Below are 57,671 nucleotides of genomic sequence, written 5' to 3' on the forward strand. Positions count from 1 at the left end.
CCCGACGAACTGTTGTTCTGCGGCGTGGTGCCGGTGGTGCCCATCGGGCCGCCCGACGGGTTCTGCTGGCCCGCGGCGGTGGCGGGATTCGCGGGTGCGGTGGTGGGCGGATTGCCCTGGGCAAAAGCGACGCCGGCGGCGCCGAGTGCGAGGGCTGCAATGAAGCTGGAAGTACGGGTCATGCTGGTCTCCTTGGGTTGAGCCGGGCGGACGCCCGACGCTCATCAAGCTAGGAGGTCGCGGACTGCAAAAGGTCGGTAGACGGCGCGGCCGGCTGTAGGAGACAGCAACTGCGGCTGTCCTCAATCCAGCGTTTGCAGATAGGCCGCGATGTCCCGCGCGTCCTGCTCGGTCACGCCCATCTCGGGCATCGCGGTGAGCGGATCGACCTCGCGCGTGTGGCGCAGCCAGCGCACCATGTTGTCGGGCGTGTTGGCGAGCCTGCCGCCGATCATGGCGCGCCTGGCCATGCCGGCCAGCGGCGGGCCGACGTTCGGAAACGAACCCGTCGTGCCGGGAATGGTGTGGCACGCGTTGCAGGCGTACTGCGCGAGGGCGCGCTGGCCGCGCCGCACGCTGTCCTGCACCTCGCCGGCTGCGCGCGGCCCGGGTCCGCACGCAGGCCCGGTCCACCCAATCGGTGCGCCCTGCCCCGACGGCGCCATTGGCGCGCTCGCCTTCGCGTACTGCTGCGGCGTCATGTCGGGCAGCCGTTCGAGAAACGCGACCAGCGCCCACAGGTCTTCGTCGGACAGGCGGTACTCCCAGGCGGGCATGCCGCTCATCTTGATGCCGTTCTTCGTGACCCAGTAGAGCTCGCGCGCGTTCCAGCGCTGGCGCGCATCGACCAGCGGGCCGCGCAGCGGCTGCATGCTCTTGCCGATGTCGCCCTGCGCCACGCCCGGCGCGCCGTGGCACTGCACGCACTTGTCGCGAAAGCACGCGGCGCCGCGCAGCACAAGCGCTTCGTCGCCGAGCGGCGGCGGCTCGATGCCGCGCGCCCGCAGGCGCACCGATTGCCGCATCGCCGTCTCCAGCAGCGAGTACACCGGCTGCGTGTGCTGCGCGGTCGCGGAGACGTTGTAGAGGCCGCCCCACACCATCCATGCCCCACCGGCCGCCGCGGCCAGGCCGAGCGCGGCGACGGTGAGAAGGATGGTCTTGGGCGTCCCCATTTGGCGGCATTGTCCGACGCGCGGCAGGGCTCGCCGTGTCGGCGGAAGCCCCGTCCGCGCTCGCAGAATGCGCGCATGGCCGTTCCTTCCGCCACGCTCGCCACCCTCTTGCTTGCCGCGTTGGCGGGCGGCTGCGAACTCGGCGAGCGCGACCTGCCCTACGGCAATGCGCCCTCGGCCCAACGCATCGCCGGCCAGCGCCTGCTCGCGCATTACCAGTGCGGCAGCTGCCACGCGATTCCCGATGTGCCGATCGCACAGGGCGCGGCCGGCCCGCCGCTCACCGCCTTCGGGCGGCGCAGCTACATCGCCGGCCGCGTGCCGAACCGCCCGGACACACTGGCGAACTGGATCGTGGCGCCCGCCTCGCTGGTGCCCGGCACCGTGATGCCGGCCATGGGCGTGTCCGCCGCCGACGCGCGCGACATGGCCGCCTACCTGCTCGCGCTCGAATGAGCAACGCGCCTTCGCAATCCGCACTGCAGGCCGCGGGGCCGGTCGCCGACACGCTGCTGGGCGTCACCGGCCTCCTGGTCGCGGGTGCGGCAGTGATCTTTCTCGGCGTGATGGCGCTGCTCGCGTTCGCGGCGCGCAGGCACGCCGGTACGTTGAACGCGCGGCTCTGGGTGATCGGCGGCGGCGTCGTCTTTCCGGTGGTGGTGCTGGCCGCGCTGTTCGCGTACAGCGAGTGGCACCGGCCGACGTGGCGCGCCGTGCCGCCGAAAGACGCGCTCATCGTCGGCATCACCGCGCACATGTGGTGGTGGGAGGTGCGCTACCGCGATCCGGCCACGGGCGCGGAGATCGCGACCGCCAACGAGATCCGCATTCCCGTCGGGCGGCCCGTGTACTTCGGCCTGGGCAGCGCGGACGTGATCCACAGCTTCTGGGTGCCCGCGCTCGGAGGCAAGATGGACATGCTGCCCGGCCGCGTGCAGCACCTGCTGCTGCAGGCCGACCGGCCCGGCACGTACCGCGGGCAATGCGCCGAATACTGCGGCGAGCAGCATGCGCGCATGGCGCTGCATGTGGTGGCCGAGGCGCCGGCCGGGTTCGATGCGTGGCTCGCGGCGCAGGCCAAGCCCGCCGGGCCACCTTCGTCACCCGGCATCGAACGCGGCCGCGCGGCCTTCCTTGCGAACCGCTGCAACGCCTGCCACACGGTGCGCGGCGTGAGCGAGGAAAGCCGCCTCGGCCCCGACCTCACGCACGTGGGCAGCCGGCTTTATCTCGGCGCGGGCACGGTGCCCAACGACGCGCAGAACCTCGCCGCGTGGGTCGCCCACACGCAGCAGCTCAAGCCCGGCGCGCGCATGCCCTCGTCGGGCGAACGCATCGACGCGGCGACGCTGCAATCCATCGCCGAATGGCTCGGCCAACTGAAATGACCCAACCCACCGACCGCCCCGAAGGCGAACGCGAAGCGCTCGAGCGCGCGTGGCGCGCGCCGCGCGGCTGGCGCCTCTTCTCCGCGGTCAACAACACGCACATCGGCGTCTTCTACATCGTGACGGCGATGGTCTTCTTCGTGCTCGCGGGCATCCTCGCGCTGGTGATGCGTGCGCAGCTGGCCGTGCCGGGCAACGACCTCATCGGCGCGCAGACGTACAACCAGCTCTTCACGATGCACGGCACCGTGATGATGTTTCTCTTCGCGGTGCCCATCGTCGAGGCCATCGCGGTCTACCTGCTGCCGGGCATGCTGGGCGCGCGCGACCTGCCGTTTCCGCGGCTCTCGGCTTATGCGTTCTGGGCCTACGCAATCGGCGGCCTCGCGTTCTTCTGCACGATCTTCTTCGGCGAATCGCCCGACGGCGGCTGGTTCATGTACCCGCCGCTCACGAGCAAGGAGTATTCGCCCGGCCGCGGCGCGGACTGGTGGCTGCTGGGCATCGGCTTCATCGAGATCTCGGCCATCGCGGGCGCCATCGAGCTGATCATCGGCATCCTCTTCACGCGCGCGCCGGGCATGACGCTCATGCGCATGCCGGTGTTCGCATGGGCCATGCTGGTGAGCGCGTTGATGATCGTGTTCGCGTTCCCGGCGGTGATCGCGGCGACCACGCTGCTGGAGCTGGAGCGCGCCTTCGACTGGCCCTTCTTCATTCCCGCGCGCGGCGGCGACCCGGTGCTCTGGCAGCACCTGTTCTGGTTCTTCGGACACCCGGAGGTCTACATCATCTTCCTGCCCGCGGCCGGCATGGTGTCGGTGATGGTGGCCACGCTCGCGCGCACGCCGCTGGTGGGCCACCGCGCGGTGGTGATGGCGCTCATCGGCGTGGGCGTGGTGAGCTTCCTGCTGTGGGCGCACCACATGTTCACCACGGGCCTGGGCAACGTCTCGATGGTGGTGGTGTCGGCGGCCAGCTTCATGGTGGCGATTCCGAGCGGCATGCAGGTGTTCGCGTGGATCGCCACCTTCTGGCGCGGCCGCGTCACCTTCGATGCGCCCACGCTCTTTCTGCTGGGCTTTCATTTCATCTTCGTGCTGGGTGGGCTCACCGGCGTGATGGTGGCGGTGCTGCCCTTCGACTGGCAGGCGCACGACAGCTACTTCATCGTGGCCCATCTGCACTACGTGCTGATCGGCGGCATGGTGTTCCCGGTGTTCGCGGGCTTCTACTACTGGGCGCCGGTGTTCAACGGCCACCGCCTCTCGGAGCGCTGGGGCCGCTGGGTGTTCGGGCTGATGTTCGGCGGCTTCAACCTCGCGTTCTTTCCCATGCACATCGCGGGCCTCATGGGCATGCCGCGCCGCATCTACACCTACCCGGGCGATCTCGGCTGGAACGGGCTCAACATGGCTTCGACCGTGGGCGCCTTCGTGCTCGCGGCGGGCGTGCTGCTGTTCTTCATCGACGCGGTGCGCACGCTGCGACGGCCCGAGCAGGACCACGGCAACCCCTGGGGCGCGGGCACGCTCGAATGGCTGCCGCCGCGCGACTACGGCGTGCGCAGCATTCCCGAGGTGGATTCGCTCTATCCGCTGTGGCGCGAGCCCGATCTGCCGCAGCAGGTCGAGGCCGGCCGGCACTGGCTGCCGGGCACCGTGTTCGGCGGCCGCGAGACGCTGGTCACCAGCATGCGCGACGCGCGGCCGATGCATCTGCTGCGGCTGCCGACCGATGGTTGGTGGCCGCTGGTGGCGGCCGTGGGCACGGCCGGATTCTTCCTGCTGCTGACCGCATCGCAGGCGGTGCTCGCCTTCGCCTTCGGGCTGCTCGCGATCGTCGCCATCCTGCGCTGGCTCTGGGGTTCCGACCAGCCGCCGCCGACCGCGATCGCCGACGTGGGCCACGGCGTACGGCTGCCCGTGGGCGCTACGGGACGGGCCTCGCATTCGTGGTGGGCGGTGATCGTGCTGATCGCGGTGGACATGACGATCTTCGTGTCCTTCCTGTTCGCGCACATCCACCTGTCGATGGCCGCCGAGGTGTGCCCGCCACCCGGCGCGGCGCTGCCGCCGTTGCGCTGGCCGCTCGCGTCGATGCTGTTGCTGCTGCTCGGCTCCGCCGGCATGGCGGTGGCGGTTCGCATGCTGAAACAGGGTGGCCAGGGCGCCGTGCGGCTGCTGACGGCCTTCGCCCTGCTTTGCGCCGCGTGCGCGCTCGGGTTCGAGCTCACGGGTCACTGGAAGGCGGGCCTCGATCCGCGCGACCAGGCGTGGAGCGCGACCGTGGGCATGCTGCTCGGCTACCAGGCCTTCCACGTCGCGGTGCTGATGCTCATGGGCGGCTATGTGCTCGCGCGCTCGTTGACCGGCAAGCTGCAGACCGCGGCGCGCGCGACGCTCGACAACACCGCGCTGATGTGGCACTGCGTCACCGCGCAGGGCCTCATCGGCGCGCTCACGGTGCAGCTGGTGCCGGCGGTGCTTGGTTGATCACGACGAAGTGCCGATGACCAGCGCCGCCCATGGCAGGTGGCGGAAGGCGTCGGTCAGGCGCAGCGCACCGGCTTCGGCAGCAAAGGTTTCGCCGGTCAGCAGGTTGCCGAGCGCGCTGGCACCGAGCCCTGAAGGCAGGCGCACCGTCGTGCCGTTCCATTTCGCCGCATCCGGCAGCGCCGGCGTGGCGTCTTCATCCGCACCGTCGTCCGAGAGCCCGACGAACAACCGCCCCGCGAGGATCACCAGCACCTGGCCTTCATGTCGGCGCGCGAACGCCACGACATGCTTCGCCAGCGGCCCTTCGACCGTCAACGGCTCGTAGCTGCCCTCGCGGAACAGCAACGGCTGCGCGCGCCGCAGCGACAGCAACCGCCAGATGAACCAGAGCTTCGCCTGCCCATCGTGCGGCGCCCGGGCCATCGCTCCCACGCGCGCGGCAAGACCGCCTTCGTCGGCCATCGCGTGCAGCGCATCGAGCCGTTGCTGCCGCAGCGCGTAGTCCACCGGCCGCCGGTTGTCCGGATCGACCAGGCTCAGCTCGATGAGCTCGCTGCCCTGGTAAAGATCGGGCACGCCCGGCGAGCCGTATTTCAGCAGCGTGAGCGTGAGGCTGTTCCATGCGCCGAACCACGCGAGCCGGTCGGCCAGCCGCTGGATGCCCGGCAGGCACGCGCCCTCCTCCGCATCCGCGGTGGGTGCCAGGAGTTCGCGCACGAAGTTCTCCAGCGCCGCTTCGTAGTCGGCATCGGGCTGGGTCCAGCGCGTGCGCAGCTTGGATTCGCGCGCGGCCTTCTGCATGTATTGCCAGATTCGGTCGGCGTAACCGGGCGCCGTTTCGGCATCGAGCCCGCCCAGCGGCAAGGTGCCCAGCAGCGTCTGGTACAGCAGGTATTCGTCGGCGCGCGACGGCGCCTCGCCCCCCGCGAGCTTCTTGCGCGCGCCGCGGCACAGGCCATGCCAGCGCGTCAGCGCCAGCATCCACTCGTTGGGCATTTCGGAGAGCACGTCGATGCGGTTGCGCACATCTTCCGAGCGCTTGTTGTCGTGCGTCGAAGTGGCCAGCATCGTGTGCGGCCAGCGCAGCGCGCGGTCGGCGCTCAGCGCATGGAATTGCTCCACCTCGATGCCGAAGAGATCCGGCTCGCCGCCCACCTCGTTGAGCGCGCTCAGCGGAAAGTAGCGGTAGAACGCCGTGTCTTCCACGCCCTTGGCCGCCACCGGCGCACTGAACTGCTGGAAGCGCAGCGCGAAGCGGCGCACCCGTTCGCCCAGCGCCGGCGGCGCCGACACGACGGCCTCGCCGCGCAGCGCGCTGCGCACGAAATCGAAGATCGATCGGTCGGCGTCGCCGCTCTGCCGCGCGGCTTCGTTCACGGCCTCGTCGATGAAGCGTGCGTCCTGCGCCGAGGGCCCTTCGACGATGTACGTGCGGTAGACCGGCATGCACGCGGCGACCTCGGCCAGCGCGCGCCGCAGCGCATTGAGCGTGTAGTCGCGCGTGCTGCGGTCGGCCCGGGCGATGCGCAGCAGCTCGCTGGAGAGCACGTTCAGTTCCGATGAGAGCGCATTGCGCATCACCTCGCGCCGGCCCGCGCGGCAGATCGAAGCGAAGTCGTCCATCTCGCCCGTGAAGCGCTGCCACGCGTGCACCACGGCGGCCTCTGCCGTGGTGTCGACCAGCACGCCGTTGGCCACGTTCGCGAAGCGGTAGCCGGTGGTGCCGTGCACATGCCAGCTGTCGGGCACTTCCTCGTGGGCGCCGGCGATCTTCTCGGCGACCACGTACAGCGGCCGCGCGGGCCGGCCGTCGGCCTCGTGCGTGGGCAGCACGAGGCCCGCGCGGCGCGCGTAGCCTTCCTGGAGCTGGCGGAAGTACGCCGCCGGGTCGTAGAGCCCGTCGGGGTGGTCGATGCGCAGGCCGTCCACCAGGCCCGAAGCCGCAAGGTCGAGCGCGAAAGATTGCGTTGCCTCGAACACCTCGTCGCGCTCCATGCGCACGGCCGCGAGGTCGTTGATGTCGAAGAAGCGGCGGTAGTTGATTTCGTCCGCCGCCACCCGCCAATGCGCGAGCCGGTAGGCCTGCGGCTCGATGAGCCGGTGCAGCGCGTCGCGGGCGTCGGGCTGGGCGAGGTTCAGCTCGGCCACCGAGGCCAAGAGCGCCTGCGCGACCGAGGGGTGCTGCCGCGCCAGGCGCGCGAGCCGGGCCTTGAGCAGTTCCTTGTCGCGCACGCGTTCGGCCTGCGCCTCCGGATCGCTCGTGCCGCGCGGCGGCAGGTGCCCGAACGCGGTGGAAAGGCTCGCGAGCCGCGCCGCCGCGGTGCCATCGCCAAGCCGCGAGAGCGCGCGCCCGAGCACCGCCGGATAGCTCTCGGGCGCGAGCGGAAAGCGGTGGTCGTAGTAGCCGATGGCGAAGCTGCCGGTGGCATCTTCGAAGCGCAGCACCAGCTCGCCGTTGTCCAGCGCCTCGCCGTAGTGCACGCCGAGGATCGGCAGCAGCACCTTGCCGGTGAGCTCGACGTTCAGCGGCTGCCAATCGATGTCGAAATGCTGCGCATAGCGCGAGGCGGGGCCGTTCTCCAGCACGTCCATCCACCAGGCGTTGTCGGCGCCGAACACGCCCATGTGGTTGGGCACCATGTCCAGCAGTTGGCCGAGGCCGTGGGCCTTCAGCGCCGCGACGAAGCGCGCAAAGCCCTCCTCGCCGCCGAGCTCGGGGTTGACCTCGGCGTGCGCGACCACGTCGTAGCCGTGCATGCTGCCCGCGCGGGCGCGCTGGATCGGCGAGCAGTACACGTGGCTCACGCCGAGCTTGGCGAGGTACGGCAGCACGCGGATCGCGTCGTCGAAGCCGAAGTCCTTGTGGAACTGCAGCCGGTAGGTGGCGCGCGGCACACGGGTCTGCAGGCCGGCCGGCGCGCTGCCTTCGGCGCTTGCCATCGGGCGTGGCCGCGCAGCGCGCAAGGCCTCGCCGATGCCGCGCATGCGCTCGCTGCCGGCCAATGCCGTTGTCGCCTCGGGCAGCTTGCGGCGCCAGTTGGGGTGCTGCTCGACCGTGCCCGGCATGTTGGCCTGCGCCACCACGCCGGCCACGTCCTCGAGCTGCACCATCATCAGCGCCGAGGGCGCAGCGGCCAGGAAGGCATGCGCCGCTTCGGCGATGCGGGCGGATGGCAGCGCCAGGCCCGCGGCCTCTCCCACTTCTTCGCGCGACACCAGGCCGGCCTGCTGCAAGGCCTGCATCAGCGCGATGCGCTCCTGCATCCGGTCCGCGAGCTGCTTGTCGAAGATGGCCGGGTCGGGAAACAGGTCGAGCGCCAATCGCTCGCGCAGGTCGTTGGCGGTCCACCAGCCCGCGAAGGTCGCGAGGTCGTGCGTGCTGATCGCCACCAGCGCGGCAGGCGGATAGGTCTCGGGCGGCTTGAAACCGCCGTCCCGCTGCTTCTCGAAATACAGCAGGCGGTACGACAGCACGTCGGCCTTCGCGAGCGCATCGCGCACCGCGTCCTCGACCGTGCCGAGGTCTTCGCCCACCACCATGCAACGGTGCCGGTGGCTTTCGATCGCCACGATGGCGAGCATCTCGTCGAGCGGGTAATAGACGTAGGCGCCTTCGGTCGCATCGCGGTCCGGCGGAATCCAGAACAGGCGCATGAGGCCCATCACATGGTCGATGCGCAATGCGCCCGCGCCGCGCATGCCGGCGCGCAGCGTCTCGGTGAAGAAGCGATAGCCGTCCGCGCGCAAGCGGTCCGGCCGCAGCGGCGGCAGGCCCCAGCGCTGGCCGGCGGGGTTGAATTCGTCGGGCGGCGCGCCGACGCTGGCGCCCTCTGCAAAGACCTGCTGCGCGCCCCACACGTCGGAGCCCGCGCGTTCGACCGACACGGCCAGGTCCACGTAAAGGCCGACGCCCATGCCGAGTGCATCGCAGCGCGCAGCGGCGCGTGCCAACTGGCGACTGGCCAGCCATTGCAGGAACTGGTGGTACTGCACGCGCTCGGCGTTGGCGATCGCGAAGGCCGTCACCTCGGCCGAATCGGGGTCGCGGTAGGCATCGGGCCAGGCATGCCAGTCCCATGCGCCGCCCTCGGTGGCGAGAAAGTGGGCCTGCAGCGTTTCGAACAGCGCGTGCTGGCGCAGCGCCTCGCCGCGCTCCGCGACGAAGGCCTGGAACTCGCGCCCCGTGTCGTCGGGCGCCGACTCCGGCGGCAGATGCCGTGCGCGGAAATCATCGAACAGCATCTCCAGCACTTCGAACTTGGCCGCGGCAACGCCGGTGTAGTCCACCAGCGGCGTCGCGCGCAAGGCCGCGAGCCGCGCCTGGAAGTCGGGCGAACGCACCCGCTCGACGGCCGGCGTGCACTCCGCGAAACCTTCCACCGCCTCCACGTCGATGTAGAGCACGTTGAGCTGCTGGCGCGACGACGGGCTGTAAGGGCTCGTGTGCAGCGGCGTGCTCGCGAACAGCGCGTGCAGCGGGTTGAGGCCGATGAGGTCGGCGCCCTGCGCGGCCATCTGCACGGCCAGTTCTTCCAGGTCGCTGAAGTCGCCGATGCCCCAGTTGCGCGGCGAGCGCAGGCTGTACAGCTGCACCGCGGTGCCCCAGACGCGCCCACCGTCGCGCACTGCGGGCGGGCGGTAGCAACGCCCGGGCGTGGCGAGCACGAGCGTTTCGCCGCGCAGGCCTTCGACGCGCAGCCGGTGGTAGCCCGCTTCGAGTGTCAGCGGCATCCGCAAGCTGCGCTCGCTCAGTGCGGCGCCATCGTTTTCTGCGCGGCCGGTTTCGGACAGTGCATCGACGTCGATCTCGCCTTCCCGATCGCGCCCTTGCTCATCGCCGAGTTGCCAGCGCACGCGCCGCATCGACAGGGGCAACCGCAAGGGCACCGACCATGCGGCGCTCCCGGCCTGCACCACCAGCGCCGGCGGCAGCGCCTCGGCGCGTTGCGCGCGGCGTGCCGCGTCGAGCGCATGGCCCGCTTCCGCCACGCTGTCCAGGCGCACGCCGAACTCGGCCAGCAGCGCGATCAGGCTCTGCGCGGAGGCCTCCTGCCGCACGCCGAAAGCGTCGAAGTAACCGGTCGCGATGCCGTGGTGTTCACAAAGCTGTCTCAGGTCGCCAGTGACGTGTCTTGGCTCATTCACCATGCACGGCCTCCAGTGTCACGTGCACCGCGCCGCGCGCCAGTTGCTGCGCGTCGTCGTGCGCCTGCACGCCCTCGCTGTGGATCACCTCGCCGGGCGGCGGCTCGATGCCCTGCGCCGGCTGTGCGCCGAAATGGGCCAGCATGTGCAGCCGCATCGGCGGCGCGCCCTCGGCCTCGGGCTCCAGGTCCCATTGCACCCGGAGCGTGTCGTTCTCGCAGCGGTAGATGCCCGCGCCTGTCATGCCGGCGAGCCGCGGAACGATGTAGCGATGGCGCAGGCCCAGCAGGTGCTGCACCTCGCTGAGCCGAGAGAAATGCGCACGCGTGCCGCGCTCGCGCCAGCGCAGCTTCGATGCGAGAAAAGTCGATTCCGCATTCGGGTCCGGAATGCGCGCGCGGGCCGCTTCGTCCTTGAAGGCCGCGAACCCGCCGAACTCCGAGCGCCGCCCTTCGGACACCGCGGCCGCGAGGTCGGGCCCGAAGTCGCAGAAATACTGGAACGGCGTGGAGGCCGCGAACTCGTCGCCCATGAACAGCATCGGCACATGCGGCGACAGCAAGAGGCACGCCATGGCTGCGCGCACCAGCACCGGATCGCCCAGCGCGTGGATGCGCTCGCCGAACGCGCGGTTGCCCACCTGGTCGTGCGTCTGCAGGAACGACACGAAGGCCTGCGGCGGCAGCCGCGTGCTCGGCTCGCCGCGCCGCTCGCCCTGGCGGAATGCCGAGGGCTGCCCCTGGTAGATGAAGCCTTCGGCCAGCGCCAGCGCGAAGCGGCACACCGGGTCGTCGGCATAGTCGGCGTAGTAGCCGTCGCGCTCGCCGGTGGCCAGCACGTGCACCGCGTGATGCAGGTCGTCGTTCCATTGCGCGGTGCCGGCCACGGGCAGGCCGCGGCCGTCGCGCATCAGCATCGACGACTGGTTGGTGTCGTTCTCCAGCACCAGGTGCACGTGGCGCTCGCGCGCGGGGCCCGCGTCGATCGCCTCGCGGATCTCGCGCACGATGTGCGGTTGCGTCTCGTCGTGGATGGCGTGGATCGCGTCCATGCGCAGGCCGTCGAAGCGGAACTCCTCGATCCAGTAGAGCGCGTTGTGGATGAAGAAATCGCGCACCGTGCGCGCGCCCGGTCCGTCGAAGTTGATCGCGGAACCCCACGGCGTCTTGTGCCCCGCGTTGAAGAACTCGGGGCAGTAGGCGTGCAGGTAGTTGCCCTCCGGGCCGAAGTGGTTGTAGACCACGTCCACCAGCACCATGAGCCCGAGCGAATGGGCGGTGTTCACCAGCGCCTTCAGCTCGTCGGGCGTGCCGTACGACGCATCGGGCGCGAACTGCAGCACGCCGTCGTAGCCCCAGTTGCGGCGGCCCGGAAAGTCCGCGAGCGGCATGAGCTCGATGGCGGTGATGCCGAGCTCGGCGAGCGCGGCCAACCGCTCGCGCGCGGCATTGAAGCTGCCCTCCTCGGTGAAGGTGCCGATGTGCAGTTCGTAGATCACCGCCTCTTCCCACGGCCGGCCGCGCCAGGCGTCGTCGGTCCACGCGAAGCGCGCCGGGTCGGTCACCACGCTCGGGCCGTGCACGTCTTCGGGGTTGAAGCGCGAGGCCGGGTCGGGCACGCGCGTGCCGTCCGCGAGCCGGTAGCTGTAGCTGTCGCCGGGCTTCGCATCGGGCACCGTCAGGCGATGCCAGCCGCCTTCGCGCGTCATCGGAAGGGACGCGGATTGGTGTTCGAGCACGATGGTTTCAGCCGAAGGCGCCCAGAGCGCGAACGCCACGCCCTCAGCCTGCACCGTGGCGCCGAACGGCATGCGGTGGACCCGCGCGCTCATGGCCGCACGTCCGGCCGGCTCATCACCACGAGCGAGCGGCACTGCAGCGGATAGGCCGCCTCGCCCCATGCCGGCGCGAGCGATGCGGCGTCCTCGGTGGTCGGTGGTGGCGAATTGCTCGCGGTGTCCACCAGCAGTCGCCAGGCGCCGTGCGGCATCGGCGGCAGCGTGAAGGCGATCTCGTCGTGGTGGGCGTTCATCAGCACCAGGAAGTCGTCGTCGTGCTGCACCTCGCCGCGCGGCCCGCGGTCGGCGATGCCGCCGCCGGGGATGTACATCGCGATGCAGCGGGCGTTGCTGTCGTTCCAGTCCTCCGGCTGCATCTCGGCGCCGTCGGGCTTGAGCCAGTACACGTCGGTGACCGTCTCGCCTTCAGCCGGCTTGCCCGCGAAGAAGGTGCGGCGGCGGAACGACGGGTGCGCGCGGCGCAGCGCGATCACGCGCTCCACGAAGGTCGCGAGCGCCAGGCGCTCGGGCGTGGGCGTCCAGTCGAGCCAGCCGAGCGCGTTGTCCTGGCAGTAGACGTTGTTGTTGCCCTGCTGCGTGTGGCCGCGCTCGTCGCCCGCCAGCAGCATCGGCACGCCCTGCGAGAGCAAGAGCGTGGCCAGCAGGTTGCGCTTCTGGCGCTCGCGCAGCGTGACCACCTCGGGGTCGTCGGTCGGCCCCTCGACGCCGCAGTTCCACGACACGTTGTGGCTGTTGCCGTCGCGGTTGTCCTCGCCGTTGGCCTCGTTGTGCTTGTCGTTGTAGGAGACCAGGTCGTGCAGCGTGAAGCCGTCGTGCGCGGTGATGAAGTTGATGCTGGCGCTGGGCCGCTTGCCCGACCAGCCGTACAGGTCCTCGGAGCCGGTGACGCGCTTGGCCACCTCGCCGATGAGCCCGCCGTCGCCCTTCCAGAAACCGCGCAGGCCGTCGCGGTACTGGTCGTTCCACTCGGCCCAGCCGAGCGGGAAATTGCCCACCTGGTAGCCGCCGTGGCCCAGGTCCCAGGGCTCGGCGATGAGCTTCACGCGGTTGAGCGTGGGGTCCTGCCGGATCGCATCGAAGAAGCCGCCCAGGTTTTCCACCTTGCCCGATTCGCGCGCGAGCGCCGAGGCCAGGTCGAAGCGGAAGCCATCGACGTGCATCTCCTCGGCCCAGTAGCGCAGCGAATCCATCACCAGCTGCAGCGCGTGCGGATGCTCCAGGTTCACGGTGTTGCCGCAGCCGGTGAAGTCGTCGTAGTAACGGCGGTTGTCCGCGTTGACGATGTAGTACGAGGCGTTGTCCACCCCGCGCATCGAGAGCGTCGGCCCGAGCTGGTTGCCCTCGCAGGTGTGGTTGTAGACCACGTCCAGGATCACCTCGATGCCCGCGGAATGCAGTGTCTTGACCATGGTCTTGAACTCCTTCACCTTGCCCGAGGCGCTGTAGCGCATTTCGGGGGCGAAGTAGCCGAAGGTGTTGTAGCCCCAGTAGTTCTGCAGGCCCTTCTCGGCCAGGTGCCGGTCGTTGAGGAAACTGTGCACAGGCAGCAGCTCGACGGTGGTCACGCCCAGGCGCTTGAGGTAATCGACCACCGGCGCGCAGCCCAGCGCCGCATAGGTGCCGCGCAGCTCGGGCGGCACGTCGGGGTGCGTCATGGTGAAGCCGCGCACGTGCATCTCGTAGATCACCATGTCCTGCCACGGTACCGAGGGACGGCGGTCGTCGCCCCAGGTGAAGGCGGTCTCCAGCACGCGGCCCTTGGGCATGAGCGGCGCGCTGTCACGGCGGTCGAACGAGAGGTCTTCGCGCTTGCTGCCGACGGTGTAACCGTAGAGCGCGTCGCCCCAGCGAAGATCTCCCACCAGGTCTTTCGCGTAGGGATCGAGCAGGAGCTTGTGCGGGTTGAAGCGATGGCCCTCTTCCGGCTTGTAGGGGCCGTGCACGCGGTAGCCGTAGGCCTGGCCCGGGCGCGCTTCGGGCAGGTAGCAGTGCCACACGCCATCGGTGCGCTCGCGCATCGGAATGCGCTGCAGCTCCTGGCGGCCGCGCTCGTCGAAGAGGCACAGCTCCACTTTGGTGGAGTGCTGGGAGAACAGCGCGAAGTTCACGCCCGCCCCGTCCCAGGTGGCGCCGCGCGGATAAGGGCGGCCGGGCCAGACGGCCGTGATCGTTGGATTGGTTTTTCGTGTCATTCGGCGCGCCGGTGTTTCAGTCGTTCTTGCAGCAATTCATTCATCCATTCATTCGTTTGTTCTTCAACGCGGCGGACGGTCGTTGTCGAACCGCGGGGGAGTGCCGACGGGGGTAACCCCGGGCGTGGGGGCCTTGCCGTCCTTGATCTGCCGGGGCCACCAGCGCTCGATCTGTGCCTTGGCCCAGTCCTTTCCTGCGAGCCCGAATGCCAGAGCCAACGCAAAAACCACGCCTGCCAGGATCACCAGGAAACTCTCGCGCACGATGTCGCCGCCCACCTTGATCTGGTCGAGCGCGATGAGGATCACGAAGGCCATCACCGCGTACTGCGCGACCTTGCCGAAGGCCACCGCGTCCTGCATCTTCACGCCGCGGAAATAGCTGGCCACCGCCTCGCCCACGAAGCGCGCGAAGTACGAGCCGAAGGCCAGCACCAGCAGCGCCACGAACACGTTCGGCACGAACCAGACGATGCGGCCCAAAAGGTCGGCGATGTAGCTCAGCCCCATGCCGTTGAAAGCGATGAGGAGCGAGGCCAGGATCACCAGCCAGTAGGTCAGGATGCCGAAGAGGCTGCTCGTGTCGCCTGCCAGGCCGCCCTGGCGCAGGAAATTGTCCAGCCCCGCGCGCTCGGTGAGCACGTTGAAGTTGATGGCGCGCAGCGCGCGGGTCACCGCGAAGCGGGCCGCCTTGGCGATGAGCCAGCCGACGATGACCACCACCACCCCGATCAGCAGGCGCGGGATGAACGCGCCGACCTGGTAGAGGATGGCGCGCAGCGGCTCCAGGTGAATGCCGAAATTTTCCATGGTGCGTTGTCCTAGGTGTCGTGTCGTCGGTCGGGTCAGGCGCGGGCAGGCTGAGACTGGATCAGCGCGAGCACGCCGTGCAGCGGAACCTGCGCCCAGTCGGTGCGGTTGTTGAGCTCGTAGCGCAGCTCGTAGAGCGCCTTCTCCAGCTCGAACAGCGCGAGCAGTTCGGTGTCCACGGCGTCGCCGTAGCCGGCCAGGAAGGCGTCGCGCGTGGCCCGCTCCCAGGCGATGGCCGGGGCAGCGAGCCGCTCGGCCTCGTCGGGGCTCTGCGCCACCCGGCGCAGCGCCGACCAGCGCGCATAGTTGAACGAGCGCAGCATGCCCGCCACGTCGCGCAGCGGCGAGCTCTTGGTGCGGCGCTCCTCGAAGGTGCGCGCGGGCTCGCCCTCGAAGTCGATGATGACGAAGTCGTTGTCCTTCACCAGCACCTGGCCCAGGTGGTAGTCGCCGTGGTAGCGCGTCTTGACGCCCGCGCCCTCCACCGGATGGCGCGACGAGATGCCCGCCTGCAGCGCATCGGCCGCGGCGAGCAGCGTGCGTCCGTCGGCCTGCGCGGCCGGCGGCAGCAGCTCGATGCGTTCGCGCAGCAGCGCGAGCGTGGCCGTGGCGTCGTTGGCCGCATGCGTCTTGAAGCCCGCGAAATCGGCGGCCGCGAGCGGCTCGGGGTCGAACGCCGCGGCGCCGGTGCGCGCGGCCAGCGCATGGTGCAGCTCGGCCGTGCGCCGCCCCAGCGTGGCCATGAGCGCGAGGAAGCCGCCGTGCACGTCGGCCACCTCGGGCCCGTCGGGCGCGCTGCCGTCGGTGGTGGCCACATCGCGGAGAAACCGTTCCAGGTACCCCAGCGTGTAGTCCCAGCCGTCGCCCTGGTTGGCCATGTAGCTCTGCACCATCGCCAGCGTCATGGTGCGGCCGTCGTTGGTCATGTACTCCAGCGCGCCGAGCACCGGCACGCAGTTCGGATAGCGCGCCACCTCGGTGAGGAAGCGGCCCATCTCCAGCTCGGGGTTGATGCCCTCGCGCACATGGCGGTAGCCCTTGAGAAACAACGTTTCATTCAGCGTGACCACCGTGTTGCTGCTCACGCCGCTCGGGCGGCCGACCGGCAGCGCGTCGATGTCCACGGCCACCTGGGCAAACGCCGCCGTCGGCCTGAAGACCAGCTTGCCGTTGGCGGTGGACAGTTCGGCGCCCCGGCCGATGATGCGCACCAACTCGCGGCAGAACGCCTCGTCGTAGAAGGCATCGCCCATGAGCCCGACCTGCGCCTGCTGGCGGATGCGGGCGATGGCGGCCTGCGCCACGCCGGCCATGCGCTCTTCGTCGCGCTCTTCCCAGGCGAGCGCGAGCGGCATGAAGTACGTCGCGCCGCCGGGCGGGCCGTCCAGGTCGAGCAGCGGCAGCAGCCAGCTCTGGCCGTTGGCCTCCCACACCGCATGGTCGACCAGCCGCGCGCGCTGGATCGCCGTGCCCTTGGAGGCGTACCAGCGCTGGATCTCGATGTGGCGCGGCAGCGTCTCCAGCTCGAACTGGTTGCGCATGCGCTCGGACATGCCGATGCGCCAGGGCATCACGCGCTCGCGGAAGAAGCTGGTCCAGCCGTCGAACAGCACCAGCGTGGGCCACTCCTGCAGCGCCACGCCCTGCTCGTGCCAGCTGGGCGCATCGGCCTCGGCCGTGAGCTTGAACCAGTAGAAGCCGTACGACGACAGCGTGAGCAGGTACGGCAGCTCGCCGATCGGCGGAAACGGCGCGCGGCCCAGCATCTCGATGGGCACGAACCCCTTGAACTCCGAGAGGTCCAGCTCCACCGGCTGCGCGGCGCGCGAGAGGTTGAACACGGTGAGGATCACGTCGCCGTCGTGCTCGCTCAGGTACGCGAGGATCTTGCGGTTGCCCGGTTTCAGGAAGCGCCGCTTGCCGCGCCCGAAGGCATGGCTGGTCTTGCGCACCGCGAGCATGCGCTTGGTCCAGTTCAGGAGCGAGCTGCTGTCGCGCGTCTGCGTCTCCACGTTCAGGGCCTCGTAGCCGAACATCGGGTCCATGATGGGCTGCAGGTACAGGCGCTGCGGGTCGGCGCGGGAGAACCCGGCGTTGCGGTCGGGGCTCCACTGCATGGGCGTGCGCACGCCGTTGCGGTCGCCCACGAACACGTTGTCGCCCATGCCGATCTCGTCGCCGTAATAGATGATGGGCGAGCCCGGCATCGACAGCAGCATGCCGTTCATGAGCTTGACGCGGTCCAGGTCGTTTTCCATCAGCGGCGCCAGGCGCCGGCGGATGCCCAGGTTGATGCGCGCGCGCATGTCGGCCGCGTACATGGTGTACATGTAGTCGCGCTCCTTGCTGGTCACCATCTCCAGCGTGAGTTCGTCGTGGTTGCGCAGGAAAATCGCCCACTGGCAGCCCTCGGGAATGTCGGGCGTCTGCGCCATGATCTCCACGATCGGGTGCCGGTCTTCCTGCGCGATGGCCATGTACATGCGCGGCATCAGCGGGAAGTGGTATGCCATGTGGCACTCGTCGCCGTCGCCGAAATATTCCCGCACGTCCTCGGGCCACATGTTGGCCTCGGCCAGCAGGAACCGGTTCTTGTACTGCGCATCGATGGCCGCGCGCAGCCGCTTGATCACCGCGTGCGTCTCGGGCAGGTTCTCGTTGCTGGTGCCGTCGCGCTCCACGAGATACGGAATGGCATCCAGCCGGAAGCCGTCCACGCCCATGTCGAGCCAGAACTTCATCGTCTTGAGGATCGCCTCCATCACCGCCGGGTTGTCGAAGTTCAGGTCCGGCTGGTGGCTGAAGAAGCGGTGCCAGAAGTACTGCTTGGCCACCGGGTCCCAGGTCCAGTTGGAGGTTTCGGTGTCGGTGAAGATGATCCGCGTGCCCTGGTAGATCTGGTCGGTGTCGCTCCACACGTAGAAGTCGCGCTCGGGCGAACCGGGCGGCGCCAGGCGCGCGGCCTTGAACCACGGGTGCTCGTTCGAGGTGTGGTTGATGACCAGCTCGGTGATCACGCGCAGGCCCCGCTTGTGCGCCTCGGCCAGCATTTCGCGAAAGTCGTCCAGCGTGCCGTACTGCGGGTGCACGTCTTCGTACTCGGAGATGTCGTAGCCGTCGTCGCGCAGAGGCGACGGATAGAACGGCATGAGCCAGATGGTGTTGACGCCCAGCTCCTTCACATAATCGAGCTTGGCGGTGACGCCCCGGAAGTCGCCCATGCCGTCGTTGTTGGAGTCGAAGAAGGCCTTGACGTTGAGCTGGTAGATCACCGCATCGCGGTACCACAGCGGATCGTCGCTGTTGTCGATCTCGACGGTTTCCAGCGCGATGTGGGAGACGGGTGCGTTCATGTGCGAATCACCTTCTTTGTTATAGGAAGTAGTCGAAGTCGCGCTCGTCGCCATGGCGGCGGCGGACCACGAAGATGTGCGCGGGCACGCTGTGGGGGTCCAGGCGCACGTAGTGCCAGTCGCCCTGCCACACGAAGCGCTGGTCGCTCAGGAGGTCGTGCATCTGGAACGCCTGCCCGCCCTTGACGCCCACGCTCGCGGGCTCCAGCCCGACCCAGCCCCACTGCGCGTTGTGCGGGTCGAGGTTGACGACGGTGACGATCACGTTGTTGCCGTCGGGCGATGCCTTGGCATAGGCCAGCAGCTGGTCGTTGTCCACGTGCAGGAAGCGCAAGCCCCGGTCCCACTGCAGCGCCGGGTTCTCGCGGCGGATGCGGTTCACCCGCGCGATGAAGGGCGCAAGGCTCGCGGGGTCGTCGTGGTTCCAGTGGCGCAGCTGGTACTTCTCGGAGTCCAGGTACTCCTCGCTCGCAGGGCCGCGCGGCAGGTGCTCGCGCAGCTCGTAGGCCGGGCCGTAGATGCCGTAGTTGGCCGCGAGCGTGGCGGCCAGCACAAGGCGCGACATGTACACGGCGCTCTCGCCGGTCTGCAGCGCTTCATGCAGGATGTCCGGCGTGTTGGGCCAGGCGTTCGGACGGAAGTAGTCCGCGCCCGGGCCGCTCGATAGCTCGGTGAAATATTCCTGCAGCTCTTCCTTGGTGTTGCGCCAGGTGAAGTAGGTGTAGCTCTGCGAGAAGCCCGCCTTCGCGAGCCGGTGCATCACCTTCGGCCGGGTGAAGGCCTCGGCCAGGAAGATGGTGTCGGGGTGCTCGCGCTTGACCTCGCCGATGACCCACTCCCAGAACGGAAAGGCCTTGGTGTGCGGGTTGTCCACGCGGAAGATGCGCACGCCCTCCCCGATCCAGTGGTCGAACACGCTCTTGAGCTCGGCCCAGAGGCCGCGCCAGTCTTCGCACTCGAAGTTGAACGGGTAGATGTCCTGGTACTTCTTGGGCGGGTTCTCGGCGTATTGCACGGTGCCGTCGGGGCGCCAGCGGAACCAGTCGGGGTGCGCCTTCACGTAGGGATGGTCGGGGGCGCACTGGAAGGCGATGTCCAGCGCGATCTCCAGGCCGTGATCCGCGGCCCGCGCGAGCAGGTGGCGGAAGTCTTCGGCGGTGCCGAGCGCCGGCAGGATCGACTTGTGCCCGCCCTCGGCCGCGCCGATGGCCCAGGGGCTCCCCACGTCGTCGGGGCCGGCCTGCAACGTGTTGTTCGGTCCCTTGCGCTGCATGCGCCCGACGGGGTGGATCGGCGGAAAGTACAGCACGTCGAAACCCATCGCGGCGATGGCCGGCAGGCGCGCCTCCACGTCGCTGAACGTGCCGTGCACGCCCGGCTCGCCGGTGGAGCGCGGAAAGAGCTCGTACCAGGTGCTGAAGCGGGCGCGCTCGCGGTCGGCCACCAGCGGCAGCTCGACGGGATAGCGCGCCGCATGCCGGCGGTCGGGATGGCGGCGCGCGAGCTCGGCATATTCATCGTCGAGCGCCAGTGCCTTCAGCGAAGCCACGTCGGACCCCGGGTTGGCCGCGCTCGCATCGAGCTCGGTGGCCCAGCGCTGCAGCGCGGCGCGGTCGGCGCCCTCGGCGCGCCCGGCGGCCGCGGCGATTTCCAGCGCGCCCACCTGCGCGGCGATGCGCACGTCGTCGGGGTCGACGCGCCGCGTCAACTCATGCCGCCACGACTCGAACGGATCGACCCACGCCACCACGGTGTAGACGTAGCGCCCGAGCGACGGCGGGGAGAACGCGGCTTCCCACACGTCGTTCACGAGCGGCTTCATCGGCACTTCGCGAAAGTCCTTCTGCTCTTGCGCGCGCCAGCACAGCTGCACGCGCAGCACGTCGTGCCCGTCGGTGAAGCAATGCGCGCGCACCGTGACGCGTTCGCCGGCCACGCACTTGACGGGAAAGCGCCCGTTGTCCACGCACGGCAGCACCGCGTCGATGACCGCGCGGACGGCGCCGTCGGCCTGCTGGATGTCGGCGCCCGTGGCGCTGTCGGTGACCGCGGCGGAGGCGGTCTTCGTCGAGAAAATGTTCTTCATCAGGGCCGGTGCTCCAGGATCAGCGTGGACAAGGGCGGCAAGGTGATGCACACCGATTGCCTGTGTCCGTGGGAACGCACGGGCGCCGCCTCGACGCCCCCGAAATTGCCCCAGCCCGAGCCACCGAACTCCGCGGCGTCGGTGTTGATCACCTCGCGCCAGTGGCCGCCCAGCGGCACGCCGAGCAGGTAGTTGGTGCGCGGCACCGGGGTCATGTTGCTCACCACGAGAAGCGGCGGACTGCCGTCGCCGGCCTTGCGCAAGAAGGCGAAGACGCTCATGGCTTCGTCGTCGGCGGTGACCCACTCGAAGCCCGCGGAGGAGAAGTCCAGCTGGTGCAGCGCGGGCGCGCCGCGGTACACGCGATTGAGTTGCGCCACCAGCCGCTGCACGCCGCCGTGCCCCTCTTGCTCGCACACCCACCACTCGAGCTCGCCGTCGTGCGTCCACTCGCGGCGCTGGCCGAATTCGCCGCCCATGAAGAGCAGCTTCTTGCCCGGGTGCGCCCACATGAAGCCGTAGAGCGCGCGCAGGTTGGCGAACTGCTGCCACGTGTCGCCGGGCATCTTGTTGATGAGCGAGCCCTTGCCGTGCACCACCTCGTCGTGCGAGAGCGGCAGCACGAAGTTCTCGTGGAAGGCATACACCAGCGAGAAGGTCAGCTTGTGGTGGTGGTACTTGCGGTTGACCGGGTCCTCTTTCATGTAGGCCAGCGTGTCGTGCATCCAGCCCATGTTCCATTTCTCGCCGAAGCCCAGGCCGTCCATGTCGGTGGGCCGCGAGACGCGTGGCCAGGCGGTCGATTCCTCGGCCACGGTGACGGTGTCGGGGTGCTCGCGGTAGACGGCGCGGTTCAGCGTCTGCAGGAAGTCGATCGCTTCCAGGTTCTCGCGGCCGCCGTGGCGGTTGGGAATCCATTCGCCGTGCTTGCGCGCGTAGTCCAGGTAGAGCATCGAGGCGACCGCATCCACCCTGAGGCCATCGAGGTGGTAGAGGTTCAGCCAGAAGAGCCCCGACGACACCAGGAAGCTGCGCACCTCCGGCCGGCCGTAGTTGAAGATGCTCGAGCTCCACTCGGGATGGAAGCCCTGGCGCGGATCGGCATGCTCGTAGAGGTGCGTGCCGTCGAAGTAGCCCAGGCCGTGCTCGTCGGTCGGAAAGTGCGAAGGCACCCAGTCCAGCAGCACGCCGATGCCCTGCTGGTGCAGGTGATCGACCAGGTACATGAAGTCCTGCGGCGAGCCGAAGCGCGAGGTGGGCGCGAAGTAGCCGGTGGTCTGGTAGCCCCACGAACCGTAGAACGGATGCTCGGTCACCGGCATGAGCTCCACGTGCGTGAAGCCCATCTTCGTCACGTACTCGGCCAGCTGGTGCGCGAGCTCGCGGTAGCCGAGAAAGTGCCCGTCCTTGCGGCGCCATGAGCCCAGGTGCACCTCGTAGACCGACTGCGGCGCATCGAGCGCGTTGTGCGGGCCCCGGTTGGCCATCCACTCCGCATCGCCCCATTCGTACGAGAGCTCGCAGATGCGCGACGCGGTGGCGGGCGGCGGCTCGGCGGCGAACGCGACCGGGTCGGCCTTGTCCACCGTGTAGCCGTCGTGGCGCGAACGGATGCGGTACTTGTAGGCCTGGCCGATGGCTGCGTTCGGCACGTGCCCGCGCCAGATGCCGGTGCCGTCGGGGCTGGGCTGCAGCGGGTCGGCGTCGCCGGACCAGTAGTTCCAGTCTCCCACCACCGACACCGATTCGGCGTTCGGCGCCCACACGGCGAAGTGCGCGCCGCCGCCTTCATCGGCATTGGCAGGGTGGCACCCCAGCACGTCGTACAGGCGGGAATGCGTTCCTTCACGGAACAGGTAAGCGTCTCGATCGTCCAGCGATGAATGGTTCAGCGGCACGGCGTTCCTTGATGGGGCCCGCGGAACGGTTGTTCAAGGAACGACGCTGGCCTCCGCATGGCTGCCACCAATTTGCGGGAACGACGTGCACGGCAGCTACGGTGCGTGTCTCCTCGCCGTGTCGGAGAGCTGCCCGTATCGCGCCACGGGCGGGCCGGGATGAAACGGTCTCCCGGAAATAAAACGTTCAGGCGGCGATCGCGTCGTCCTCGCGCGTTGCCACCGGTGCACTGCGCTGCACCGCGAAGTCGGCCAGCGTGAGCGTGACGACCGGCTGCCGCGGATTGGCCCGGTAGCGCGCGATGACGGCGGGCTCGATCGCGTGGAAGTGGTTCCTGCAGACATCCAGCAGCCGGTGCCCGACTTCGCGCGTGCCGAAGCCGTCGTGCAGGGTGTCTTCCGATATCTGTGCCACGACGCGTGCGCCCTTCGGCCCGTCGGGATAGACGGCAAAACGCACCGACGCGGTATCGAAACAATAAATACCCTCGAAATCCATGACCTTTGTCTCCTTGTGTGAGCGCTGTCGCGGCAAGGATTGAAGGCGCGCACGGCGATGGTGTGCGGTGGAATCGAGCGCATGTTCGCGTAGGTGTGTTCCTACAGCGCGACTAGGCCATCGAAGGCTGCCCGTTCGAGGCCATGAGCCCGCCGTCCACGGGCAGCGCAACGCCGCTCACGAAGCTCGCGTCGTCGCTCGCCAGGAAGGCCACGACCGCGGCGATCTCGCTGGGGTCGGCGCCGCGGCCGAGCGGAATGCGCTCCTTGAACTTGGCCATCAGTTGCTCGTCGTCCTTCATGTCCTCGGTCATCGGCGTGAAGGTGAGGCTCGGGCACACCGCGTTCACGCGGACGCCGTCGCGGCCATGGTCGAGCGCCAGCGCCTTGGTGAAGTTCACGATCGCGCCCTTGGACGCGTTGTAGAAGCCCATGCCCCAGTCGCCGCCCAGGCCCGAGACCGAGCCGGTGTTGACGATGCAGCCCTTGCTCTGGACGAGATGCGGCATCGCGGCGCGGCAGCCGTGGAACACCCCGCCCACGTTGGTCGCCATGATCTTGTCCCAGCCCTCGAACGGCGCCTCGGTGACGGTGCCTTCCACCGCGATGCCCGCGTTGTTGAACAGCACGTGCAGCGCGCCGAAGCGCTCGATGGTGGCCGCCACCAGCGCCTGCACCTGCCCGTAGTCGGACACGTCGGTGCGCTTGACCAGCGTGCGCTCGGGCGGCAGGTCGCGCGCCACCTTGTCCAGCTTGGCCTGGGTGTCGCCGGCGAGCACGACGTTGGCGCCCTCCTGCGAGAAGCGGCGCGCCGTGGCTTCGCCGATGCCCGAGCCGGCCCCTGTGACGATGACGACGCGGTCCTTGAAACGTTGCATGGTGAATCTCCTGGTTGCGTGAAGGCGGTGAGGTGGTGCGGTGGTGCGTGAAGGTGCAAGAGCGCGAGCTTCGGCAGGACCGCAAGCCCACGATGTCAGCCGGAGGCGATTGCGCTGTCGGATGACGACCCAAGACGCTCAGCGGCCGTACTTGCGCACGCTGAGTTCGCCATCGCTCTCGAGCATCGCCAGGCGCACTTCCGACAGGTCGTGGACGCCCTTCTCCCTGAGCTTGGACATCAGCTCGTCCACCGTAATGAGCTGGCGGCGCAGCGTCCTGTGAACGATGCGCCCGTGCTTGACCAGCGGCGCGGGCGGCGGCTCGATCAGGCGCGCCACCACCGGCGAGTGGTAGCTGCCCCAGTCGAGCAGGTAGTTCCAGCCCACCAGCGTCGCGATGAGAACGAGCCCGTCGGTCACGGTCTTGTATTCGCCCTGCATCGCGTTGCTGGAGGCATCGGCGATCAGCACGACGAACAGCAGGTCCGCCACGCCGAGCGAGCCGACGTCGCGCCGCAGCAGGAAGCGAAAGACCAGCAGCAGGAACCAATAGACCACCGTGCCCCGCAGCACCATGTGCCAGGAAGGCATCTCCAGGCGAAAGAGTTCCGAGAGCGATTCCATGGCGTTCCTTCGTCCGTTGCCGCTTGTTGTTCGTTTGCCGTTCGGTTGTGCCTGGATGGTTCAGGCCGGGCTCTTCGACACCGGCTTCGTGATCGTCGCGTTTGCCTTGGCGCCGAGCGTCATCTCGGTGATCCACGACACCAGCAGCGCGCCGTAGGCCTGCCGCGATTCCTGTTTCGACAGCGCGTGGTCCGCGCCCGAGAGCACGCGGTAGGTGACCGAGCGCACGCGCTTGAAGGCGGCCAGGTAGTTCTCCAGCACCGGGTGCGGCACGGTCTGGTCGTCTTCCGATTCGACGATGAGCACGTCCCCCGCGAACGCCGCGCAGGCCGCGAGCGCGCGGTTGTCCTTCGGGCCGACCAGCGAGCGGCGGTAGGCCACGAGATCGGTGCGGCTGAGCTTGCCCTTGGGCGTGTCCCACTCGCGGTCGCGGTACAGCGCCGGCGCGCGCAGCGCGAGCCAGCGCACCGGCCGCAGCGCGGTCACCAGCGCGGCAAGGTAGCCGCCGTAGCTGCTGCCGACGATGGCCACGGACGCCGGGTCGACCGTCGGGTGGCCGACCAGCGCGTCGTAGGCGGCAAGCACGTCGCGCAGGTTGTCCTCGCGCGTGACTTCCATGCGCTGCGCGGCGTGGCGCGCGTGGCCGCGCAGGTCGAAGGTCAGGCACACGCAGCCGAGCGCGGCGATCTCCTGCGCGCGCTTCATGTACTGCTCCTGGCTGCCGTCCCACCCGTGCACCAGCAGCACGCCGGGCACCATCGCCGAGGCGGCGAAGAGCGTGCCCTCGATGTGCTGGCCGTCCACGGCGATATCGATGGCGCTATGGCGAGTCGGCATGGGGGTTCAACAGGGTGTATTTGGCGAGCGGCCCGACCTGCGGATCGACGCCCTGGTAGGACACGATTGCGTGCGCGGGCACCGTCGCCGGGCCGTACACCTCGAAGGTGGACGCGCGAACGCGCTCGCGGGCGGGATCCGCGTGGAACGATTCGAGCGCCGCGATCTCGGCGCCCGTCGCGCCGCCCACCCGCCACGACTGCTCCAGCACGCCCGAGCGCCATGCGCCGCCACGGCCGGTGCCCTGTGCCACGTCGTAGTTCGTGCGCGAGGCGAAGAAGCCGGGGTAGCAGTCGAGCACGGCGCGGTGGTAGCGCCGCGCCTGGTCGATGGCGTGGCGAAGCGGCGGCGCGAGGTCGGCGGCGGCCAGCAGCGCCTCGAAGTCGCCGCGCACCAGCGTGAGGTCGGAGCCGCCGTAGACCTCTTCGCCCGCGTTGTCGCGCGCCAGGCGCTGCTGGCCGTAATAGCTCACGACCATGCGCTCCACGATCACCTGCCCGACGCTGTAGGTGACGGGGCGCTCCAGGTTCTCCTCGAGCACGACGCCGTGGCTGGCGATGTCGGCCTCGTCCATGGCGTCGATGCAGCGGTCCAGCGCCTCGGCGCTGCGCGCGACGACCTGGCCCCGGCCGCCGGTCGCAGTCACCGGCTTGATGCGCACCACACCCGCGCCGAGCAACGTGCGCCCTGCCCTGCGCGCCTCGTCGCGCGAGAAGCACGAGAACCCGTCCAGCGCCGAGCCGGCGATCTGGTCCGCGAAGCGCGGGTTCCAGCCCGGCGGTTGCGGCGCCTCGGCACCGGCCACGGGATGGGTGATGGCCTTGGTCGCGATGAACGCGTGCGGCACCACGCCGCCGAACAGGTCGTGCACGCCGGCGATGCCCATGGCCTCAGCGAGACCGGCGTCGGTCACGGTGTTGCTGGGCACGAAGTACGGCGCCCCGGTGTAGGACTGCCGTTCGTCGTAGTCGCCGGCGTAGTCGCAGCCCTTGAGCACGGCCAGCCGCCGCGCGAAGTCGCTGCGGGTGGCGTGCTCATGCGCGCTGCAGTAGGCCTGGGGGTCGAGGTTCCACGTCACCAGGCTGCGCGGTTGCGGCCGCAGCGGTGATGGTGCGGGCGACGTCGATGCCGATCCGGCAGGCCGGGGGCGGAGGGCCGTTTTCATGGCGGGCGGGGTGATCGGTGGCAGGCGCCGGTCAACGCCGGGCGTCCTTGCTCGTGCTCTTCTTGTCTCCGTCCTTCTCCGCCGAAGGCAGCTTCACCTTGGTGACGGTGACGGACACCGGGTCGCTCGCGGGAAAGGATTCTTCGACCCCGCTGTCCAGCGCTTCCTCGCTGGCGGGCTGCTCGACGGGCTTTTCCTGCTCGGACGGTTTGCCATGGTTCTCCGACGTGGGAAAGGGAAATGGCTTCTGCTCTTTCTGCTCTTTCTGTTCCTTGGTCATGGTGCGCTCCTGGCAATGTGGGCCCCTCCCCGAAAGAGGAAGGCGCCAGCCCATGGTGGGCCGGTTCGGGCCGCGCGCGGTCGGAAGGCGCTGCACCTGCGCGTGGGAACAGTCCCGCGCGGCGGCACCGGCGGGCAAAGCTACGAGGCGACGCTCGTGACGATGAATGCGACCGACGCCACCGCCATCGCGGCCGTCGCCGCCCAGCCCAGCACGCGCCAGGCGAGCGGCAGCCGCAGATCGCCCATGAGCCTCCTGCTTCCGGCCGCGAGCATCACGCCGACCATGATCGGCACCGACATCAGCGAATTGATCACCGCCGCCCACACCAGCGCCTTCATCGGGTCGATGCCGATGAGGCTGATGCCCATGGCGCACACCATGGCCGCGGCGAGGATCGCGTAGAACGCCGGCGCGGCGCCCACCGGTTTCTCCAGCCCCCGGCGCACCTTCAGGAGTTCGGCGCAGGCATACGCCGCCGAGCCCGCGAGCACCGGCAACGCGAGGAGCCCCGTGCCCAAAATGCCGAGCGCGAACAGCACGAAGGCCGCATCGCCCGCGACCGGCCGCAGCGCCTCGGCGGCCTGCGCGGTCGATTCGACATCCAGCTGGCCGTTCGCGTGCAGCGTGGCCGCCGCGGCCACGATCATGAAGAAGGCGATGGCGTTGGAAAAGCCCATGCCCAGCCAGGTATCGAAGCGCAGCCGTCGCAACTGCGCGGACGCCTGGCGCGGCGCCTTCCTGAGCGGCTTGTCCTTGTCCACGCGCTCGATTTCTTCCACCTCCTGCGCGGCCTGCCAGAAGAAAAGATAGGGGCTGATCGTCGTGCCCAGGATTGCCACGACCATCTTCACCGTCTCCGCATTCCACGTCACGTGCGGCAGCACCGCGCCCGAGAGCGCCGCCTTCCAGTCCACGTGCGCGACCATGGCCACGCCCACGTAGGCGAGCAGTGAGAGCGTGAGCCACTTCAGGATGCGCACGTAGCGCCGGTACGGCAGCCACGCCTGCAGGCCGAGCGAGACGACGCCGAACGCGAGTGCGTAGAGCGCCTCGTCCCCGCCGATCGCCAGCCGCGTGACCTCCGCCATCGCGCCCAGGTCGGCCGCGAGGTTGACGATGTTGGCCACCAGCAGCAGCACGACCGCCATGGCCACCACGGGCCGCGGCCACAGCGTGGCGAAGGCCGAGGTGAGCCCACGCCCGGTGGTGCGCCCGATGCGCGCGCTCGCCAGCTGAATGCCGACCATCAACGGATAGGTCACCAGCAGCGTCCACCCCAGGCCGTAGCCGAACTTCGCGCCGGCCTGGGTGTACGTGGCGATGCCGCTCGGGTCGTCGTCGGCCGCGCCGGTAATGAGGCCGGGGCCGAGCTTGTGCCAGAAGCCCTGCTTGTCTTCTTCGCCTTCGGGCACCGCCGCCTGCGCTTCGGCGGGCGGGCCCAGGCCCAGGTCATGGGCGCCTTTCACCACCGGCGGGTTTTCCACGGTGGCTGCGCCTTACACCCGCGGCGGATCGGTGTCGCGCGCCGGATGGCGGTGCATGCCCACCGCGGCGATGAAGTCGGTCACGGCGGTGTCGGCATGCGCGCCATCCGCGAGGATCAGGCCGGGGTCGTCCGAGCCGTCGGGCAGGCTCATCGGAATGCCGGCCTCGGTCAGCAGCGCCTGCGAGGCGCCGAGCGCGAGGATGGTCTTGCAGTGGCGGTACTGGTCCTTCACGAACTCCATCGAGTGGCCGTCGGCGGCCAGCGCCTCCACCGCCGCGAGGCCGTCGGGCAGCACCAGCGCATCGAAGAGGAAGCCGGGGCTGTTCTCCATGCTGGCGTCGGCCTCCAGCTTCTCGCCGCCCGCCGCCGTGTACGTGCCCAGGCGCGGGCCGACCAGCCGCGGCACCGCGCCCGCCTGCACCAGCGCCGTCACCAGCTTGCCGATGGACGCGCCCTCCGCGCCATCGGCCACGAGGATCGCGATCTTTCGCGTGCGGATGCCGCCGTCGCCAGGGCGCGCCATGAGCGAGAGCGCGGGCGACTTGTCGACCTCGGGTGTCGCGGGCGTCTCCAGCGCCTTGGGCAGCGGCGCGGGCAGCTCCATGCCGAGCCCTTGCGCCACCTTGGCGGCCAGATCGGGCGACGCATTCAGCAGGCTCGCCACCACGCGCTCGCGCACCGCCGGCACCGTCACCTTCGAGAGCTCGAAACGGAAGGCGGCCGCGATGTGCGCCTGCTCCTCGGGCGTCTGGCTCTCGAAGAAAAGCGTGGCCTGCGTGTAGTGGTCGGCGAACTTCTCGGGCTTCACGCGCACCTTGTCGCTGCTCTCCTTGGCATCCAGGCGCTTGGCGATGCTCGCGAAGCCCTGCGCCGCGCCGGCCTGGAACGGGCAGCCGCCGCCCAGCGAATTGGGCTCGTAGGCGGTGCGCCCGCGATGGATGGCCTGCCGGTGCATGCCGTCGCGCTGGTTGTTGTGGACCGGCGCGATGGGCGCGTTGATCGGCAGTTCATGGAAGTTGGGTCCGCCCAGCCGCGTGATCTGCGTGTCGACGTAGGAGTGGATGCGCCCGGCCAGCAGCGGGTCGTTGGTGAAGTCGATGCCCGGCACCACGTGCGCCGTGCAGAACGCGACCTGCTCGGTCTCGGCAAAGAAGTTGTCCGGGTTGCGGTTCAGCACCATGCGCCCGACGATGCGGATCGGCACCAGCTCCTCGGGAACGATCTTCGTCGCATCCAGGATGTCGAAGCTGAACTGCTCGGCCTGTTCCTCCGTGAAGATCTGCAGGCCCAGCTCCCACTCGGGGTATTCGCCCGCGTCGATGGCCTCCCACAGGTCGCGGCGGTGGTAGTCGGGGTCGGCGCCGGAGATCTTCACCGCCTCGTCCCACACCAGCGAGTGCGTGCCCAGCTTGGGCTGCCAGTGGAACTTCACCAGCACCGATTCGCCCGCCTCGTTCACCAGCCGGAAGGTGTGCACGCCGAAGCCCTGCATCATCCGGTAGCTGCGCGGAATGGCGCGGTCGCTCATCTGCCACATCAACATGTGGGTGGATTCGGGCATGAGCGAGACGAAGTCCCAGAAGGTGTCGTGGGCCGACGCGGCCTGCGGCATCGCATGGTGCGGCTCGGGCTTCACGGCATGCACGAGGTCGGGGAACTTCATCGCGTCCTGGATGAAGAAGACCGGCATGTTGTTGCCCACCAGGTCCCAGTTGCCTTCGTCGGTATAGAACTTGACCGCGAAGCCGCGCACGTCGCGTGCGGTGTCCTTGGAGCCGCGCTCGCCGGCCACCGTCGAGAAGCGCACGAACACCGGCGTGACCTTGCCGGCTTCCTGGAACGGTGCCGCCTTGGTGAATTCGGTCTGCGGCTCGTAGCACTCGAAGAAGCCATGCGCGCCCGAGCCGCGGGCGTGGACGATGCGCTCGGGAATGCGCTCGTGGTCGAAGTGCGTGATCTTCTCGCGCAGGATGAAGTCTTCGAGCAGCACCGGGCCGCGCGCGCCCGCTTTCAGCGAGTTCTGGTTGTCCGCGACCGGCACGCCCTGGTTCGTGGTGAGCCGCTGGCCGCCCGAATCCACGCGCACGCGGTCCAGCGTGCCGATGGTGGCGTTGGTGCCTTCGGGCGCGACCGAGCCGGTCTTGCCGGACACGTTCGATTCCGAGGGCGTGCTGCCGGTGGGCAGCCGCGACGCCGGCTTGGCGCTCAGGCCGACGGGCGCCTCCGGCGTGTGTTCGAGCGGCTTGTTGGTGTTGGCGGGCATCGACGCGGCGAGCGCCTGCGTGTCGATCGCCTTCTGCGCGGGAATGTCGCCCTTGCCCGCCCCGGGCGGTGCCGGGTGGGCGGGGCCGCTGTCGGTGTTGCGTGCCGCGGAGCGGGCGGCGTCGAGCGCGGAAGGCGGCGCGCTCGCTCGGGGTTGTTTGGCCATGTGTTTGTCGTCCGGTTGGGTTCGAAGGGGCTCCAACCTAGTGCGGCGAATCGGGCAGCTTTGTAGGACGTCGCAGCAAAGCGCGTGTCGGTGGCGCGGGCCGTTCAATTCGCCATTCAACTCGCCGCTCCGCTCGCCTTGCCGGGTGCCATGCCGGTCGCGAGGCCCAGCCGCGCCGCGAGGTTCGCCGCGTCGTAGGGCGCATGCACCTTGCTGTCGTTGTCGAAGTAACAGAACACGTCCCGCGCGCCGCGCCGCGCCGCCTGGGGCGAAGCCAGCTTCGCATCGGCCGGCTGGCGGCCGCGGCGCCATGCCTCGATGCGCGCGGCCCAGCGGTCGAGCGCGGCATTGCCGTAGCCGCTCGCGTAGAGCTCCTTGTCGCCATGCAGGCGCAGGTAGACGAAGTCGGCCGTCAGGTCTTCGATGAGCGGCCAGCGCCCTGCCGTGTCGGCCACGACCAGCGCCACCTCATGGCGGCGCAGCAAGGCGATGAAGTCCGGATCGATGAAGCTGCGGTGGCGCACCTCCAGCGCATGGCGGATGCGCAAGCCGCGCACGGGCTGGAGCAAGGCCCGGCCTTCCACCCGCTCGTCGTGCCCGCTTGCCAATGCGCGCACCGAGCGCGCGTCGCGCGGCAGCAGCGACAGGAAAGCCTCCAGCCGCTCGGGGTCGTAGCGCATGCGCGGCGGCAACTGCCACAGCACCGGGCCCATCTTGTGCCCCAGCGCGAGCACGCCCGAGGCGAAGAAGTTGGCGAGCGCCTGGTGCACGTCCTTGAGCTGGAGCATGTGGGTGATGTAGCGCGAGCCCTTCACGGCGAACACGAAGTCCTCGGGCGCTTCGTCGTGCCAGCGCCGGTACGACTCGGGCCGCTGCAGCGAATAGAACGACCCGTTGATCTCGATGGTGGGCAGCATCCGCGAGGCGAATTCGAGCTCCCTGCGCTGCGCAAGGCCCGGCGGGTAGAAGCGCCCGCGCCAGGGCGCATACCGCCAGCCGGAAATGCCGATGCGCAGGGTGCGTTCGGTCTTTGAGGTCTTTGAGGTCATTGCCCTCGCCTCTCATGCGGTGCCGTCCCACGCGCGCGCCGGGCTGCCGCGGCAAACATCGCGGCCATGTCATCCAATCCCACACAGATCACCTCGCGCATCGTCGCGCCTGTCGAGTTCCGCGCCGGCGACGGCCCGCTGCTGACGATTCCCGAAGGCGAATGCCAGGTCATCGTGGAAGGCGACAGCGCCGTGCTGACCTGGACCGAAGACGGCCAGCCGCTCACCGCCGCCATTCCGAAGATCGAGTTCGACCGGTTCATCGAATCGGGCGCGATCGTTCTCGGCGTGAGCTGAGCGGCGCGGCGCTTCATGGCGACGCCGGGCGTTCGCGCTCGGCGGCGAACACCCGTGCGAGTTCGTAGGGCGGCGTGACCTCGCACTGCGCATAGGTGCAGGAGGCAGGCGGCTTGTCGGGCCGCCAGCGCACGAAGATGGCGCCGTGCCGAAAGCGCTCGCCCTGAAGGTGGTCGTAGCGCACCTCGCACACGCGCTCGGGGCGCAGCGGCACCCACGAAAGATCCTTGCCGGAATTCCACCGCGTTCGCGCGCCCGGTGCGCGCTGGCGGGCCTGCAGCGCGGCGGTGGCCGCGTCGTCGGCGCCGATCCACGGGTGGCCGCGGCCGGCGTTGCGCATGAGCGGCGCGAGTTCGCGCGCGAGCGCCAGGCGCGTGGCCATGTCGAACGACGAGGTTGCGCCCACGTGCTGCAGCACGCCCTTCGCATCCCAGAGGCCGAGCAGCAGCGAGCCGACCGCAGGCACCTCGGAGGTGCTCGACTTGTGCCACCGCAGCCCGGCCAGCACGCAATCGGCCGTGCGCACGTGCTTCACCTTGAACATGGCGCGCTCGCCCGGCAGGTAGGCGCCGTCGGCCCGCTTGGCGATCACGCCATCGAGGCCCGCGCCTTCGAAATCGTCCAGCCATTGCAGCGCGACCGCGCGGCTTTCGGTCATCGGCGTGAGGTGGATCGGCGGGCCGACGTCGGCCATGAACGCCTCCAGCAGCATCCGCCGCTCGCTCTGGCCGCGGCGCTGCAGGTCGCGCCCGTCGAGCGCCAGCAGGTCGAAGGCCACGAACGACGCGGGCGTCTCGCGCGCCAGCCGCTCGATGCGCGACGCGGCCGGGTGCACGCGCTGCAGCAGCGCATCGAAATCGAGCCCGGCCGCGCCGGCGATGACGATCTCGCCGTCCAGCACGCAGCGGCCCGGCAGGCCCGCGAGCAGCGCCGCATGCAGTTCGGGAAAGTAGCGGTCCAGCGGCTTGAGGTCGCGGCTCTGGATGCGCACGCCGATCGCATCGCGAAACACGATGGCGCGAAAACCGTCCCACTTGGGCTCGTAGAGAAATTCGCCTTCGGGCGGGACGGCCTCGGCGATCTTCGCGAGCATGGGCTCGACCGGAGCGGGCGTGCGCATGGTCATGCGCAAGCTCAGGGCGCAAGCGATGAATGGGCCTCGCCGGGCGCAGCGCCCAGCGTCATGAACTGCCCTTGCGGTTGGCCGGATCGCTCGGCGCGTTGGTGTCCGAGAGCTGTTCGGCCGGCGGGCCGAGCTTTCCGCTGTCGCCGCCCGCGGCATGGGTGGTGCCGCCGTCGCGCTTCTTGCCGCGGCCCGAGTAGATCTCGTCGTCGTCGAAATCGAGCGGCGCGGTGCCTTCCGTGCCGCCCCGCTCCAGCCTGTCGCGTGCGGGCGGGGTGGATGGGTTGTCGTCGTGGGGTCCGATCGGGTCCATGCCCGAGGGGGTGCTGGTGGCCATGGTTTTCGTCCTTCGCGAGTTGGAAAAAACCCCATGGTTTTGCGCGCGCCGCGGCCGTCGTGTCGGCGCCTCGGGACATGCCATGTAGGCGCAGCGCCACGAATCGGCGCAAGCGCGTGTCTTCATGGCGGACAGCGGAGCCTCGCCGTGCAGGACAACAGCGCGACCTGCGTGCGCCAACGCGGAATGCCGCGCCGCTGTGGCATTGTTCCTCTCGCCGCGAAATGCGCGGCCATCAATCATTTCGCCCACACGGAAAGGAGCGCCCCTCATGATCAAGATCGGCATCGTCGACGACCACGCGGTCGTTCGCTCAGGCCTGAAGGCTTTCTTCTCCACCTTCGTGGATTTCCGGGTGGTCGGCGAGGCCGGCACCGGCCGCGAAGCGATCGACATGGTCCGCACCACCGAGATGGACGTGCTGGTGATGGACCTGTCCATGCCCGGGCAAAGCGGCATCGACGCGCTGGCCATGGTGCGCGCCAAGGCGCCGCAGCTGGGCGTGCTGATCCTGAGCGGCTATCCGGAGGAGCACTACGCGGTCAACCTGATCCGCCAGGGCGCATCGGGCTATCTCAACAAGGAATGCGCGCCGGAAGAAATCGCCAACGCCATCCGCACCGTGGCGCTCGGGCGCCGCTACATCTCGGCCTCGGTGGCCGAGCTGCTGGCGGGCCAGCTGGAGCGCAAGGACAGCGAGCCGCCGCACAAGCACCTGTCGGAGCGCGAGTTCCAGGTGTTCCTGAAACTGGCCAAGGGCGAATCGGTGGGCAGCATCGGCGAGGCGCTGTCGCTTTCGGTCAAGACCATCAGCACCTACCGCACGCGGCTCATGGAGAAGATGAACCTCTCCACGAACAGCGACCTCACCTACTACGCCATCAAGACGCAGCTGATCGATTGAGCGCGCGGCGCCTTTCGATGGATTCGACGGTTTCGATGTGAGGCACCGCAGGACGCTCAAGGCGGTCTTCTGGACGTTCGTGCTGACGGTCGCGGCGACGCTGCTGGTGGTCAACCTCGGCGGCAGCGAGAAGAAGATCGACGAGCAGATCCGCCGCGAGTACGCGCTGCACGATGCGCAATACCAGCGCGCCCTGGGCGTGCTGCTCGGCCCGCCCATCACAAGCGGCAACCGCTTCGAGGCGCTCTACAACGGCGACCGCATCTTTCCGCCGATGCTGGAGGCCATCCGCGCCGCGAAGCAGAGCATCACCTTCGAGACCTACATCTACTGGTCGGGTGACATCGGCCGGGAATTTGCCGATGCGCTCTCGGAGCGCGCGCGGGCCGGCGTGCCGGTGCACGTGCTGCTCGACTGGGTGGGCAGCGCCAAGGTGGACGACGACTTCATCAGGGAAATGGAAAGCGCTGGCGTGCAGATCCGGCGCTTCCACAAGCCGAGCTGGTACGACATCGGCCGCATGAACAACCGCACCCACCGCAAGCTCCTGGTGGTGGACGGGCGCGTCGGCTTCACCGGCGGCGTGGGCATCGCGCCCGAATGGACGGGCCGCGCGCAAGACCCGCAGCACTGGCGCGATTCGCACTACAAGGTCGAAGGGCCGGTGGTGGCGCAGATGCAGGCTGTGTTCATGGACAACTGGATCAAGGTGTCGGGCGACGTGCTGCACGGCGAGCGCTACTTTCCGCGCCTCGATGCCATGGGCGACGGCCGCGCCCAGGTGTTCAGCAGTTCGCCCTCGGGCGGCAGCGAGAGCATGCACCTGATGTATTTGCTGTCGATCGCGGCGGCCACGAAGACCATCGACCTCTCGAGCGCCTACTTCGTGCCCGACGACCTGACCGTGGGCGCGCTGGTCGCGGCCATGCAGCGCGGCGTGCGGCTTCGCATCATCACGCCCGGCCCGATCATCGATTCGCAGACCGTGCGCGCCGCATCGCGTGCCGCCTGGGGCCCGCTGCTGGAGGCTGGCGCCGAGATCAGCGAATACCAACCGACAATGTTCCATTGCAAGGTCTTCATGGTCGATGGACTGCTGGTGTCGGTGGGCTCCACCAACTTCGACAACCGCTCGTTTCGCCTCAACGACGAGGCCAACCTCAACATCTACGACGAGGCCTTCGCCGCCGAGGAGACCGTGCAGTTCGAGGCGGACCTGAAGCAGTCGAAACGCATCACGCTCGAAGCCTGGAAGAGCCGCCCTCTGCACGAGAAGGCGATGGAGCACCTGGCATCGGTGCTCTCGGTTCAGCTCTGAAACGAAAAACGCGGCCCGAAGGCCGCGTCTTCCTTGGGTTCACGCGTCAGCGCGTCAGCTGCGCGCCTTGGCGGCGCGTGCGGCGTTGCGCAGGTCGCGGATCTGGTCGTGATTGCGTTGCGCGCCTTGCGCCTGCGTCTGCAGGATCTGGCGCACGCCCGTGGGCAGCGATTGCTTGAGCGCCTTGCGGTAGCGCGCCACGGCCGCGTCCTCGCCGCGCTCGCATTCCTCCAGGATCGACAGTTCGCTGTTCGCACCCAGCGCGCCCTTCACATGGACCCAGCCGCGGTGCATCGCACCGGAGGTCGTGCCGCCTTCCGCGGGCTTGCCGCCGTAGGTGATGACCAATTCCACCAGCTGGCTCGCCGCCGCCTGGCACTGCGCGGCGCGCGACGCGAAGACTTCCTTCAGGCGCCCGGTCTCGACTTCCTCCGCGCAGGTGCGGAAGCCGTATTCGCCGTCGCGGGTGTTTTCGAGCAGGTCGTTCAGCACGTCGACCACGTCGTCGTTCGAGAGCGGATCGCCCTCGGGGATCGCCATTTCTTCCTCGCGGAAATACAGGCGGTCGGCGCGCTCCCATGCGGCATGCGAGGCCGGGCGGGCGCGCTCCCAGTCGAGCGACGAAGCGCCGCGCCGCGCCTCCCATTCGCGGGCGAGCGAGGGCTCGACCGAGGCGAATTCATCGACTGTGGCATTGCGGCTGGACCAGCCCAGTTCGTAAGCCGGGCCGTAGTCGTCGTAGGTGCGGCCGGTTTCGTAATAGGGCTCGCGGTCGTAGGCGTTTTCCCAATAGGTGCGCTCGGCGGTCGGGTTCACGCGCTCGGCCACGGCCTTGCCGCCGAGCCCGCCGACCACCGCACCGACGACGAGGCCGGCCGCTGCGCCCACCGGACCACCGGCCGCGCCGACAGCGGCGCCCGCCACGGCGCCCCCCGTGGCACCGACGCCGGTGCCGACGGGATGGGCGCCGGGCGCGCCGGAGATGGGATCGCGGTTGAGATCGTCAGGATGCAGGGTTGTGCGGTCTTTTGCCATGGATGGCTCCTTGAATGAAGGTTGAAAGAAAGTCGATGCGCGATCGAACAAACTTCATCCTGCGGGCCCGCGCACGCGCCACCGTGGGGCTTGGGCCCGGCTGCTTGTAGGCGCAGTCGGGCCTCACGGGCCTCACGGGGCTCACGGGGCTCACCCGCCCGGTGACGTCCAGCGCGCCAGGTAAGGCGCGGTCCGACTCGCCCGGGCCTTCGCCACCTCTTGCGGCGTGCCGCTCGCCACCACCTGCCCGCCCTCCGCGCCCGCGCCCGGCCCCATGTCGATCACCCAGTCGCAGGCGGAGACCAGCCGCATCTCGTGCTCGACGACGATGACGGTGTTGCCGGCATCGACCAGCCCGCCCAGCTGCGTCATGAGCTTGTCCACGTCGGACGGATGAAGGCCCGTGGTCGGCTCGTCCAGCACGTACAGCGCATCGCCGCGCTGCGAGCGCTGCAGCTCCGTCGCCAGCTTGATGCGTTGCGCCTCCCCGCCTGAGAGCTCCGTGGCCGGCTGCCCCAGCCGCAGGTAACCCAGGCCGATGGCCGCGAGCAGCCGCAGCGGCCGCTCGATGGCGGCGTCGTCCGCGAAGAAGGCGTGTGCCTCTTCCACCGTCATGGCGAGCACGTCGGCGATGGTGCGCTCGCGCAGCGTCACCTTCAGCGTCTGTTCGTTGAAGCGCGATCCGTGGCAGGTGGGGCACGGCGCATACACGCTGGGCATGAAGAGCAGCTCGACGCTCACGAAGCCCTCGCCCTCGCAGGTCGGGCAGCGGCCCTTGGCCACGTTGAACGAGAACCGGCCGGCATCGAAGCGACGCGCGCGGGCGGCCTTGGTGTCGGCGAAGCGCTTGCGCACATGGTCGAACAGGCCCGTGTAGGTGGCCAGGTTGGAGCGCGGGGTGCGGCCGATGGGCCTCTGGTCCACGCGCACCAGCCGGCGGATGCGTTCCATGCCGCCGGCGATGTGGCCGCCGGTGCGGCCCGCGAGGCTGGGCTCCGCATCGGGCTCGTCGTCCGGCGGCGGCGCCTCGTGGCCCAGGTGCGCGGCCACGAGTTCGACCAGCGCCTGGCTCACCAAGCTGGATTTGCCCGAGCCCGAGACGCCGGTCACCGCGGTCATCACCCCAAGCGGAAACGCTACCGCGAGGCCCTGCAGGTTGTTGCGCGTGACGCCTTCCAGCGCGAGCCATGCGGCCGGCGCGCGCACGGGCTTCGATGGTGCTGTGTGGGTCGCGAACAAGTACCGCGCGGTGTGCGACGCCTTCACATGGCGCAGCCCCTCGGGCGGGCCGCTGTAGAGCACGACGCCGCCCTTCTCGCCGGCATCGGGCCCCACGTCCACCAGCCAGTCGGCGCGCCGCATGAGGTCGAGGTCGTGCTCCACCACGAAGAGCGAATTGCCCGAGCGCTTGAGCGTGTCGAGCGCCACCACCAGCGCCTCGCCGTCCGCGGGATGCAGCCCGGCCGAGGGCTCGTCGAGCACATAGACCACGCCGAAGAGGTTCGAGCGGATCTGCGTCGCCAGGCGCAGGCGCTGCAGTTCGCCGGGCGAGAGCGTCGGCGTGCTGCGGTCGAGCGAGAGGTAGCCCAGGCCCAGGTCGTTCAGCACCGTGACGCGCTCCAGCAGGTCGTGCGCGATGCGTTGCGCGGCGATGCGCTTTTCCGCCGATTGATTGGGTGTGCGGCGCACATCGGGCGCCGCGGCATGCGCGCCGCCTTTTTCGCGCAGGGCGCTGCGTATGCCGGCGCGGCCCGACGATGCCGGCGCCTCGCCCGCCGCCACCGGCCGCAGCACCTGCGCGAATTGCGTGAGCGGCATGCGCGCGATCTCGCCGATGTCGTGTCCCGCGAAGCGCACCGACAAGGCCTCGGGCTTGAGCCGCTTGCCCTTGCAGGCCGGGCAGTCGCCGCCCACCATGAAGCGCGCGACGCGGTTCTTCATGAGCGCGCTCTGCGTGGTCGCGAAGGTGTGCAGCACGTACTTGCGCGCGCCCATGAAGGTGCCCTGGTAGCTCGGCTCCATCTTGCTGCGCACGGCCGCGCGCGTCTCGGCCGGCGTGAAGCCGGCGTACACGGGCACGGTGGGCTGCTCCTCGGTGAAGAGAATCCAGTCGCGCGTCTTCTTCGGCAAGTCGCGCCAGGGCTTGTCGACGTCGATGCCCATGGTGACGAGGATGTCGCGCAGGTTCTGGCCGTGCCAGGCCGGTGGCCACGAGGCGATGGCGCGCTCGCGGATGCTCAGGGTGTCGTCGGGCACCATCGAGCGTTCGGTCACCTCGAAGATGCGGCCCAGGCCGTGGCATGTCGGGCATGCGCCCTGCGGCGTGTTGGGCGAAAAGTCTTCCGCATAGAGCATCGGCTGGCGCGGCGGATAGTCGCCGGCCCGCGAATAGAGCATGCGCAGCAGGCTCGACAGCGTGGTGACGCTGCCCACCGAGGAGCGCGTGCTCGGCGTGCCGCGCTGCTGCTGGAGGGCGACCGCGGGCGGCAGCCCGTCGATGGCGTCGACCGCGGGCACGCCCACCTGGTCGATGAGCCGCCGCGCATACGGCGCGACCGATTCGAAGTAGCGCCGCTGCGCCTCGGCGTAGAGCGTGCCGAAGGCCAGCGACGACTTGCCCGAGCCGGAGATGCCGCTGAACACCACGAGCGCATCGCGCGGGATGTCGACATCGACGTTGCGCAGGTTGTGTTCGCGTGCGCCGCGGACGCGCACGAAATGATCAGTGCCGCGGGCGGATTTGCTCGCCATGTTTTTCTGCCTTTTTCTACAGACTTCGGAAGCCTGCAGCGTACGACGGGTCCGCGCTGTGAGAACCGGACCACGCCGGGCGTCGGACTTCCGCGCGCGGCATCCCCTAGGATCGATGCCATGACGATGCCCGACACCGATTCGCTCGCGCTGATCGACGCCTGCACGCAGGCCTCGCTCGCGCTGCTGGAAAGCAACCTCACCCCGCACGGCATCCTGGCCGCCAGCCGCACGGAGGCCGCCGTGGCGCGACGCTACACGCGCATCTTCGGGCGCGACGCCGCGATCTGCGTGATGGCCATGTGCGGCAGCGGCGTGCCGGCGCTGGAGCAAGGCGCGGTCGCGAGCCTCGATGCGCTCGCGGCGCAGCAGGCGGCCAACGGCCAGATTCCCAAGTACGTGGACCCCGAGGGCCAGGACGCGGACTTCTGGTACCTGGGCTGCATCGACGCCACGCTGTGGTGGCTGATCGCGGTGGACCATGTGCGCCGCCACGGCAAGGTCGGCCCCTCCCATTGGCAAGACGGCGTGGCCCGGGCGATCGGCTGGCTGCTCGCACAGGAGCACCAGCATTTCCGGCTCCTGCAGCAGAACGAGGCGAGCGACTGGGCCGACATCATGCCGCGCTCGGGCTACGTGCTGTACAGCAACGCGCTCTGGTACGACGTCAAGCGCCGCTTCGCGCTCGACCACGCCGAGGAAACGCAGCACCACTTCAACCACATGTTCAATCCGTTCCAGCGCGACCTGCCCGAATACCACCGGGCGCGGCTGCTGCGGCACTACGCGCGGCGCGGGCGGCGTGACCCGGCGCTCTACCTGAGCTTCGTCAACTTCGCATTCGTCGGCAACGAGGGCGACGTGTTCGGCAACGCGCTGGCGATACAGGCCGGCCTGGCCGAACCCGAGATGGCCGGCCGCATCGTGGACACCATCGCGAACTCACGTGCCGCCGATCCGTACCCGGTGCGGGTCGTGCTGCATCCGCTGTCGCGTCAGCACGAGCTGTGGCGGCCCTACATGGGGCGCCACCAGCAGAACGACGTGCACCAGTACCACAACGGCGGCATCTGGCCGTTCGTGGGCGGCTTCTGGGTGATGGCGCTGGCCAACGTCGGACGGCACGAACTCGCCCGAGCCGAACTCGCGCGGCTCGCGCACGTCAATTCGCTCGGCGACTGGCGCTTCACCGAGTGGTTCCACGGCAAGACGCTGGTGCCGATGGGCATGGCCGGGCAGAGCTGGAACGCGGCGACCTTCCTGCTCGCCTGCCGCGCGCTCGAAGGCCGCGCGGACGCGTGGTGAGGCCTCAGCCTTTCGCTGTTTCCATCTCGCGCGCCAGCACGCGCCCCGGCCGCGCGCCGGTCGGTCCGCCCTGCCACACGACCGCGCCATTGACGATCACCGCCTCGATGCCGCGCGCCGGCGCCATCGGCGATTCGTAGGTGGCGGCTTCGTCCACCGTGTCGGCGTCGAAGAGCGCGAGGTCGGCGTAGGCGCCTTCTTTCAGCACGCCGCGGTCCTTGAGGCCGAAGTTCTTCGCGGTGAGGCCGGTCATCTTGTAGATCGCCGTCTCCAGCGGAAAGAGCCCGAGCAGCCGGCCGTAGTGGCCCAGCACGCGCGGAAAGCTGCCCCACAGGCGCGGATGCGGCGAGGCATCGTGCGGCAGGCCGTCGGAGCCGATCATGGTCTGGTCGAACTTCAGGATGCGCTGCACGTCGGCCTCGTCCAGCCGGAAGTAGATGCCGCCCGCGGGACTGAGCTGGTGGATCGCCTCGTCCTGATCCACGCCCAGCTTCTTCGCGATCACGTCGAGGTCCTGCCCCGCGTATTCGGGCATGGGCTTGGACCAGCTCACGATCACGCGCGAGGAACTCGCGGCGCGGTCGGACGAGAGGATGGTCGAGCCGGCGGTGTAGGGGTAGCAGTCCAGGCAAATGGGCTGCGTGGCCATGTTCTTCTCGATGAAGGAGAGCGCCTCCTGCGAGCGGCCATGGTTCTCGGGGCCGACCACCTTCATGTGCGAGATGACGACCTGCACGCCCACCTCGCGGCCGACGCGGAAGGTTTCCTCGAGCGAGTCGATCACGCGGTCGGCCTCGTTGCGCATGTGGGTGCAGTAGACGCCGTTGAAGTCCTTCAGCGGACGGCAGGTCTCGATGACTTCCTCGGTCGGTGCGGCGACCGCGGGCTCGTAGTAGAGGCCGGTGGAAACGCCGATGGCGCCGGCCTCCAGCGCCTCCTGCACCAGCGCGCGCATGCGCACGATCTGCTCGTCGGTGGCTGGCAGCGCGAGGTCGTCCAGCGTCGCGACGCGCAAGGTGGTGTGCCCCACGAGCAGCGCGCAGTTGGTGGCCGCGGGCTTGGCGCGCAGCTCGGCGATGTACGAGGCGAAGGTGGGAAAGGAGAACCAGCCGCCCTCCTCGTCCAGCAGGTTCAGCGGCGGCGTGACCGGCTGCGTGATGCCGCCCGGCATCGGCGCGAGCGAGATGCCGCAGTTGCCCGCGATCACCGTGGTGATGCCCTGGCTCACCTTGGGTGCCATGTCGGGGTTCGACAGCATGAGGCGGTCGTCGTGCGTGTGCGCATCGATGAAGCCGGGCGCGGCGATGCGCCCGGCCCGGTCGATTTCCACTTCGCCGTGCGCGGCGGAGAGATCGCCGATGCGGGCGATGCGGTCGCCGCGGATGCCGATGTCGCCCGCATAGCGGGGGGTGCCGGTGCCGTCGACGATGCTGGCGTTGCGGATGAGAAGGTCGAATTTTTCCTGCATCGGGTACCTTGAATGCCTTGGATTGAACTTGGATTGAAGAGAGTCAGAGCAGCGCGCCGCGCGCGGCGATCGGCCACAGGGCCTCCACCCGCCCGCCGCGCACGCAGACCAGTTCGTCGTAGAGATTGACGGTCGGGTCGCAATGGCCGGGCACCAGCATCAACGGGTCGCCCAGGGACAACGCGGCGGCATCGGGCGTGGCCAGCACGCCGTGCTCGTCGGCGGCCTTCACGTAGCGCAGCTCGGGGCGCTGCCAGACGGTGGGCATGCCGGAGTCGACGCTGGACGCCTTGAGGCCGGCATCGACCACGGCACGTTCGGCCGTGGCGCGGCTCAGCACGGTGGTGCGCACGAAGAGCGCGTGCTCGAACGCGACGTCGCCCTCGCCGCGCCGGTTGTCGCCGTAGTCGCGGTCCATGAAGACGTAGGAGCCGGCCTGGATCTCGTTGAACACGCCCGAGTCGCGCTCGTGGGGGAAGCTGCCGGTGCCCGCGCCGGTGACGCGCTCGACCGCGATGCCGCAGGCCTCGATGGCGGCGCGGGTCGTGCGCGCGGCTTCCACGGCGCCGGCGATGGCGGCGGCGCGCTCGTCGGGGGCGCGCAGGTGCTGGGCCGGCCCGTGGTAGCAGTGCAGGCCCATGAAGCGCAGCTGCGGCGCGCCGTCCGCCACCTGCAGCGCGAGCCGCACGGCTTCTTCGCCGGGCGCGACGCCGCAGCGGTTGGCGCCGACGTTGACTTCGACGTACACGTCCAACGTGACGCCCTCGGCTTGAGCGATGGCACTCAGCGCTTCGACCTGCTGCGGGTGATCCACCAGCACGCCCATGCGCGCCTTGCGGGCCAGCGCGGCCAGGTGCCGCAGCTTGGTCTCGCCGATCACCTGGTTGGTGACCAGCACGTCGGCGATGCCGGCTTCCACGAACACCGCGGCTTCGCTGACCTTCTGGCAGCAGATGCCGGCCGCGCCCAGCGCGATCTGGCGCAGGGCGATCTCGGGCGTCTTGTGGCACTTGGCATGGGCGCGCAGGCGCACGCCGCTGCCGCGCAACGCCTCGGCCATGCGCGCGAGGTTGCGCTCGAACGCATCGAGGTCGAGCACGAGCGCGGGGGTATCAATGGCGCCGACGGGGTCGCCGGGCCTTGCGGCTTTCCAGGGGGTCATGGGGAGCGTGCTCTCAATCGGTTCAATCGATCTTGGCGCCCGAGTCCTTGATGATCCTTGCCCACTTGACCGTCTCGCGCCGCGAGAGCTCCAGGAACTGGTCTGCCGTCGCGAAATCGGTCTCCGCGCCCAGCAGCCGGAAGCGCTCGCGCAGGCCGGGGTTAGCCAGCGCGGTGCGGATCTCGGCATTGAGCTTGGCCACCACCTCCTTGGGCATGCGCGCCGGGCCGATGATGCCGCCCCAGGCCTCCACCTCGAAGCCGGGCACGCCGGCCTCGGCGATGGTCGGAACGTCCGGGTACGTGGACGAACGCTGGCGCGACGAGATGCCCAGCGCCCTCACCTTGCCCGACTGCGCGAGCGGGCCCGAGACGGGCGTGTTGACCATCATCAACTGCACGCCGCCGCCGATGAGGTCGGTCACCGCGGCCGTCGCGGCCTTGTAGGGCACGTGCAGCATGTTGGTGCCCGTCATTGACTTGAAGAGCTCCACGCCCAGGTGCGCGGTGGTGCCGTTGCCGTCGGACGCGAAGGCGAGCTTGCCGGGGTTCTTCTTCGCGTAGGCGATGAGCTCGGTCACGCTCTTCACCGGCAGTTCGTTGTTGACGATCATGAGGTTCGACAGGCGCAGCGTGTTGGCGACCAGCGTCAGGTCTTTCTCGACGTCGTAGGGCACGTTGGGCAAGAGCGACCGGTTGGTGGCCAGCGAGACGATGTTGCCGTAGGCCAGCGTGTAGCCATCGGGCGCGGCATGCACCAGGTCCATGGTGCCGATCGTGTAGGAGCCGCCGGGCTTGTTGTCGATCACGATGGGCACGCCCATCTGCTGCGAGAGCTGCGCGCCGAGCGCGCGCATCAGCGAATCGGGCGCGCCGCCGGGCGCCGAAGGCACGATCAGGCGGATCGCCTTGTCGGGATAGGCCGCGGCGGCCGGCAGCGAGACCACCGCCATCGCGGCGACGAAGAGAGCACACAGCAAGGCACGTGGACGCATGGCAGAGAACTCCGGCAGTAAGGAATCGGTGCGCCGATGATCGGTTCGCGGGTCGCGTTGGACAACCCACGTTTTCTGGGTTTAGCATGCGCTTTCCTCATGCACGGTGGCGGTGCTCTCAGGGTTACCACCAGAGGGCGCATGCACCAGACTTGTTCTTTTCTCATGAACCAGCACGTTCGCGCCCCTTCGACGATGTCCTTGATGTGCCTGGAGGCAAGCGCGCGGCTGCGCTCGTTCACGGCGGCCGCGCAGGAGCTGCGCCTCACGCAGGGCGCGGTGAGCCGCCAGGTGCAGACGCTGGAAGACCGGCTCGGCGTGAAGCTCTTCACGCGGCGGCGCGAGGCGCTGGCGTTGACGGACGCGGGCCGCTATTACCTGGGCGAAGTGGCACCGCTGCTGCAGCGGCTGGAGCGCGCCACGGCCAACGTGATGGCGCTCAAGGGGCGCGGCGGCGAACTGTCGCTGTCGTGCGGCGCCTCGGTCGGCAGCTACTGGCTGATTCCGCGGCTACCGGAGTTCACGCGCGACCACGGCGAGATCACGCTGAACCTGGGCACGCGCGTGGGGCCGGTGGATTTCAGCGCGACGCCGGCCGATGCATCGCTCGAATTCGGCGACGGCAAGCGGCCGGGCCTGCACAGCGAATTCGTGCTGCCGCTGGACCTCTCGCCCTACGCCGCGCCCGCGTGGATCGCCGCGCATGGCAAGACGGTCGATGCGAGCACGCCGCGCTCGGCGCTGATCCACCACCAGACGCTGCCCGGCGCGTGGGACGAGTGGTTCGCGCGCGAAGGCATCGCGGCCGAAGCGGGCCGCGAGGGACCGCGCTACGACATCATGTCGATGGCACTCAACGCCTCGCTCGCGGGCATGGGCGTGGCGCTGCTGCCGCCGTACATGAGCGACGAGTCGGTGGCCTCGGGGCGGCTCAGGCGGCTGTCGCGGCGCAAGTGGCGCTATGCCAAGGGCTACTACCTCGTGTACCCGGAGGAGTCGGCGCAGATGCAGTCGCTGCAGGTGTTCAGGCAATGGCTGCTGGCGCAGGCGAACGACGCCTGACCGCCGCGCCCTAGAGCATCTGCACCGTCACCTGCGACATGCCCCGCAAGTGGCGCGGGCCCAGGCGCGCATCGTTGGCGGAGATCAGGCACAGCGTGCCCAGGTGCGGCTCGAGCGGCCTCGCGTTCTTCTCGTACAGCACCAGCACCTTCTCGCCGATCGTGCTGTTGTAGAGCTCGTTCCAGCTGAAGACGGCTTCGTAGCCGTCGTCTCCGCGCACGCGGACGATGCAGCGCTTGAGTTCGGGGCGCGGCCGCTCCGACAGGCCGCACTGGTCGAGCACATCGATGAGCCGGGCTCCGGCGTAGCTGTCCACCTGCGCGACGGCGCGGCCCGAGAAGCACAGGACCTGCGTGGGGCCCAGCGCGTGCCGGCCCAGCTGCACGAGGTCGTCGATGGTGAAGACGCGGGGCCTGGGAACGGCGCCCAGGATCTTCAGCGGCTCGGCGTCTGCAATGACGGCAATGGTTGCAATGGCTTGGGCGTTCATGGTCGTTCCCGGTCTTGAACAAATGCGACGGCGATCGCGACATCCATCTGCCGCGGCGGTTTCTCGAAAGGCGCGCCGGCGAGCGCGGCGCGCATCGCGCTCTCGTCGAGCACGGGGTATCCGCTGCTCTTCTGCACCGCGAGCGAGCCGGACAGGATGCTGCCGCTCTCGGTGAGGGTGAAGCGGATCGTCGGCGCGCCGACATAGCCCGCCTCGCGCGCCTCGGCCGGATAGACCAGCTTGCCCTGGATCGCCTTCTTCAGGCTCGCGAGGTATTTGCGCAGTGCATCGGCATCGGTATTGCGTGCGCGGACGGTCTGCTGCGTGCGCTCTTCCTCGGCGCCCGTGGCCGGGGGCGGCGCGGCAGCCGCCTGCACCGGGGGATCGGGTTGGGTCGGCGCGGGCGCTTCGGCGAGCGGCGCCACCTGCACCGGGCTCGGGGCGGCCTGGCGTGCCACCACGGGCCGCTCGCGCGTCTCTTTTCTTGCAGCAGGCTTTTGCGGCAGTGCCGCGGGCTGCGCTCGCGGTGGCTCGGCCGCGGCGGTTTTTTCCGGCGGCGCGGGCTGCCCGGCGAGCTGCTGTTCGCTCTGGCGGTTGCTCACCATCCCCAGCAGATCGACCCGCAGCTGCTCGTGCCGCGGAGGTTTCGCCGAGACCCGGTCGCCCATCAGCCACGGCAGCACGATCACCGCATGCAGCAGCACCGAGATGCCGAGGCCGACTGCGAACACCAGACGCAATCGCCGCTCGGGCAAGGCGCCGATGGCCGTCACCTCGTGCCCATCTCGGTCTGCACGGCCACCCGGGCGAAGCCCAGTTGCTTCAACACATCGGCCACGTCGATGAAGCGCTGCAGCTGCACCGTCCGGTCGGCGCGCAGCAGGAAGGCGGTCTGCCTGTCCACGGCGGCGAGCCTTGTCTTCAGCGCCTCGGCGTTCACAGTCTCGCCGCCGAAGTGGATGGCGCCCGCCGCATCGATCACGATGGTCTGCGTTTGCGAGGTGTCGGACGGGCTTGCGCTGGCCTGCGGCAGGTTCACCGGAATGCGCCCGCTCGCGATGAAGCTCGAGGTCGTCAGCACGATGGTGAGCAGCACCAGCATGATGTCCACGAACGGGAGCATGTTCATGCTGTCAATCGGCTTTTCGGTCACGCGCGATCTCCCATTCGAGGATCAACACCTGCACCTTGCGCAGCAGCGTGTTGTAGAGCACCACCGAGACCAGCGCCACCGCCAGCCCCACCGCGGTGGCCTTGAGCGCGAGCGCCAGGCCCACCATGATCTTGCCGGTGTCGATGGAGGCGTCCTGCCCCATGTTGTAGAAGGTCAGCATGATGCCGAACACCGTGCCCAGGAGGCCCAGATACGGCGCGTTGCTCGCCACCGAGGCGATGACGAAGAGCTTGCGCGTGAGGGCGAGCTCCAGCGACTTGATGTCGCGGATGGCGTGCGTGTCGATGCGGCCGTAGAGCCAGGCGCGCTCGATGCCGATGGCCACGACCACCACGCTCAGCACCACCAGGAGGCCGATGACGCCGTAGTCGATGGCGCCGGCGAGCCAGTTCGTGTTCATTGGTTTTTTCCTTCTCGGTCTTCTTCAGAAAACGACGCCGGCCTGCACCAGCACGCGCGTGCGTCCGTCGCGCGCGATGTCCTCCGGCCGCGACCCGACAGCGCGCGCGACCTGCACCCGCCCGAACAGCGCGCCGTAACGCGCCTGGTAGCCCACGCCCACGTCCGACAGGCGCGCGCCATTGCGCGCGGCGGTGTAGGCGGCGTTCTGCAGCCACGCGCGGCCGAGGTCTGCGAACACGCCCACCGAATGCGTGAGCCCTTCGGGCGCGGGCAATGCATAGCGCAACTCCGCGTTGAGCAGGTAGCCGTTGTCGCCGCTCACCCACTCGCGGTACGCCTTCACGCCGTTGGGGCCCGAGATGCTCATCTGCTCGCTGCCGTCGAGGTTCTTGTTGCGCAGCGCCTTTTGCATGCTCAGCGCGGCGCTGGCGGTCCAGCCCTTGGCGACTTCCATGTTCGCGGTCAGCCGCAGGTTCAGGTGTGCGAAGGTGCCCGCGGTGTCGGCGCCGGCCCTGTTGGCCGCCTGCTGCACGGGGTCGGCGATGTCCAGATGGCCGTAGCTGAGCCCGGCGCTCACGCTCGTGTAGCCCGGCCGGCCCAGCATGTCGCCCCAGCGTTCGTGCTGCACGCCGAAGGTGGCGACCTTGGCGGTCTTGTTGTCGACGCTTTCGGCCACGCCGATCTCGTCGCGCAAGCGCCGGTTCGCGAGATTCAGGCTCAGCGACAGGTTCTGCTCGCGGGTGCGCAGCAACGGATGGCTGAGGGTGGCCTCCACGGTGCGCGCCCTGCCCTTGGCCTCCAGGTCGCTGTAGTCGCCGCCCAGGTGGTAGGTCGTGCGCGCGGCGGCGAGCTCCAGGCGCAGGCCGCTGGCGGTCAAGGGAAAGCTGTAGGCCAGCCTGCCGTTGTCCAGGCCGCCGCCTTCGGTGCCCATGAGGTTGAGGCTCAGCTTGTCGGCGATGCCGAAGGGCGAGTTGATGTCCAGCCCCGCGCTCAACCGGTTCTTGCCGGTGTAGCGCGAGCCCTGGTTGTCGCCCAGCACATAGCCGGTGAAACGCTTGCCCTCGCCGACATCGACATCGAAGTCCGATGTGCCCGGTGCGTCGCCCGGCGAGATGGTCAGGCGCGGCAACGCGGCGCCGGGCATGTCGCCGACGAGCAGCATCGCGCGCTCCAGGTCCGCGCGGGAGACGGCCTGTCCTGCCTGCAGCGGCGCGAACACATCGCCCAGCGTGCCGTCGCGCACCAGCGAGCGGTTCTTGAACGTGAGCTTGCCGTAGGTGCCCACGAGAACACGGATCACCAGCGTGCCCGCGCTCGCGTCCTGCCGCGGCACATAGGCGCGCGCCACGAGGTAACCGCGGCTGCGGTACAGCGCGGTGACCTTGCCGGCGGCCTGCTCGATCTCGGCCATCGACAGCGCGCGGCCGCGGTACGGCGCGAGCGCGGCCTGCAACTCTTCCGACGGAATGGCGTCGGCGCCTTCGACCCTGAACTCGCGGACCGCGAGCGTTTCGCCGGCGGGCAGGTTCATCGGCCGCTCGGGCTCTTCGACGATCACCGGCGCGGGCGGCTGGCTCGGGACCGGCGGACGCGGAGGCTGCGCCTCTCTGAGCGCATCACCGATGCCGTAGCTGGGCACCGGCTGGACCTGGGCATGGCTCGCAGCGGCGAATGTGCAGAGCACGGAGAAAGCGGCAAGCGCTGGATGCACTCGGCGCGCAGACGAGGCGGGACGGGCTGGGTTCATGTCGCAACGGAACGAAGAGAGAGGGCCAGAGGAAGAGGAGTGAGAGGCGGAATCGGCGAAGGCGCCCCGCAAGGGGGCGAGCGACCTCACCGCGGCGTCGATGGCTGCGCGGCGGGCGTCTTGCCGTCTTCGTCTTCCAGCTCGAAGACCTTGCCGTCGATCTCGATGCGCTGGATGTTGGCGGAGAAGTTGCGCTTGTCGGCGAAGACGATGTTGTCTGCCAGCAAGGCGGCCCGTTGCGTGAGGCCCGCGGTCATCTGGGCGGCGGGGTGTTCCGTCTGGCGCTGGGCGTCCGCGGTGGCGGCCGCTGCGAGGCGGGCGCCGGCATCGGCGCGAGCTTGCAGCGCTGTGGCCTGGGCGGCGGCTTGCGCTGCGGCGATGGCGGCGGCCTGCGCATCGGCTGAAGCCTGCGCCGCGGCCTGGGCCGACACCTGTGCGGCCGCGGTTGCCGCCGCCTCTGCCGCAGCCTGGGCAGCCGCCGCGCGGGCGGCCGCTTCCGCTGCGGCCTGGGCCGCGGCTTCGGCTGCCGCTTCGGCCGCTGCGTCGCGGTAAGTGCTGTTGGTGATGCTGCCCGTGCCCGTGTTGCTGCCGACCAGCTCCGCCGCGCCGCTGCCGCCGGTGACAGTTCCCGTTGCATGCGAGTTGTCGATGTCGCCGCCCTGCATGCGGCCCACCAGCCCGCCGGTGAAGTCGAAGTCGGTGCCGCCCGTCACGTTGCCGCTGGCGCGCGAGTTGGAGATCGTGCCGCCGTCCATCTGGCCGACCAGGCCGCCGGCTGCGTAGGAGCCGGTCACGTTACCGCTGGCGTAGGAGTCGGTGATGGTGCCCTGGTTGCCGCCCACCAGACCGCCTGCGGTTTCGCCCGAGACATTGCCGGTGGCGTGTGAGCCGGTGATGGTGCCGCTGTTCGCACCGGCCAAGCCGCCGATGCCCGAGCTGATCGGCCCGCCCTTCACATCACCGGTTGCATAAGAGTCGGTGATACGGCCGCCGTTGTTGCCGACGAGTCCGCCGGCGGAAACACCGGTCACCGTGACAGTGCCGCTCGCATGCGATCCCGAGATGGTGCTCCCGCTGTTCACGCCAACGAGACCACCAAAATCCTGGGTGCCGTTGATCGAGCTCACGTTGCCAGTGGCGTAGGAATCGACGATGCGAGCCCCTCCATCTCCGTTGTAGCCAACCAGGCCACCGATGGCGGACTGTCCACCCGTGACATCGCCCGTGGCATATGAGTTTGTGATGAGGGCCGATGGACTGCCTCCGCTCAGACCGACCAGTCCGCCGACCGATATGACGTTGTCGGACACCGTCACGTTGCCCGTGGCGTGGGAGTCGGCGATGGTGCCGTTGGCATTGCTCCCGACCAACCCGCCGACGTTCTGGCTGCCGAAGGAGCTGGGGTCAACGAAGACCGAGACATTGCCGGAGGCACTCGATCGGATGATCTGGTAAGTGGGACCGGCGTTTTTGCCCACCAAGCCACCGATGTTGTTGATGGTGCCCGCGTAGCGGGAAGAGCCCATCACCGCCACCATGGAATAGGAGTCCGAGATGATGCCGTTGCCGCTGATGGGCTCGAACGTGACCGGGTCGAAGGTGCTTCCGTTGTAGCCCACCATCCCGCCCACGTTGACGACGCCCTGCACCGTCCCCGTCACGAAGGCGCGGCCGATGCTGCCGCCGAAGTTCTCCCCGACCAGCCCGCCGACCCGGCCATAGCCGCTGACGTCGACGCCGACCAGGCCGATGTCGCGGATCGCGCTGCCGACCTGGGCCGTGCCGATCAGGCCGGTCGGCGCCTGCAAGTAGTCGTTGTGCACCGGCTCCAGGATCGTCAGGTTGCTGATCGTGTGACCCAGCCCCGCCAGCGTGCCCGATAGTTTGGACACCACCGTATTGCTGTACGTCTTGCCCGATGCATCGAGATTGCCCGCGAGCGCATAGCGCCCCGCCGCGACACCGCCCGTGTCGTCGATCGCCTCCAGATCGCTCATGCTGTGGATCAGCGTGTAGGCCTGCCCGTTCATCGCGAGGCTCGCGTTGGCGCCGCTCAGCGTGACCGATGCGCCCTGCGTCGTGTCGATGCGGTAGTCCCCGCCGAAGTTCAGGTTCAACCCCGCGCGCATGCCGGTGGCCGTGATCGGCGCGTTGATGCGCACATCGTTGGCCGCGCTCAGCGTGAGCGCTGTGTCGGCCGACCAGTTCACGGCCTGGTTGACGTCGATGTGGCCGCCGGCGCCACTTGCACCCATCGATGCGATCGCCACGTTGGTGTTGCCCAGCTGTGCGCCGAGCTGGGCGCCGCTGATGTTCGCGCCCGCGCCGACGGTGAAGCCGTCGGAGGCCAGCGTCCACATGCCGGTGTTGCCGTTCGCGGACCTGGTGGTGATGGTGGCGTCATCCGTCACCCTGACGCTGCGGCCCGCGGTCGCGATGGTTCCGCCGTCGCCGCTCACGGGTGCCGAGGCATCCAGCGTTCCGCCCACGTTGGCCGTGCCGCCATCCGCGCGCAGCGTGATGCTGCCCTTCAGATCGTCCACCGTGCGCGCCTGCACGATGCCGGTGTTGTTCACCTGGCTGCCCAGCAGCAGGTTGGCCGCGTTCGCGGTGAGGATCACCGTGCCGCCGTCGGCCTGGATCGCGCCCCTGTTCTCGACCAGCGCGGCCCACGTGCCTTCGTCGATGCTGACGTTCACCAGCGAATCGCCGTTGAAGTTCAGGCTGATCCTGTTGCCGCTGCCCAGCGCCACCGTGCCCTTGGTCGCGACGATCACGCCCTGGTTCGACACCGATGGGCCGAGCAGCGCGACATACCCGCCGGTCGCCGAGGTCAGCGTGCCCATGTTGATGACCGATCCGCTGCCGCCATTGCCGCTGAACGCATAGCGTCCGGCGTTGAAGTCCGCATCGCTGATGTCCAGCGTGCTGGCCACGAGGCCGGCGGTGTTCACGCTGCTGCCGCGGTTGAACAGCACGCCGTTCGAGTTGATGAGGAAGACCTTGCCGTTGGCGTTGAGCACGCCGTCGATCACGCTGCGCTCGTTGCCGACGACGCGGTTGAGCGTGATCGCCGAGGCATTGGGCTGGATGAAGTTGACGGTCTCTCCGGCGCCGATACCGAAGCCCTGCCAGTTGATGGTCGCGCGCTGCGTGCTCTGGTCGACGCGGGTCACGCTGCCCGCCTGGCCGATGGCGGCAGCGCCGCTGGTGACCACGCCGCCCTGCGGCGCGGCGATTCCCATCGATGAATGAAGCAACACATAAATGGCTGCGCATACTTTTGAATTCAATCGCGGGCGGTGGCTTCTGGATTTATTCGTGACCTGCTTCATTCGTTCACCTGTCTCGTTATATTTCTGAGAGTATAGCGACCGTGATTTTTTACGTGCTGTTCGGATGCGTTTTTGAATAGCAATACCCTGCAATTCAATGCCGATGCATTACCCGCATGCTATGCAATCTATATACAAACCGATATAGCGTGAAAGACTCACACCCGTCATTCATCCAATTCATCGAGGAGATACCGTGAGAAAGTTTTCGATCAAGAAAATCGCGCTGGGCGTTTCTGCATCCGCGCTGATGCTGGGCTCGTCCGCGACGTGGGCGCAGTCCATCAACGTGGCCGTGGCCGCGAATTTCCAGGGGGCAATGGTCCAGCTGGTCAATGCCTTCGGCGCTTCCGGCCTGCCGTTCTCGGGCAGCAGCTTCACCGTGACCTACGGCGCGACGGGCGATTTCCAGACCGCCATCAGCACCGCGCTCTCGGCACCCGGCGGCACCACGCCGTATGACCTGTTCTTTGCGGCGGACGACACCACGCCGGCCGCCCTGCGCGCGGCTTATTCCGGCGTGGTGCAGGTGCCGTTCCGCTATGCCGAAGGCAAATTGATCCTGTGGTCCAAATACGGCCCGAACGTGAGCACGAGCGGCTCGAGCGGCTTCACCAATCCGGCGAGCTATGCCTATGCGAACGGCCAGGTGGCGATCGCGAACCCGACCACCGCGCCGTATGGCACGGCGGCGCAGCAGGTGCTCGGCCGCGTCAACAGCATCACTTATCCGGGCGGTGCCTACGACGCCAAGTTCGCGCAGTACACGACCATCGGGACCACCTACACGGCGGTCAACGCGAGCACCGGTGCCACGAGCTATCCCAATGTCGGGTTCGTCGCCAAGTCGCAGGTGTGCAACGGCTCGGGCGCCGTGCGCGCGCTCACCGGCACGTACTTCGAATACACGCCCGCCACGGTGAACGGCAATCCGCCGCATGACCGCCTGCTGCAGGACGCAGCGGCGATCCGCGGCCGGCCCGGCTCGACCAATGCGGCGGTCGATGCCTTCATCGCCTATGTTGGCAGCACGGCCGGCCGCACGATCATCCAGAACAACTGCTACATCCTCTAAAGACCAGAGGCGAAAGCAGCGTCATGAGCCACACCTGTCGAGCCATCCGGTCAAACGAATTGGCAAAGACAGTGTGTGTGCTTCTAGGCGACAGCGCCGGCTGGCCGGCCGCGCCGGATGTGCAGATCAGTCGGTGCCGACCATCACGCTCGAGGCCTTGATCACCGCATAGGCAGCGCCGCCTTCGGTGAGGTTGAGCGATTGCGCGGAGCTGCTGGTGATGGTGGAGACGACCTGCACGCCAGGTGCGATTTCCAGCGTGACCTCGGTCGTCACCGGACCGCGGACGATGGAGACGACCTTGCCGGACAGGACATTGCGGGCGCTGATTTTCATGGGGACTCCTTGGGATTGAAGGCGCGAGTCTATCGAGCGCGCTCATCCGTGGCGGGGGCAGATCGGGCTGCTGGAGGCACCGGCCTCGCCCGCGTCTTCAACCGGCGGACCCGAGAACGCCGCGGCGAACGACGCGATGCCGGCGCTGCGCAGCGGCAGGTAGCGCACCTGCTGGCGCGTGCACAGGCGCTTGAGGTTGTCGACCGATTCGTGGTCGATGCAGTCGACCGGAAAAACCACCACCTCCGCCCACGAGACCGCGGCCGCCAGGAGGCCACTGCGATCTTCGAGCGCGCCGCCATGCCGGCGGAGTTCGCCGCCGTGCCGCTGCACCAGGTCGCGGATCGCCGGCGCGGAGCTGGGCCGGCCGCCGACGTAGAGAATGCGCCGGCCCTGCAGTTGCTGGTCGAGGCAGGCGTTGGACGCGCCCTCGCCCGCGTGCATCTTCAGCTGCGTCTCGGCCGCGCCGAGTTCGCGGCCGAGCGCCATCGCGTGCGCGCGGAGGTGCTCGAGCTCCTCGGTGAGTCGCGCCACTTCGGTGGCCGCAAAGGCCGAGGCCTGCTCGGCGCGCTCGCGCCGTTCGGTTTGCACCGCGATCAGGACCGCGGCTTTCTCGGATTCTTCGAGGCGAGCCTTCGCCGGGACCGTGGCGATCGGCGTCGCGTTCGCCCTCGAAGCCTCGATCAGTTCCAGTTTCAAGTGCGCGATGCTTTTGTCGCGCTCCTCGATCAGCTCCTGCGAGCGCAACTGATGCCGGTCCAGCCGGTCGCGCAACTCGACGTTGTCATGCTCCAGCGCGGCGAGACGGCGGATGTCGGCGCGGTTGGCGGCGCCCACCAGGTGCGACAGCATGTGGATGTCGCCGAAGGCCCGGTTGCGCAGCTCGGGCGTGCCCTTGCGGTGCATGAGCACGGCCCAGTAAGCGCCCGGAATCTCGCCCTGGTGCAGCGCTTCTTCCCAGTACGCGGTGAGCGCCTGGACGTCGTGCAGGCTCGACAGGCGCTGGATGGTGGCGGCATGGCGGTGGTCCAGCGCCTTCTGCAACGCCTTGGAGACGATGGCGTTCTGCGTGGCCAGCCGCACCGCTTCATGGTGGACGTGCAGGTCGCTCGCGCCCTGCACGTCCGCAAAGCGCGCGATGAGCTTGCGCAGCTCGGCGGTGGTCAGGCAGGTGCCGATCACCGAGCAATAGAAGTTCGTGTCCAGGTCCGAGAGGCGGACGCGGCCGCTCGGCGCTTCGTCGCCGCCTTCCGGCGGTTCGCAGCAGCCCGCGACGTGCTGCAGCGCGGGGCCGTCGGGTGTCGCGGGGGCCGCATTGGCCGAGGCCAGGCGTCTGAAAGGCGGGTTTAGCATCTTCGCAATATACGACGCGACATAGCGTATGCCAAGTCAACCTCAATCGAAGGCGAATGCTCCTCTATAAAAAACAGAGATCAGCAATACGCTATATTTTTCAGGATATTTCGCGCCCGATGAGCTCCACTGGCTGGACGTGGAAAGCCGCGTGCGGCCCGACATCGCCGCCAGCGAATCGGACCGGCTGGCGCGCTGAAGCCAATCAGCCTGCGAGCGTCTCCACCCGCAGCGTCGTCACCGCGCCGGCCACCGCCGCGCTTGCTTGCAGCGCGTGCACGGCCAGGTCGATTTCGCCCTGCGGCGCCGGGCCCGTGAGCACCAGGACCTGCGGCCCCGTCTTCTCCTGCGCGGCCAACACGACTTGCTGCACCGGAATGCGCCGTGCCGCAAGGAATGCCGCGACCGCTTCGATCTGGTTCGCCGCATGCACCGGAACCCGCAGGTAGTGCGAGGTGTGCACCGCAGCGCGCGGCAGCGCCTTCAGTTGGCTCATCGCGTGCGCGTGAAAACCCAGATGCGGCACGCGCTGCGCCGCATGCGTGCCATCGAGCCGCGCCATGTCCACGAGGTCGGCGATCACGGCCGAGGCGGTCTGCTCCGAGCCGGCGCCCGCACCGTAGTACATCGTCACGCCCGACGCGTCGCCCTTGACCATGATGCCGTTCATCGATCCGTTCACATGCGCCATCAGGTGCGCGGCCGGCACGAGCGCGGGCTGCACGCGCAGCTCGACGCCCTCCTCCCGCCGCCGCGCGATGCCCAGCAGCTTGATGCGGTAGCCCAGTTGCTCGGCGCAGGCGACGTCCACGCCTTGCAGCGCGGTGATGCCCTCCACCTGCACATCGGCAAAACGCACCGGCGTGCCGAAGGCATTGGCGGCGAGCAGCGTGAGCTTGTGCGCGGCGTCGATGCCCTCGATGTCGAAGGCCGGGTCGGCCTCGGCGTAGCCCAGGGCTTGCGCCTGCGCAAGCGCTCCAGCGAAGTCCAGGCCTTCGTCGCGCATCTTGCTCAGGATGAAATTGGTGGTGCCGTTGATGATGCCCGCGACCCATTCGATGCGGTTGGCGGTGAGCCCTTCGCGCAGCGCCTTGATGATGGGGATGCTGACCGCCACCGCGCCTTCGTACGCCACCGCCACGCCGTGCTGCCGGGCGGCCGCGAAGATCTCGGCGCCGTGCTCGGCCAGCAGCGCCTTGTTGGCCGTGACCACATGCTTGCCGTGCGCGATGGCTGCGAGCACCCAGTCGCGCGCGGGGCCCGTGCCGCCGGCCACTTCGACCAGCACGTCGATGTCGGGGTGCGTGGCGACGTGCATCGGGTCATCGGTCAGGGGGATGCCATCGCCCACGATGCCGGCCGCCCGCGGCAGGTTGCGCGCGGCCACCATGACCACCTCGATGCCTCGCCCTGCCCGGCCGGCGATCTCGGCCTGGTTGCGGGCCAGCACGCGGAAGGTGCCCGAGCCCACGGTGCCGATGCCGATCATGCCCACGCGCAGCGGGCGCATGGCCGCGGGAACACCGGCAAGGGGCTGGAGGGACAGGACTGGATCGCGGTACATGGGACTTCTCCGAACGAAAGAACAAACAAAAAACCCAGCTGCCAGAGCTGGGTTTCATTCGTTCGGGGAGAAGAGCGATTCACCAGGTGGCTGCCGGAACGGCCACCTGCGCGTGCTCAGGTGGCCGCGGAGGTAATGGAGGTAATCATTCGTGCACCCATTGCCTGCGGGAATGCAGGCGGCATCATCCGGCCCATGCGGGCGGCGGCGGAGGCGGTGGGGAGGTGGAGGCACGACATGGAGCGCGGAGTGTACAGGAGCCATGCGGGCATTGGCGACAGGCGCCGTCGATCGGGGCACACTAAGCCATGGACAAGCACTTCCTGACCCCGCTCTTCGCGCCGGCCTCGGCCGTGGCCTTCGTCGGCAACGCCAGCGACCCCGGCGGCCAGACCGCAGCGGGCCGCGTGCTGCGCGAGGCCTTTCGCGCCAACCGCTTCGACGGCGCGCTGCGCTTTCTCGATGTGCGCACCAAGGGCACGCTCGAAGAACTCTCGCAGACGCATGCCGACCTCGCCCTCATCGCGCTCGCGCCGCAGGACGTGGCGGCAGCCCTGGAGATCGCCGGCCGCATCGGCTGCAAGGCCGCAGTGGTCATCTCCAACGGCATCGCGCCCGAGCAAGCGGCCCAGTGGCGCAAGATCGCGCGCCGCGAAGGCGTGCACCTGCTCGGGCCGAATTCGCTGGGCTTCCAGCGCCCGCTGCTGCACCTGAACGCGAGCGTCGCGGGGCCGCTGGCCAAGGCCGGGCCGCTCGCGCTGGTGTCGCAATCGGGTGCGCTCACCGCCTCGATGCTCGACTGGGCGCGGCAGAACGGCGTGGGCTTTTCCAGCGTGGTGTCGCTGGGC

Annotated in this window: 44 protein-coding genes (2 of these 44 only partly in view); 10 read left to right on the plus strand and 34 right to left on the minus strand. The window is 69.0% G+C overall.

Translation table 11 applies throughout. The annotated features are described in order from the left end of the window. Positions 1 to 182: the 5' portion of a proteophosphoglycan ppg4 gene (locus JC881_RS01035; protein WP_198783861.1), read on the minus strand. Its footprint begins 127 nt before the window's first position; 182 of the gene's 309 nt are visible here — the first part of the coding sequence; it begins with the start codon at positions 180 to 182; its stop codon lies beyond the left edge, outside the window. A gap of 120 nt (positions 183 to 302) precedes the next feature. After that, positions 303 to 1,175: a c-type cytochrome gene (locus JC881_RS01040; RefSeq protein WP_198783862.1), complete on the minus strand. Its 873-nt coding sequence runs from the start codon at positions 1,173 to 1,175 to the stop codon at positions 303 to 305. 75 nt (positions 1,176 to 1,250) lie between these two features. On the opposite strand from JC881_RS01040, the gene JC881_RS01045 reads away from it, so the two are divergent. From JC881_RS01045 to ctaD, 3 genes are read left to right on the plus strand one after another with little or no spacing between them, the layout of a single operon-like run. Next, positions 1,251 to 1,631: a c-type cytochrome gene (locus tag JC881_RS01045; RefSeq protein WP_198783863.1), complete on the plus strand. Its 381-nt coding sequence runs from the start codon at positions 1,251 to 1,253 to the stop codon at positions 1,629 to 1,631. Next, positions 1,628 to 2,563, plus strand: coding sequence for a cytochrome c oxidase subunit II (locus tag JC881_RS01050; RefSeq protein WP_198783864.1), 936 nt, complete (start codon positions 1,628 to 1,630; stop codon positions 2,561 to 2,563). Before JC881_RS01045 ends, JC881_RS01050 begins: the two co-directional genes overlap by 4 nt. Continuing rightward, the gene (gene ctaD, locus JC881_RS01055) at positions 2,560 to 5,058 is read left to right on the plus strand and encodes a cytochrome c oxidase subunit I (protein WP_198783865.1); all 2,499 of its coding nucleotides are present in this window, start codon (positions 2,560 to 2,562) and stop codon (positions 5,056 to 5,058) included. Before JC881_RS01050 ends, ctaD begins: the two co-directional genes overlap by 4 nt. On the opposite strand, the gene JC881_RS01060 is transcribed toward ctaD, so the two are convergent. The 16 genes from JC881_RS01060 to JC881_RS01135 all read right to left on the minus strand — a co-directional run bounded on the left by JC881_RS01060 (position 5,059) and on the right by JC881_RS01135 (position 31,591). After that, entirely contained in the window at positions 5,059 to 10,209 is a 5,151-nt protein-coding gene (locus tag JC881_RS01060; RefSeq protein ID WP_198783866.1) for a malto-oligosyltrehalose synthase, read from the minus strand. Continuing rightward, positions 10,199 to 12,037: a malto-oligosyltrehalose trehalohydrolase gene (gene treZ, locus JC881_RS01065; protein WP_198783867.1), complete on the minus strand. Its 1,839-nt coding sequence runs from the start codon at positions 12,035 to 12,037 to the stop codon at positions 10,199 to 10,201. Before treZ ends, JC881_RS01060 begins: the two co-directional genes overlap by 11 nt. Next, complete coding sequence (gene glgX / locus JC881_RS01070) at positions 12,034 to 14,196, minus strand: glycogen debranching protein GlgX (protein ID WP_198783868.1); 2,163 nt, start codon at positions 14,194 to 14,196, stop codon at positions 12,034 to 12,036. Before glgX ends, treZ begins: the two co-directional genes overlap by 4 nt. Positions 14,197 to 14,259: 63 nt before the next feature. After that, the gene (locus JC881_RS01075) at positions 14,260 to 15,006 is read right to left on the minus strand and encodes a mechanosensitive ion channel family protein (RefSeq protein ID WP_198783869.1); all 747 of its coding nucleotides are present in this window, start codon (positions 15,004 to 15,006) and stop codon (positions 14,260 to 14,262) included. A gap of 35 nt (positions 15,007 to 15,041) precedes the next feature. Next, positions 15,042 to 18,359, minus strand: a complete 3,318-nt coding sequence (gene treS, locus JC881_RS01080; protein ID WP_198783870.1) for a maltose alpha-D-glucosyltransferase — start codon at positions 18,357 to 18,359, stop codon at positions 15,042 to 15,044. Positions 18,360 to 18,378: 19 nt separating this feature from the next. Then, on the minus strand, positions 18,379 to 20,445 hold the full coding sequence (locus JC881_RS01085; RefSeq protein ID WP_198783871.1) for an alpha-1,4-glucan--maltose-1-phosphate maltosyltransferase: 2,067 nt from the start codon (positions 20,443 to 20,445) through the stop codon (positions 18,379 to 18,381). Beyond that, a complete protein-coding gene (gene glgB / locus JC881_RS01090) occupies positions 20,445 to 22,343 on the minus strand; it encodes a 1,4-alpha-glucan branching protein GlgB (protein ID WP_198783872.1) in 1,899 nt (632 codons plus the stop codon). Before glgB ends, JC881_RS01085 begins: the two co-directional genes overlap by 1 nt. Positions 22,344 to 22,530: 187 nt before the next feature. After that, entirely contained in the window at positions 22,531 to 22,842 is a 312-nt protein-coding gene (locus JC881_RS01095) for a hypothetical protein (protein WP_198783873.1), read from the minus strand. A 112-nt stretch (positions 22,843 to 22,954) separates the two neighbouring features. Continuing rightward, positions 22,955 to 23,719, minus strand: coding sequence for an SDR family NAD(P)-dependent oxidoreductase (locus JC881_RS01100; RefSeq protein ID WP_198783874.1), 765 nt, complete (start codon positions 23,717 to 23,719; stop codon positions 22,955 to 22,957). Between the two features lie 138 nt (positions 23,720 to 23,857). Further along, complete coding sequence (locus tag JC881_RS01105; protein ID WP_198783875.1) at positions 23,858 to 24,343, minus strand: DUF421 domain-containing protein; 486 nt, start codon at positions 24,341 to 24,343, stop codon at positions 23,858 to 23,860. Between the two features lie 60 nt (positions 24,344 to 24,403). Further along, positions 24,404 to 25,180 (minus strand): alpha/beta hydrolase family protein, encoded by a 777-nt coding sequence (locus JC881_RS01110; protein WP_198783876.1) that lies wholly within the window; start codon positions 25,178 to 25,180, stop codon positions 24,404 to 24,406. Then, entirely contained in the window at positions 25,164 to 26,345 is a 1,182-nt protein-coding gene (locus tag JC881_RS01115; RefSeq protein ID WP_198783877.1) for a DUF3182 family protein, read from the minus strand. The genes JC881_RS01110 and JC881_RS01115 overlap by 17 nt, the downstream gene beginning before the upstream one ends. A 31-nt stretch (positions 26,346 to 26,376) precedes the next feature. Beyond that, entirely contained in the window at positions 26,377 to 26,625 is a 249-nt protein-coding gene (locus tag JC881_RS01120) for a hypothetical protein (protein WP_198783878.1), read from the minus strand. Between the two features lie 140 nt (positions 26,626 to 26,765). Then, positions 26,766 to 28,112 (minus strand): NRAMP family divalent metal transporter, encoded by a 1,347-nt coding sequence (locus tag JC881_RS01125; RefSeq protein WP_332875171.1) that lies wholly within the window; start codon positions 28,110 to 28,112, stop codon positions 26,766 to 26,768. A gap of 12 nt (positions 28,113 to 28,124) precedes the next feature. After that, positions 28,125 to 30,542: a catalase gene (locus JC881_RS01130; RefSeq protein WP_198783879.1), complete on the minus strand. Its 2,418-nt coding sequence runs from the start codon at positions 30,540 to 30,542 to the stop codon at positions 28,125 to 28,127. 116 nt (positions 30,543 to 30,658) lie between these two features. After that, on the minus strand, positions 30,659 to 31,591 hold the full coding sequence (locus tag JC881_RS01135; protein ID WP_198783880.1) for a DUF72 domain-containing protein: 933 nt from the start codon (positions 31,589 to 31,591) through the stop codon (positions 30,659 to 30,661). 66 nt (positions 31,592 to 31,657) lie between these two features. On the opposite strand from JC881_RS01135, the gene JC881_RS01140 reads away from it, so the two are divergent. Then, entirely contained in the window at positions 31,658 to 31,888 is a 231-nt protein-coding gene (locus JC881_RS01140) for a hypothetical protein (RefSeq protein ID WP_198783881.1), read from the plus strand. 13 nt (positions 31,889 to 31,901) lie between these two features. Here JC881_RS01140 and JC881_RS01145 read toward each other — a convergent pair whose 3' ends face one another. Together JC881_RS01145 and JC881_RS01150 are read right to left on the minus strand one after the other, a co-directional pair. After that, a complete protein-coding gene (locus JC881_RS01145) occupies positions 31,902 to 33,014 on the minus strand; it encodes an ATP-dependent DNA ligase (protein ID WP_233101476.1) in 1,113 nt (370 codons plus the stop codon). 55 nt (positions 33,015 to 33,069) lie between these two features. Beyond that, a complete protein-coding gene (locus JC881_RS01150; RefSeq protein ID WP_198783882.1) occupies positions 33,070 to 33,348 on the minus strand; it encodes a hypothetical protein in 279 nt (92 codons plus the stop codon). Positions 33,349 to 33,619: 271 nt separating this feature from the next. On the opposite strand from JC881_RS01150, the gene JC881_RS01155 reads away from it, so the two are divergent. Then, a complete protein-coding gene (locus tag JC881_RS01155; RefSeq protein ID WP_042581246.1) occupies positions 33,620 to 34,252 on the plus strand; it encodes a response regulator in 633 nt (210 codons plus the stop codon). Between the two features lie 37 nt (positions 34,253 to 34,289). Next, positions 34,290 to 35,570 (plus strand): phospholipase D-like domain-containing protein, encoded by a 1,281-nt coding sequence (locus JC881_RS01160; RefSeq protein ID WP_198783883.1) that lies wholly within the window; start codon positions 34,290 to 34,292, stop codon positions 35,568 to 35,570. A 54-nt stretch (positions 35,571 to 35,624) separates the two neighbouring features. On the opposite strand, the gene JC881_RS01165 is transcribed toward JC881_RS01160, so the two are convergent. After that, the gene (locus JC881_RS01165; protein WP_198783884.1) at positions 35,625 to 36,605 is read right to left on the minus strand and encodes a ferritin-like domain-containing protein; all 981 of its coding nucleotides are present in this window, start codon (positions 36,603 to 36,605) and stop codon (positions 35,625 to 35,627) included. 150 nt (positions 36,606 to 36,755) lie between these two features. Beyond that, entirely contained in the window at positions 36,756 to 39,356 is a 2,601-nt protein-coding gene (locus JC881_RS01170) for an excinuclease ABC subunit UvrA (RefSeq protein ID WP_198783885.1), read from the minus strand. Positions 39,357 to 39,476: 120 nt separating this feature from the next. On the opposite strand from JC881_RS01170, the gene JC881_RS01175 reads away from it, so the two are divergent. Continuing rightward, entirely contained in the window at positions 39,477 to 40,661 is a 1,185-nt protein-coding gene (locus JC881_RS01175) for an amylo-alpha-1,6-glucosidase (protein WP_198783886.1), read from the plus strand. A 4-nt stretch (positions 40,662 to 40,665) separates the two neighbouring features. Here JC881_RS01175 and JC881_RS01180 read toward each other — a convergent pair whose 3' ends face one another. From JC881_RS01180 to JC881_RS01190, 3 genes are read right to left on the minus strand one after another with little or no spacing between them, the layout of a single operon-like run. After that, a complete protein-coding gene (locus tag JC881_RS01180; protein WP_198783887.1) occupies positions 40,666 to 42,129 on the minus strand; it encodes an N-acyl-D-amino-acid deacylase family protein in 1,464 nt (487 codons plus the stop codon). A gap of 43 nt (positions 42,130 to 42,172) precedes the next feature. Continuing rightward, positions 42,173 to 43,291, minus strand: coding sequence for a DSD1 family PLP-dependent enzyme (locus tag JC881_RS01185; RefSeq protein ID WP_198783888.1), 1,119 nt, complete (start codon positions 43,289 to 43,291; stop codon positions 42,173 to 42,175). Positions 43,292 to 43,313: 22 nt separating this feature from the next. Further along, entirely contained in the window at positions 43,314 to 44,285 is a 972-nt protein-coding gene (locus JC881_RS01190; RefSeq protein WP_198783889.1) for a Bug family tripartite tricarboxylate transporter substrate binding protein, read from the minus strand. A 165-nt stretch (positions 44,286 to 44,450) separates the two neighbouring features. Here JC881_RS01190 and JC881_RS01195 point away from each other — a divergent pair, with 165 nt between their 5' ends. Continuing rightward, a complete protein-coding gene (locus tag JC881_RS01195; protein WP_233101477.1) occupies positions 44,451 to 45,347 on the plus strand; it encodes a LysR substrate-binding domain-containing protein in 897 nt (298 codons plus the stop codon). Positions 45,348 to 45,357: 10 nt separating this feature from the next. On the opposite strand, the gene JC881_RS01200 is transcribed toward JC881_RS01195, so the two are convergent. The 6 genes from JC881_RS01200 to JC881_RS01225 all read right to left on the minus strand — a co-directional run bounded on the left by JC881_RS01200 (position 45,358) and on the right by JC881_RS01225 (position 52,405). Beyond that, a complete protein-coding gene (locus JC881_RS01200; protein WP_198783890.1) occupies positions 45,358 to 45,837 on the minus strand; it encodes a molybdopterin-dependent oxidoreductase in 480 nt (159 codons plus the stop codon). Continuing rightward, positions 45,834 to 46,610: a cell envelope integrity protein TolA gene (locus JC881_RS01205; RefSeq protein ID WP_198783891.1), complete on the minus strand. Its 777-nt coding sequence runs from the start codon at positions 46,608 to 46,610 to the stop codon at positions 45,834 to 45,836. Before JC881_RS01205 ends, JC881_RS01200 begins: the two co-directional genes overlap by 4 nt. Continuing rightward, on the minus strand, positions 46,607 to 46,966 hold the full coding sequence (locus tag JC881_RS01210) for an ExbD/TolR family protein (protein ID WP_198783892.1): 360 nt from the start codon (positions 46,964 to 46,966) through the stop codon (positions 46,607 to 46,609). Before JC881_RS01210 ends, JC881_RS01205 begins: the two co-directional genes overlap by 4 nt. A 4-nt stretch (positions 46,967 to 46,970) precedes the next feature. Continuing rightward, on the minus strand, positions 46,971 to 47,411 hold the full coding sequence (gene exbB, locus JC881_RS01215) for a TonB-system energizer ExbB (protein ID WP_198783893.1): 441 nt from the start codon (positions 47,409 to 47,411) through the stop codon (positions 46,971 to 46,973). Positions 47,412 to 47,435: 24 nt separating this feature from the next. Then, on the minus strand, positions 47,436 to 49,097 hold the full coding sequence (locus JC881_RS01220; RefSeq protein WP_198783894.1) for a ShlB/FhaC/HecB family hemolysin secretion/activation protein: 1,662 nt from the start codon (positions 49,095 to 49,097) through the stop codon (positions 47,436 to 47,438). Positions 49,098 to 49,246: 149 nt separating this feature from the next. After that, positions 49,247 to 52,405, minus strand: a complete 3,159-nt coding sequence (locus JC881_RS01225; RefSeq protein WP_198783895.1) for a GLUG motif-containing protein — start codon at positions 52,403 to 52,405, stop codon at positions 49,247 to 49,249. 286 nt (positions 52,406 to 52,691) lie between these two features. Between JC881_RS01225 and JC881_RS01230 the strand changes: the two genes are divergently transcribed. Next, positions 52,692 to 53,570 carry a substrate-binding domain-containing protein gene (locus tag JC881_RS01230; protein WP_198783896.1) on the plus strand — a complete coding sequence of 293 codons (879 nt, stop codon included), beginning with the start codon at positions 52,692 to 52,694 and terminating at the stop codon, positions 53,568 to 53,570. 126 nt (positions 53,571 to 53,696) lie between these two features. Here JC881_RS01230 and JC881_RS01235 read toward each other — a convergent pair whose 3' ends face one another. From JC881_RS01235 to JC881_RS01245, 3 genes are all read right to left on the minus strand, one after another. Next, entirely contained in the window at positions 53,697 to 53,906 is a 210-nt protein-coding gene (locus JC881_RS01235; protein WP_198783897.1) for a TOBE domain-containing protein, read from the minus strand. Between the two features lie 42 nt (positions 53,907 to 53,948). Beyond that, the gene (locus JC881_RS01240; protein ID WP_198783898.1) at positions 53,949 to 55,259 is read right to left on the minus strand and encodes a DUF2325 domain-containing protein; all 1,311 of its coding nucleotides are present in this window, start codon (positions 55,257 to 55,259) and stop codon (positions 53,949 to 53,951) included. 205 nt (positions 55,260 to 55,464) lie between these two features. Beyond that, positions 55,465 to 56,823, minus strand: a complete 1,359-nt coding sequence (locus JC881_RS01245; protein ID WP_198783899.1) for a homoserine dehydrogenase — start codon at positions 56,821 to 56,823, stop codon at positions 55,465 to 55,467. 308 nt (positions 56,824 to 57,131) lie between these two features. Between JC881_RS01245 and JC881_RS01250 the strand changes: the two genes are divergently transcribed. Next, positions 57,132 to 57,671, plus strand: partial view of a bifunctional acetate--CoA ligase family protein/GNAT family N-acetyltransferase gene (locus tag JC881_RS01250; protein ID WP_198783900.1) — the start only. Its footprint extends 2,160 nt past the window's final position; only the first 540 of its 2,700 coding nucleotides appear in the window; it begins with the start codon at positions 57,132 to 57,134; its stop codon lies beyond the right edge, outside the window.

The sequence above is a fragment of the Variovorax sp. IB41 genome (genome assembly GCF_016405905.1).
Taxonomy (GTDB): Bacteria; Pseudomonadota; Gammaproteobacteria; order Burkholderiales; family Burkholderiaceae_C; genus Variovorax.

Coding starts and splice junctions, on each gene's coding strand:
- ctaD (WP_198783865.1), top strand. CDS start 2,560: ATGACCCAACCCACCGACCGCCCCGAAGGCGAACGCGAAGCGCTCGAG.
- JC881_RS01100 (WP_198783874.1), bottom strand. CDS start 23,719: ATGCAACGTTTCAAGGACCGCGTCGTCATCGTCACAGGGGCCGGCTCG.
- JC881_RS01190 (WP_198783889.1), bottom strand. CDS start 44,285: ATGCGTCCACGTGCCTTGCTGTGTGCTCTCTTCGTCGCCGCGATGGCG.
- JC881_RS01095 (WP_198783873.1), bottom strand. CDS start 22,842: ATGGATTTCGAGGGTATTTATTGTTTCGATACCGCGTCGGTGCGTTTT.
- JC881_RS01225 (WP_198783895.1), bottom strand. CDS start 52,405: ATGGGAATCGCCGCGCCGCAGGGCGGCGTGGTCACCAGCGGCGCTGCC.
- JC881_RS01115 (WP_198783877.1), bottom strand. CDS start 26,345: ATGAAAACGGCCCTCCGCCCCCGGCCTGCCGGATCGGCATCGACGTCG.
- exbB (WP_198783893.1), bottom strand. CDS start 47,411: ATGAACACGAACTGGCTCGCCGGCGCCATCGACTACGGCGTCATCGGC.
- JC881_RS01120 (WP_198783878.1), bottom strand. CDS start 26,625: ATGACCAAGGAACAGAAAGAGCAGAAAGAGCAGAAGCCATTTCCCTTT.
- JC881_RS01050 (WP_198783864.1), top strand. CDS start 1,628: ATGAGCAACGCGCCTTCGCAATCCGCACTGCAGGCCGCGGGGCCGGTC.
- JC881_RS01185 (WP_198783888.1), bottom strand. CDS start 43,291: ATGACCCCCTGGAAAGCCGCAAGGCCCGGCGACCCCGTCGGCGCCATT.
- treS (WP_198783870.1), bottom strand. CDS start 18,359: ATGAACGCACCCGTCTCCCACATCGCGCTGGAAACCGTCGAGATCGAC.
- JC881_RS01060 (WP_198783866.1), bottom strand. CDS start 10,209: ATGGTGAATGAGCCAAGACACGTCACTGGCGACCTGAGACAGCTTTGT.
- treZ (WP_198783867.1), bottom strand. CDS start 12,037: ATGAGCGCGCGGGTCCACCGCATGCCGTTCGGCGCCACGGTGCAGGCT.
- JC881_RS01235 (WP_198783897.1), bottom strand. CDS start 53,906: ATGAAAATCAGCGCCCGCAATGTCCTGTCCGGCAAGGTCGTCTCCATC.
- JC881_RS01175 (WP_198783886.1), top strand. CDS start 39,477: ATGACGATGCCCGACACCGATTCGCTCGCGCTGATCGACGCCTGCACG.
- JC881_RS01200 (WP_198783890.1), bottom strand. CDS start 45,837: ATGAACGCCCAAGCCATTGCAACCATTGCCGTCATTGCAGACGCCGAG.
- JC881_RS01165 (WP_198783884.1), bottom strand. CDS start 36,605: ATGGCAAAAGACCGCACAACCCTGCATCCTGACGATCTCAACCGCGAT.
- glgX (WP_198783868.1), bottom strand. CDS start 14,196: ATGACACGAAAAACCAATCCAACGATCACGGCCGTCTGGCCCGGCCGC.
- JC881_RS01155 (WP_042581246.1), top strand. CDS start 33,620: ATGATCAAGATCGGCATCGTCGACGACCACGCGGTCGTTCGCTCAGGC.
- JC881_RS01040 (WP_198783862.1), bottom strand. CDS start 1,175: ATGGGGACGCCCAAGACCATCCTTCTCACCGTCGCCGCGCTCGGCCTG.
- JC881_RS01145 (WP_233101476.1), bottom strand. CDS start 33,014: ATGACCATGCGCACGCCCGCTCCGGTCGAGCCCATGCTCGCGAAGATC.
- JC881_RS01085 (WP_198783871.1), bottom strand. CDS start 20,445: ATGAAGAACATTTTCTCGACGAAGACCGCCTCCGCCGCGGTCACCGAC.
- JC881_RS01245 (WP_198783899.1), bottom strand. CDS start 56,823: ATGTACCGCGATCCAGTCCTGTCCCTCCAGCCCCTTGCCGGTGTTCCC.
- JC881_RS01045 (WP_198783863.1), top strand. CDS start 1,251: ATGGCCGTTCCTTCCGCCACGCTCGCCACCCTCTTGCTTGCCGCGTTG.
- JC881_RS01110 (WP_198783876.1), bottom strand. CDS start 25,180: ATGCCGACTCGCCATAGCGCCATCGATATCGCCGTGGACGGCCAGCAC.
- JC881_RS01075 (WP_198783869.1), bottom strand. CDS start 15,006: ATGGAAAATTTCGGCATTCACCTGGAGCCGCTGCGCGCCATCCTCTAC.
- JC881_RS01195 (WP_233101477.1), top strand. CDS start 44,451: ATGAACCAGCACGTTCGCGCCCCTTCGACGATGTCCTTGATGTGCCTG.
- JC881_RS01105 (WP_198783875.1), bottom strand. CDS start 24,343: ATGGAATCGCTCTCGGAACTCTTTCGCCTGGAGATGCCTTCCTGGCAC.
- JC881_RS01240 (WP_198783898.1), bottom strand. CDS start 55,259: ATGCTAAACCCGCCTTTCAGACGCCTGGCCTCGGCCAATGCGGCCCCC.
- JC881_RS01170 (WP_198783885.1), bottom strand. CDS start 39,356: ATGGCGAGCAAATCCGCCCGCGGCACTGATCATTTCGTGCGCGTCCGC.
- JC881_RS01140 (WP_198783881.1), top strand. CDS start 31,658: ATGTCATCCAATCCCACACAGATCACCTCGCGCATCGTCGCGCCTGTC.
- JC881_RS01180 (WP_198783887.1), bottom strand. CDS start 42,129: ATGCAGGAAAAATTCGACCTTCTCATCCGCAACGCCAGCATCGTCGAC.
- JC881_RS01150 (WP_198783882.1), bottom strand. CDS start 33,348: ATGGCCACCAGCACCCCCTCGGGCATGGACCCGATCGGACCCCACGAC.
- JC881_RS01210 (WP_198783892.1), bottom strand. CDS start 46,966: ATGAACATGCTCCCGTTCGTGGACATCATGCTGGTGCTGCTCACCATC.
- JC881_RS01135 (WP_198783880.1), bottom strand. CDS start 31,591: ATGACCTCAAAGACCTCAAAGACCGAACGCACCCTGCGCATCGGCATT.
- JC881_RS01130 (WP_198783879.1), bottom strand. CDS start 30,542: ATGGCCAAACAACCCCGAGCGAGCGCGCCGCCTTCCGCGCTCGACGCC.